Below are 57,671 nucleotides of genomic sequence, written 5' to 3'. Positions count from 1 at the left end.
CGATTGGAATGCTTACGCAATACAAGATGGTAATTTAATTACAGGACAAAATCCAGCATCTTCTGAATTAGTTGCTGATAAATTGTTAGAAAGTTTAAAATAATTATTAAAATAATAATCCCTTGATATATTTCCCTCTTTTTTTATTTTTTTTAACAAAAAGGCTGTCATTTTTAATGACAGCCTTTTTTATTTTATATAAATAATATCTTATTTTGAATAATCACCTACTTCTTACCAATCAATAGGAAAATAATCTTTTAAGAACTTACCAGACCAATGTTTCCCTGTATTTATACCGTCAATTAACGGATCCATAACACGTGCCGCACCATCTACAATATCTAAAGGCGGTTGAAAATCGTGTGTTTCCACTTTCTTTTTTGATAATTCCGCAGGATCTTCATCAGTAACCCAACCAGTATCCACGGCATTCATATAAATACCCGATTTTGCAAAAGTTGATGCTGAGGTATGCGTTAACATATTTAAAGCCGCTTTTGCCATATTTGTGTGTGGATGTCTATCTACTTTTTTAAATCGATGGAACTTCCCTTCCATTGCCGTTACATTAATAATATGTTTTTTACCCGTGTTTTCTTTCATCATTAAATTAGACAAACGATTACACAAAACAAACGGTGCAACAGCATTTACTAGCTGTACTTCTACCATTTCCGTGGTTTCAATTTCACCTAAACGCAAACGCCAACTATTGGTTTTTCTTAAATCTACTTGTTGTAAATCGGCATCTAATTCACCTTCGGGAAAAACCTCAGCAGTTTGTAACGAATTATCAAAACTATAAGGAATTTGAGATAATGCCGCTGAATTACGCAAGCCAATTCCAGGCTCAGGACCATGCCAAGTAACAGGTAATACATTATTTTTACTTGTTTTATCTGTAGGAACACTCAAACTTGATAACTCTTCTAAACAGCCAACATGATCTTTTAATAATTTTTGAGCTAACTTCGGAAGTTTATCAACAGGAAGCTTTTCATTTTCCATTAAATGGAAGTAAAAACCTGAAGGTCTTCTTACGGTTTGTGCTGCATTATTGATTAAAATATCTAATCGATCGTATTTTTGCTCTATATAATTACAGAAAATCTCTACACTTGGGATATGACGTAAATCAAGCCCGTGAATATGTAAACGGTCGCTCCAATCTTTATAGTCTTCTTCTTTAGAAAAACGAATTGCAGAATCCGCAGGAAAACGCGTAGTTGCAACAACCCTTGCTCCCGAACGCAATAGCATTAATGTTATATGATATCCAATTTTCAATCGAGAACCTGTAATAACCGCAACTTGATCGGTTAAATCGGTTAATTGAAAACGTTTTGCGTAGTTTAAATCACCACAATCTTTACACATCGTATCATAAAAATGATGCAATTTTGTATAAACAGTTTTACAAACGTAGCAATTTCTAGGCGATTCTAATTCTAAAGTATCTTCGGATAAATCCGCAGCAGCCAATAATTTAGGAGCAACAAACAAAGCCGATTCTCTTGCAGAACGAATTCCTGTTGATTTTCTAGCGTGTGTATCTTTGGCGATCATTTTACGTTTTGCCGCTTTTTTCGCATCTTTTCTTCTACGCTCAAACTCTTCTCTGTTGGGTCTTGTTAATTCCCCAGCAGCTTTAAAAAGCGCTACTCTTTCATCTTCAGGCAATTCAAAAAGCTGATTTGTATCTGCTAATAAATGTTGTAATGTAGCGATACAAGATGCTATATCTACACTTGATTTTTGTTCACTCATATCAAACTACTTTTTTATTTTTTTGTATTTGGGCGCGAAATTATCAATTTTTAATGAGTTTTTTAAGTATTTTATCATAAAAAAGGCTTTATAGCTTGATAACGTTAGCGCAAGTATCCTTGTTTAAAACCAAAAAAAGAGAGTAACCTTTTTATAGGTCAATCTCTTCTCTTTTTTTTGTTTTTGATTGAATTTGTAAAAGTCTAAACTTATTTAACTAAAGTTACTTTTACGGCATTCATTCCTTTCATTCCTTTTTCAAGTTCGAAACTTACTTTGTCATTTTCAGAAATTTGATCAATAATACCACTTACGTGTGTAAAATATTTCTCTTGATCTGCTGAATCGATAATAAAACCAAATCCTTTAGACGAATCAAAAAACGAAACAGTTCCTTTTCTAATAGGATCAAATGCTTCTTTATCGCCTTCTAAAGTTTTAGGAACGCTAACTTGAATGTCTTCAGCGTTAATAACGATTGGTTTTTGGTCTGGATCTGGAGGAGTTGAAGATAAATTTCCATACGCATCGGTGTATGCGAATTCAATTCCAGTTGAACCATTTTCTCTGATGTCTGCTTTACGAGCATCCATTTTCTTTCTTTTATCTTCACGTTTTTTTAAACGCTTTTTCTCTTTTTCATTCTTGTTAAATGATTGCTGAGATTTTGCCATAAGATTAATTAATATAGAATTATACTACTAGTTTTTTTAGAATAAAGTTATAATTTATTTTTTGAAGAAATTACAACAGCCCCAATATAGCTAAAATATGTTTATTTTTTTGTGTTTTTGGGCATTTATTTTTGATATTAGATTCATAATTAGATGATGTTCGCTAACTATGATACTCTAATTATTGCAAAGATGCTACCATATTTTTACATATAGTGCATCTTTGTGCTTTTTTTTACCATTTATTGCAAAAAAAGTACTAAATCGGTCTAATTTAAGTATAGAATAATCAATTTTTATAATAATTAGAAACTATTTTAGGCGTTTAGCTTTTTTTAGTTTGCTCTTTTTTAGGAGTTATCGTGTTCGATTCGGCTAAATAGTTTGCTAAAATTTTATCGACTAATTCTTCTTTTGTTAGGTGATGAAATATTGTTTTTACTTTTGATTTAAAATCTTCTGAAATATTTCTATTTGGTTTTGTTTTAAATATTTTTTTCGCCCAGATTAAGCCGTTATTTTCTTCAATACTTTGTGCATCTGCTTTTTTAAACGGTTTAAAAACAATCCCTAATTCTTTTTCAAAATCAGCAATATCTTTTACCTCATCTTCTTGTAAAACAGTCAAAGAAAGTCCCTTTGCTCCTGCTCTTGCCGTTCTTCCGCTTCGGTGAACATACGCTTCATAGGTATCTGGCAAATGATAATTAACAACATATTCAATTTCTTTGACATCAATACCACGCGCGGCTAAATCGGTAGCCACTAAAATATCAATATATCCTTCTCTGAATTGCCCCATAATTCGATCACGGATTCCTTGCGTTAAACTTCCGTGAATAGCTCCTGATGAAAATTTATTAATTGCTAAATTTTTGGCTAATTTATTAACGGCTGCTTTGGTTTTACAGAAGATGATTCCACGTTTTCCTTCTTTTGAATTTAGAAAATGAAGTAATACTTCTAATTTTTCAATAGGTTTTACCACTACATATTGATGTTCGATTCCCTGATGTCCAACTGTTGCCATATCTGCTTGGATATTTACAACATTTTTAGCCATATAATTTTGAACCAATTGTTTTATAACTCCCGACATCGTTGCCGTAAATAAGAATGTTCTTCTATTTTTAGAATTTGGAATTTCTTTTATAATAGTATCTACCTCCTCTTTTAAAGCGCTTACCATTTCGTCAGCTTCATCTAAAACCAACTGCTTTATTTCTTTAATATTGATAGCACCACGTTTTACTAAATCGACCAAACGACCTGGCGTTGCTACTACAATATGTGTGGTTTCTTTTAAGCGTTCTATTTGAGGTTTTATAGGAATCCCTCCACATACGGAAGCGATGCTTATTTCAGGCATATTTGTAGCAAAAGATACTAGATTTGCATGAATCTGCTGTCCTAATTCTCTTGTTGGCGCTAAAATTAAAGTTTGTATGTTGGTGTTTTCGGTATCAATATGTTGTAATAAAGGCAATCCGAAGGAAGCGGTTTTTCCTGTTCCTGTTTTTGCTAAAACAACAACATCTTCTTTTTGATTTAGAATAACAGGGATTGTTTTTTCTTGTACATCTGTAGGTACGGTAATTTTTAAAGCAACTAAACCCTGTTGTAATTGTTGATTAATTCCTAAATCTGAAAATTGTTTTGGCATAAAAATATATTTTTATGCAAAGATAATCACACTTTATAGGAAATACACTTCTTTTTATTTTAGTTTTTTATCAGAAATTATAAAAAAGATTTATTATTGAATAATTCAGGATTTTCGCCTTTAATATTTTTATAAAATTGATAAAAATGCTCAAAATCTGCTTTTATATCGCCTGTTGTGTAAAAGGGTTTAGATAATTTTACTTCTTTATTTTCGAAATCGAAACCAAGCATTACAATCGGCACGTTTGCCCCTTGTGCGATATAATAAAAACCTGTTTTCCATTTCTCTACAAATTGACGAGTTCCTTCTGGTGATATTGCTAATCGAAATTCTTCTTTTGCATTAAAGACTTCGATAATTGCATCTACCACGTTAGTACTTTTTGTTCTGTCGATAGGAGTCCCTCCTAATGCTTTAAAAAACCAACCAAATGGCGGTTTAAATAAGGCTTTTTTTCCTACAAAATTAAGTTTTGTATTCGTACTATTTTTTGAAAACAATCCTACTAAGAAATCTTTCCAGCTTGTGTGAGGTGCGCCAATTAATACATATTTTTTAAGTTCTTTCGGAAATTCTCCGTTAAATTTCCAACCAAAAATTTTTGTAAATATAAATTTTGATATCATGTTTTTATCAAGCTTTTTAATTTTTTAATAAATAAGATGCCAAAAATACGGTTTTTTATTTTTCAATAGTTATGTTTTATTTTTAGAAGGATTATAAGCCTCTTTTGAAGAAAATGGCTGAACATCGGTAAAACATTCTCTTGGTAAATACAAATCGCTAAATTTCATTTGACTCGGATTAAACCATTTTACTTTATATAAAATTTTAGAAACTATTTTTCTTTTATCGCCATTTGGATAAAAATCATTAGTGTTTTCATTTTTTTTGATGCCACATAGAATAAAATCGGGCGACGAATAATTTACTATATACTGAATAGTTGTACTTTTCTTATATCCTTTTCCTTCTACCTCTTCTTTCATTTTAACTGAATCTCTTTTTTTAAAGATTTCAAACTTTTTTGTTCTAAAAAATACAATTTTACCATATATATATTTAGGAACATTATATTCTCTTGTTTCATCAATTAAAGAATCGCATTTAACTTCTTTTTTGTTTTCATCTAATCTAGCAATATGAATTTCATCATATTTTGCTAACATAGATTCGTATAAAACAATAGTATCTTTAAATTCTGTTTTATTATCATCAAAAAAAATGCAAGTATATTTTATTCTTTCGGCTATCTGTTCCCCTAATTCCTCCGAATGTGTTTTCTTCTTTTTATCTTCTATATAAATTTCTTTAACAATCATAAACGGTGGAACCAACTTTCCGTCTCCTTTTATTTTAAAATCATAAAGTAACGGATGTGTTTTTAAAGTGACAATATCACCAATAACAAATTTATTATCGTGTTTATTTTTTTCTTGCATTTTTTTTCATCTAAGATAATAAAAAACATATATTTACAATCAAAGTAAGGAAGTTCTTTAGTTATTATTAATAAACACTTATTTGAGCCATTGTAAATTTTTAATTTCAATTAATTCAGACCTTTTTCATTGATTTGTTAAAGGGATAATACATACGTGAATTAGTTAAAGTGTAATTTATTTCACCTGCACAAGAGAATCTTAACATTATCTTGCACAGGCTAAATAAATTCCTTCTAGTTATTATTTTGACATCATTTACTTTGGAGAATCTGATTAATTTAAGAAGCCAGTTTATCATCATAGAAATATAATTTAGATTGTTTATTAAGAGTATTAGTAATTCGTCCAACAAAGAAACGTTCAATTGCATCGGGAATCGTGAATACGGTTAATAGCTCAGTCATTTTAAAATGATGTTACGTTTATTAAATTTAAATACCGAGCGAGAACTTCCCTTACTTTTACTTCATTTTAATGCTATATTTCTATGGATAAGAAAAAACAAAAAGATTGGTTTAAAGACAGAGGATATCCGCATTTTTCGAATAAAACGCCATTATCCGTTAGAAAGAAAGTCGAAAGCTATGTTTCTAATCCTCAAAAAGTAGCAAAACACTCTTTTTTACCGTTGATTTTTAAGGAAATTAAACAACGTAGATATAAAGAATCTAATTTTGGTGATGAAAATAATAACAAAATTAGGCGTTCTCACAAGAAGAAATTAAAAAACGGTAAGATTATTTCTAATACAAAAATTAGAGAAATTTTATACGCAACTCATATAGACGCACACGTGTATTCGTATTATACTCAAAAAATAATTACGCCAAAATATGAGGCTTACTTAAGTAAAAACGAATTGCTTTCTAATGCAATAACCGCTTACCGACGAATTGAAACCGACGATAAATTAAAATTTAAAAACAACGTTCATTTTGCAAAAGATGTTTTTGATGAAATTAAAAAACGTAAAAATTCTGTTGCCTTGGTTTTAGATATTGAAAACTTCTTCCCTTCTTTAAATCATAAAAAATTAAAATTAATTTGGGCAAAAATACTCGGTTATAAAACCTTACCGAAAGACCACTACAATATTTTTAAAGCAACGACACGGTTTTCTTACGTGAAATTAAACGATTTAAAAACGAAGAATAATCATTTTGATGAAAAGGAATTAGCAAAACATCGCAAAAGCGGAAAAAATACTTTTTTTGAGAATATACACGGACTTTTAGATTCTGATATTATTATCCATAAAAATCAAAAGAAGAATAAAAATAATAATGAATCGATTGGTATTCCGCAAGGTTTGCCGATAAGTGCTTTGCTTGCTAATATTTATATGTTGCCTTTTGATGAAGCTATCATAAATGAATTAACGCTTAAATATGATGTTTTTTATAGAAGATATTCTGATGACATTGTTGTGTTGTGTGATGAAAACAACCTCATCGATTTTGTTAAAAAATTTATTATTGATGAGGTTCAAAAAATTGATTTGACAATTTCAGCTGAAAAAACAGAAATGACTTTGTTTAAAACACACAATAATAGGCTTCAATCTTTTAAAATACATAAAGATAATTTACAAGAAAATGTTCCTTTAAACTATTTAGGTTTTGAGTTTTACGGCTATCAAACTTTAATTAAATCGAAGAATTTAGCACAGTTTTACCGAGAAATGAAACAAACCGTAAAAAGAAAATATAAGTGTGTAGAACATCTTAAAGAAAAATTATTGCTAGATGAAGCTCCTTTGTTTAAGCGAAAATTATATCGATTGTATAGTTTTAAGGGTGTGAAATCTAGAAAAATCTCATCAAAAAGAACAATATTTATTAACGGAACAGCACAAACAACATATTTTGATAGAAAATTCCGAGGAAATTACCTACGCTACGCCTATAGGGCTTCGGATGATTTAAATGCACCTGAAATAAAACGTCAATTGCGTAATCATTGGAAAATATTGCAAAAAACAATTCATAAATATGATTTTTCAAATATTGATTATAATAAAAACACCTCAACTTGAAAAAGCTGAGGTGTTTTAAATTTATAGATTGTTTATTTACTCCTTCAACCGCTTCACTAATTTATCCACAGTTAAACCCTGTGCTATTATAGAAAAAACCACTACGATATAGGTAACAACTAAAAATAATTCTCTTTCCATACTTGCGGATAATCCTAAGGCTAAAGCGATTGAAATCCCTCCTCGTAAACCTCCCCAAGTCATGATGATATCAGTATTTTTAACGAAATCTAGTTTCTTTTCAAATATTTTTATCGGTAAAAATAACGAGGCATAACGGCATATCAAACAAATAGGAATTGCTAATAAACCTGCTAAAATAAATTTCCCTTCAATTACTAACACTAACATTTCCATTCCTATCAATACGAATAAAACGGCGTTTAATAAGATGTCTAATAATTCCCAGAATTTATCAACATATTTCTCGGTATTTTCCGACATTGAATGAGCTCTTACGGTGTCGTTTCCTACAATTAAACCTGCGGTAACCATCGCTAATGGCGCTGATAAATGAAATTTATGACATAAAACAGTTCCACCCATAACGGTTGCTAAAGTGATGATTACTTCAATATCAAAATCATCAATAGATTTTAATAATCGGTAGGTAACCCAACCTAAAACAAGCCCAATTCCGATTCCTCCTATTACTTCTTGTCCGAAAAGCTGTGCCACATCGAGTGCACTTACATTTGCGATACCTGATTCAGCAATTTTATAAATAGTTAAGAAAATAACAACGCCTACGCCATCATTAAAAAGTGATTCTCCAACAATTTTAGTTTCTAATTTCTTAGGAACTCCTGCTTTTTTTAAGATTCCTAAAACCGCAATTGGATCGGTTGGTGAAATTAATGCTCCAAATAACAAACAATTGATAAAACTAACGTCTAAACTGATAAGCTGTAAGCCAAAATACATTCCGATTCCCACTAGAAATGTCGATGTTAAAACTCCTAAGGTTGAAAATAATAAAATCGGTCTTCGTTGTATTTTTAATTGGTCAAAATTGGTGTGTAACGCTCCTGCAAAAAGTAAGAAACTTAGCATTTCATCTAAAAGCAACGTTTTAAAATCGATATTTGAAATAATTGATTTCTCAAAATTTAATAAGGTTGGATCAAAATTGCTTAACAACAACACGGCTAAGGTAAATACGATGGTTAAAATCATTAAGCCAATCGTGTTGGGAAGTTTTAAAAATCGAACATTAATATATCCAAATATTGCTGACAGGAAAATCAGGACGGTAGCTATTACATAAATATCATTCATACTATTTTTTAAATTTTCTTTTAGTTATTTGTTTCTTTTTTTTTGATAAATTTTTGATGATAATAAAAAAGATATAAAAAAGATACTTCAAAAATTTTCAGAAACAAAACTAATGTATTCAGACAAAAAAAGCACCTTTAATTTTTATTAAAGGTGCTTTTATCAATCTTTTTATCAAATAGATAATTATAAAATATTACATAATAAATAATCTACGATGTTGCATTAAGTCGTTTACTTTTTCACCGATTTCGGCTAATTTTTCTTCGTTATTAGCATTTTGAATAGCTTGATCGATTAAATCGACAACTGTTTCCATATCTTCTTCTAACAATCCACGTGTAGTAATTGCAGGTGTTCCGATACGAATCCCTGAAGTTATAAATGGACTTTGAGTATCAAAAGGCACCATATTTTTATTAACGGTAATTTCCGCTTTTCCTAAGGCGATTTCTGCATCTTTTCCAGTAATATCTTTATTTCTTAGGTCGATTAACATACAATGATTGTCTGTTCCTCCAGAAATAAGATCATATCCTCTGCTAACAAAAGCTTTTGCCATTGCTTGTGCATTTTCTTTTACTTGCAGTTGATATTCTAAAAATTCATCGGTTAAAGCTTCTCCAAAAGCGACTGCTTTGGCTGCGATAACGTGTTCTAAAGGTCCTCCTTGATTTCCAGGAAAAACGGCAGAATTAATCAATGTTGACATTTTCTTTAATTTTCCTGATTTTAATGTTAATCCAAAAGGATTTTCAAAATCTTTTCCAATCATGATAATTCCTCCACGAGGACCACGTAATGTTTTATGTGTCGTTGAGGTAACAATATGACAATGTGGTAATGGATCTGATAAAATTCCTTTGGCAATTAAACCTGCGGGATGTGAAATATCAGCCATTAAAATAGCGCCTACACTATCGGCAACTTCTCTGAATTTGGCAAAATCCATATCACGAGAATACGCTGAAGCTCCTGCGATAATTAATTTTGGTTGGTGTTTTTTAGCTTGTTCGGCTAAATGATTATAATCAATCTGTCCTGTTTCTTTGGTTACGCCATAAAAAACTGGATTGTATAATTTCCCTGAAAAATTTACAGGAGAACCGTGTGTTAAATGTCCTCCGTGCGATAAATCAAAACCTAAAATAGTATCACCAGGATTTAAACAAGCTGCAAAAACAGCGGTATTTGCTTGTGAACCTGAGTGAGGTTGTACATTTACGTATTCGGCTCCAAATAATTCTTTTGCTCTATCAATGGCAATTTGTTCTACAATATCTACGACTTCACATCCACCGTAATAACGTTTACCAGGATATCCTTCTGCATATTTATTCGTTAAAATAGAACCTTGTGCTTCCATAACTTGTTCGCTTACAAAGTTTTCAGAAGCAATGAGTTCTAAACCATTTAGCTGACGTTCTTTTTCTTCTTGAATTAAATCAAATATTTGATGATCTTTTTGCATCTTATTACATCGTTTGTTTAGTTATATAATAAACCAAATGTAATAATTTTATTATGGAATGTTTACTTAATGTTTAGTTAATTAAGTATTTATCATGATTTATTATTTTATCGATATAAAATATATTTTTATAAGGATTATAGAATAGCATTAGAAAATAAGGTCAGTTTATAAATTTAACTTTTAGTGTTCATTTTTTATTGATTTTGATATTGGTTTTAATTTAAAAAAGATGTAGGTTTGAGCAGTGTTAACTAGAAATAACATTATATAAATAAAACCTTTCAATTAATTTTTAATTTTTTTCAATGAAAATAACGGCAAATAATCCAAATAGAAAATCGTGGTTACCTGTTGATAAAGCTTCTGATTTCCCTATTCAAAACATTCCATTTGGAGTTTTTTTAACTAAAGATGATATTATTACTATCGGTACTAGAATTGGTGATTTTGCCATTGATTTAGGAGCGTTGCATCAGTTAGGGTATTTTGAAGATATTCCTTTAACAGATGATATTTTTTTACAAGATACTTTAAATGATTTTATTGCTGATGGTCGTAAAACATGGCGTTTAGTTCGTAATAAAATCGCGGATATTTTTGATGTTATCAACGGAAAACTACGTGATAACCCGATACATAAAGATAAAATTATCTTCCGAATGGAAGATGTTGAAATGCAACTTCCCGTGGCTGTTGGCGATTATACTGATTTTTATGCAAGTAAAGAACACGCAACCAATGTTGGTTCGTTATTTCGTGATCCTGAAAATGCGTTATTGCCCAATTGGTTGCACATTCCTATTGGATATCATGGAAGAAGTTCGTCTATTATTCCTTCTGGAACGCCTGTGCGTCGTCCTGTCGGACAACAAAAACCATCAGAAGGTAGTACAACGCCTAATTTTGGGGCGTCAAAATTATTAGATTTTGAATTAGAAATGGCGTTTATAACAACAGTTGCTAATGATTTAGGTGATCGAATTTCTATTGAAGAAGCGGATGAATATATCTTCGGGTTGGTTTTGTTTAACGATTGGTCGGCACGTGATATTCAGGCTTGGGAATACGTTCCTTTAGGACCTTTTTTAGGAAAGAGCTTTGCCTCTACTATTTCTCCTTGGATTGTTACTTTAGATGCGTTAGCACCCTTTAGAGTTGATAATCCGAAGCAAGTACATGAACCGTTGCCATATCTTAAAAAACAAGCAAAAAGTAAGGATAGTTTTGATATCAATTTACAAATGTCGATTCAACCAGAAGGAAAGCAAGAAACGGTTGTTTGTAATTCGAATTTCAAATATATGTACTGGACAATGGCACAACAATTAGCGCATCATACGGTAAATGGTTGTCCTGTAAATGCGGGTGATATGATGGGTTCAGGAACAATTTCAGGACCAACTAAAGATAGTTTTGGTTCGATGTTAGAATTAACATGGCGAGGTCAAAACCCGATACAATTAAACGATGGTTCACAGCGAAAATTTATAAACGATTACGATACTGTTATTATGCGTGGTTATGCTCAAAATGATGAGGTTCGTGTTGGTTTTGGTGAATGTTCAGGTAAAGTATTGCCTGCTTTTGATATTTAGAATCATCAAATAATATAAAAATAAAAAAAGCCATTTCGTTTTGAAATGGCTTTTTTTTATAAAATATAATTATTGATTTATTGAATACTTTATTCTCTTTATTCTTCGTCCTCTTCTTCAATTGGTGGATGTCCGAAAATATCTTCATAAATCTCATCAAAATTAGCACGTAAATAGGCGTTTAATTTTTTTCGATAATCATCTTGTAACCAATCGATAAAATTATGCGTAGATTTACAGATACATTTTGAATATCGGTGGATTCTATCATCAATTTCACCGCCTAATTTTTTAGCTAAAATAAGAGCGTCAAAAACATCGTCACTATTTTCGATACAAATTCTTGCATGATGTTCGATTGATTTTTCCAGCACTTTTTTAGACGATTGTCCTGCTTGAATGGTATCAATATATACTTTTTTTACATCGAAATATAAGTCTTCTGTTTTCGAAAATTCTTCTCTAATATTTGCGGGTAATTCGTATCTGAATTCGTTTTCTATTTCTTCATCAGATAATAAATTATCTAAATAGAAATTAGGCGCTCTAAACATTTTGTGCCAATCTAAATCGGCTCCCCAAGGACCAAAACGGTGGAAATTGTTTCCTAAATCGATTACATTAAAGTCTGATTTTCCTTTTAAAACACGAGAACCTCTACCAATCATTTGATAATACAGCGTTAATGATTTTGTCGCTCTATTTAAAATAATTGATTTTACCGAAGGTTCATCAAAACCAGTGGTTAAAATACTTACCGAAGTGATAATGGCATTTGGCGTTTTGTGAAACCATTTTAAAATTCCGTCTCGTTCTTTTTTGGTATTGGTATTATCTAAATGTGCGATTGGATATCCAGCTTTGCTGAAGGTATCATATACGTGAAGCGACGTGTTAATTCCGTTGTTAAATATCAATGTTTTTGTACCTTTTGCACGTTCTTCGTATGCCTGCAAAAGTTTCGATAACATATCGGTATTGGTATATAAATCTTCGGATGATTTCACGGTATAATCTCCGTTTGCTCCTATTTCTAAAGATGTTAAACCAACATTATATGAAAACACATTTGCTTTGGCTAAGTATTCGTTTTGAATTAAAGTTCCAATACTTTCGCCTGCAATTAAGTCGTCATAATTATCTTTCATTGGCAGTTTGATATTTGAACTTAAAGGTGTTGCGGTAACTCCAAGGACAAATGATTTATCAAAAAACTTAAATAATTTAGTAAATGAATTGTAGTGTGCTTCATCAATAATTACCAAACCTACATCGGAAATATCGAGCATTTCGTCATTTAAACGATTGTTTAATGTTTCTACCATTGCAACGAAACAATCGTATTTATCTTGATCTTCTAAATCGGCTTTACTATCGATAATTTTATTTTCGACACCAAATTCTCCAAGCATTTTTGCTGTTTGCTTGCATAATTCGATTCGGTGTGTCATTATCAGCACTTTTTTCTGATAATGTTTTATAAACTGACGCGTGATTTCTGAGAAAATAACTGTTTTACCACCACCTGTTGGCAGTTGATATAATAGATGAAAATTTTCAGGCGCATTTTCAAAACATTTGAATATTTTGAAGAGTGCTTCTTTTTGATAATCGTATAAGTTTTTTCCTTTTGTTTCTTTTGTAGGTGTGTTTTCGTTGCTCAATTTTATGCTTTTTTATACTTTTTTGGAATATGCAAAAATACGACGTATTTAAGTAAGTTTTGATAAAACAGGCATCTTTTTTAGAAGTTTCTTAAATCAATTTGAGCAATATCGTTATGAGAAGCGTGTGCTATCACTACTTTTTTTTGAATAATTAAGAGTTGAGGTGATTGATGTGTTACTTGAAATTGGGTTGCTATTTCGTTGGATATTTCTCGATATGAAATTAAATCTAAATAATAGACTTTAAAATCTTTTAGGTTTTTTTGAGGCGTGTTTTTCTGATTATTTTCAGTGTTTTCAGCATCGATATTTTCGAAACTCTCGAAACTTTTTACAAATCGTTTAATTGCCATACTACTCACGCCACATCTGGTAGAATGTTTAAAAATTGCCACGGGTTTTTGGGTCGATGCTTCTTTAATTTCTTCTAGTTGATGCAAGGATATTAAGGGAATCCAGGTAACGAGTTCGGTTTGTTTTTGCTGATTTTCTTCATTTTTTTCCTGTTGTTTATTTTTAAAAATCTTATTTAATATTCCCATTATTTTTTGTCGTTTTTTACTGATTTTATTTTTTATTAATTTTTGATGAGGTTTTTACCTGTCTTTTTGTCTTTATTTTTAGTTTTTACCTGACGTTTTAGCAGGTTTTTAATATATTTCCATCAAGAATTTGTTAAAATGCGTTTAAAATTGATTTGGTCTTGTTTTTGCTTTTTTACTTGTAAATAATTCTAAATAATCTATTTATAAGTCTTAAATAGCTTTAAAAAATAGTAACTTTAAAGAATGAAAATAACCTAAAAATAGGTATTAAAAACAGATTTGTATATAAGGAAAATAACAACTAAAAAAACAACACTATGAACCTCAACAATTATACAACAAAATCACAAGAAACCATACAACAGGCGCAACAGATTGCGCAAGAATATGGACATCAGCAATTAGAAAACGAGCATATTTTCAAAGCTTTATTTGCTGTTGATGAAAACGTATTGCCTTTTATTTTAAAGAAACTGAATATCAATATTACTGTTTTACAGCAAGTTTTAGAGAAACAATTAACTAGTTTTCCTAAAGTTTCTGGAGGGGAATTAATGTTGTCGAAAGAAGCGAATAAAGCGTTAAATGAAGCGTCAATTATCGCTAAAAAAATGAACGATGAATACGTTTCTATAGAGCATTTAATTTTAGCAATTTTCAAATCAAAAAGTCAAATTGCGCAAGTTTTAAAAGATCAAGGCGTTACTGAGAAAAGCTTAACAGCAACTATTGAAGAACTTCGAAAAGGAGAACGTGTTACTTCTCAAAGTGCCGAGGAAACCTATAATTCATTAAATAAGTACGCTAATAATTTAAATAAATTAGCACAAGACGGAAAGTTAGATCCTGTAATTGGTCGTGATGAAGAAATTCGAAGATTATTGCAAATTTTATCTCGAAGAACAAAAAATAATCCAATTTTAGTCGGTGAACCTGGAACAGGAAAAACTGCTATCGCCGAAGGTTTAGCACACAGAATTATCCGTGGCGATGTTCCTGAAAATCTAAAAGATAAAGTGATTTATTCTTTGGATATGGGTTCGTTAATTGCAGGTGCAAAATATAAAGGAGAATTTGAAGAACGTTTAAAATCCGTCGTAAAAGAAGTTACAGCATCCGAAGGAAATATTGTGTTATTTATTGATGAAATCCATACCTTAGTTGGCGCTGGTGGCGGTCAAGGTGCGATGGATGCCGCAAATATTTTAAAACCTGCCCTAGCCCGTGGCGAATTACGAGCAATCGGAGCTACTACGTTAGATGAATATCAAAAATATTTTGAAAAAGATAAAGCCTTAGAACGTCGTTTTCAAAAGGTAATTGTAAATGAACCTGATACCGAAAGTGCTATTTCTATTCTGCGAGGAATTAAAGAAAAATACGAAGCACACCATAAAGTACGTATCAAAGATGAAGCGATTATCGGTGCCGTTGAATTATCACAACGTTATATTACCAATCGATTTTTGCCAGATAAAGCCATTGATTTAATGGACGAAGCGGCGGCTAAATTACGTATGGAAATGAATTCTAAACCCGAAAATTTAGATATTCTTGACCGTAAAATAATGCAGTTAGAAATCGAAATTGAAGCGATTAAACGTGAAAATGATACCGTTAAATTAAAATCGTTAAATTCAGATATCGCTAATTTAAAAGAAGAACGTAACGAAATAAATGCAAAATGGCAATCAGAAAAAGCCGTGGTAGATACTGTTCAGCAATTAAAAACCGATATCGAAAATTATAATTTAGAAGCTGATAAAGCCGAACGTAATGGCGATTACGGAAAAGTTGCCGAATTACGCTACGGAAAAATTAAAGAAGCGCAAAAATTATTAGAAGTTCAACAAGAGGCTTTAGAGAATCAACGTGAAGGTTCTTTAATTAAAGAAGAAGTTACTTACGAAGATATTGCCGAAGTTGTAGCAAAATGGACAGGCGTTCCTGTTACTAAAATGATTCAATCGGAACGTGAAAAATTGTTAAAATTAGAAGATGAATTACACAAACGTGTTGTAGGACAACAAGAAGCTATTGTCGCGGTTTCTGATGCGGTTCGCCGTTCGAGAGCTGGTTTACAAAATCCGAATAAACCACTGGGTAGTTTCTTATTTTTAGGAACAACAGGAGTTGGTAAAACGGAACTTGCAAAAGCCTTAGCCGATTATTTATTTGATGATGAAAATGCGATGACTCGTATTGATATGAGTGAATATCAGGAGCGTCATTCGGTGAGTAGATTAGTTGGAGCGCCTCCAGGATACGTTGGTTATGACGAAGGCGGACAATTAACGGAAGCGGTTCGTAGAAAGCCCTACTCTGTTGTTTTGTTAGATGAAATTGAAAAAGCACATCCTGACACGTTTAATGTTTTATTACAAGTTTTAGATGAAGGACGTTTAACTGATAATAAAGGACGTGTTGCTGATTTTAAAAATACTATCATTATTATGACCTCTAACATGGGAAGTCATTTAATTCAAGAAAAATTCGATAATTTCGATGCTTCAAAAGATGATGTAGATACTGTTATGGAACATGCTAAAACCGATGTTTTAGGATTGTTAAAACAAACGGTTCGTCCTGAGTTTATCAATAGAATTGATGATATTATTTTGTTTACGCCATTATCAAAAGAAGACATTAAACAAATTGTACGCATACAATTAAATGGTGTTAAAAAGATGATTGCCGAACAGCATATTACTTTAGATGCCACTGATGATGCTGTTGCATATTTGGCTAAAAAAGGATATCAACCAGAATTTGGTGCAAGACCTGTAAAACGTGTGATTCAAAAAGAAGTGTTGAATCAATTATCGAAAGAAATATTATCAGGAAATGTTACCACGGATAGTGTTATTCTATTAGATGCTTTTGATGATGCTTTGGTTTTTAGAAATCAAACCGTTACATTAGAAACTACTGTTTAATATTTTAAATTGATTTACTAAAATTAATATAAATATTATGTAAATTAAAAGAGCTACCTTTTTGGGGTAGCTCTTTTTTGTTGTTTGTTTATTTTTTTTCTAATCTAAACAATTAACTTTTCTTTTTCTTTGCACTCTTTTTCTCGCTTTATTTTTGATGTTTTTTGTTGATTTAAAATCTCATACCAACACCAAAACCTACTAAAATAGGATTGATATCAACATCCGCAGTTACGGTAGCAATTCCTGCATTTACGGTAACATCAGTACTTAAACCGATGTATTTTGCATCAACATTTAAAAACCAAGTATCGTTTAAATCATAATCGAAACCTAATTGTGCAGCGTATCCGAAGGCATTATCATAATCAACATCAACAACAGCTCCTGGATTTGCATCGTAAAAAATAGTGTAATTTACCCCTGCTCCTACATACGGTCTGAATTTGTTCAATCCTGTAAAATGATACTGAACCGTTAATGTTGGAGGCAATAACCAAACATCACCTAAATTTACATTTCCTAAGCTTGTTCCTGTTGCTTTAACATCGTGCTGTGTTGTTCCTAAAATTAATTCTGCCGCAATATTTTCGGTGAAAAAATACGTAAAATCTAATTCTGGAATAAAACTTTGTGTAATATCCACATCACCTCCTATGGTACTGATAGTTGCTGATTCGTTTGGTAATACACTAACCCATCTGAAACGAGCTTGCCATTTTTTGTCCGTTTTTGTAGTGTTTTCTGAATCCTCTTTTGAACTTTCTTGAGCATTTGCATTATTTACATTGGCAAAAAATAATACTCCTAAAGCAATACTTAAAAAAACTTTTTTCATGATTTTACTGTTTTATTATATACCGCAAAATTACTTTACTGATTAACTATAATAAATGACTAAAATCATAGTTTGCTAAATTTGTTTTATACAGATGCTCAATGTTTACGCTTGCCTTGCTTTAAAAAAGCCTGAAAATTATATAGATTATATCGTTATATTTGCACTATTATGCAGAAAAACATCAACATACAAAATAAAAAGGCTCGTTTTGAATACGAGATACTCGATAAATATACCGCAGGAATTCAGCTTACAGGTACTGAAATTAAATCAATACGTCTTAGTAAAGCCAGAATAACCGAAAGTTTTTGTGAATTTAATGAACAAGGAGAACTTTTCGTGGTTAATATGTATATCGAAGAATATGCTTTCGGAAATCATTTTAATCATAAAACAACAAGCGAACGTCGTTTATTATTAAATAAAAACGAATTAAAAAAATTAGCGCGTGAAGTCGAAGCTAAAGGAAATACCATTGTTCCGTTAAAATTATTTATTAATAATAATGGTTGGGCAAAATTAGATATCGCTTTAGCTAGAGGAAAAAAGACGCACGATAAACGTCAAACCATGAAAGATCGTGATAATAAAAAAGATTTAGCGCGTATCAAAAAGGATTTTAATTAATTTTTTTAATTTAATTTCAAATACTTAATTTTTAAGATGTTATTAGCTGATAAACTTTCAAAATATAGGGTGATTTTAGCCTCAAATTCACCAAGAAGACAGGAATTAATTAAGGATTTAAACATTCCTTTTATCATCAAAACAAAAGAAATTGAAGAGCTTTATCCTGAGCATTTAAAAGGCGCAGAAATTTCAGATTTTCTTGCTACTTTAAAAGCCGTTCCTTTTGAAAAAGAGCTTCTCGAAAATGATCTTTTAATTACTTCGGATACTATTGTTTGGCATCAGAATAAAGCTTTAGGAAAACCAAAAGATTATCAAGATGCTTTTGAAATGCTTCAAAGTTTTTCAGATACAACTCATCAAGTAATTACCTCTATTTGTATTTCGATTGGCGTTTCTGATGTTTCTAAAACCTCAACAAAGCAACCTAAAAAAATAATATTCAACGACACCACTACAGTTACTTTTAAAAAATTAACGCATGATGAGGTTGATTATTACATAAATACTTACAAACCTTTTGATAAAGCGGGTGCTTACGGCATTCAAGAATGGATTGGTAAAATAGCGATCACTAAAATTGAAGGAAGTTATTTTAACGTAATGGGATTCCCTGTTCATAAACTTTATCAAGAATTAATGAATATTAATGAATAATTTAGTTTTCATTTTCATCTTATAAAATATTATTTTTGATTATTTTTGACGCTTCAAACACAACTTGAACAACACAACAAACTGAAATTGATGAAAAAATATACATATACCGAAAAAAAAGATACCCGTTCTGGGTTTGGTGATGGTTTAACGGAATTAGGACAAAAAAATCCTAATGTAGTTGCTTTATGTGCCGATTTAACAGGATCTTTAAAGATGGACGATTTTAAAAATAATCATCCAGAGCGTTTCTTTCAAATAGGAATTGCTGAAGCAAATATGATTAGTATTGCTGCTGGTTTAACGATTGGTGGAAAAATTCCATTTACAGGAACTTTTGCAAATTTTTCTACGGGTCGTGTTTATGACCAAATTCGTCAATCGGTTGCTTATTCTGATAAAAATGTGAAAATTTGTGCTTCACATGCAGGATTAACTTTAGGTGAAGACGGTGCAACGCATCAAATTTTAGAAGATATCGGATTGATGAAAATGCTTCCTGGTATGACCGTTATTAATACTTGTGATTACAGTCAAACTAAAGCAGCGACATTGGCAATTGCGGAATATGAAGGACCTGTATATTTACGTTTCGGTCGTCCAAAAGTACCTGTTTTTATGACCGATGAACCTTTTATTATCGGAAAAGGAATCAAAATGACCGAAGGAACTGATGTAACCATTGTTGCAACAGGACATTTAGTGTGGGAATCATTACAAGCTGCCGAGCAATTGGAAGCAAAAGGAATTTCAGTAGAAGTTATAAATATTCATACTATTAAGCCGTTAGATGAAGAGATTATTTTAAAATCCGTAGCAAAAACAGGTTGTATCGTAACGGCAGAAGAACATAATAAATTTGGTGGTTTAGGAGAAAGTGTTGCTCGTTGTTTAGTAACCAACACACCTACTCCTCAGGAATTTGTAGCGGTAAATGATAGTTTTGGAGAATCAGCAACACCTGAACAATTAATGGAAAAATATGGCTTAAATGATACCGCAATTATCAAAGCTGTAGAAAAAGTTATCGCTAGAAAAAATAAATAATTATTTTCTAATTATACATTTAGAACTTCTTCTTAATTAAGATAATTTTATAAGAGTTTTAAAATTTAAAAGCATCAATTTTATTTATAATTTTGATGCTTTTCCCTTTGATTTCTTCAAATAATATATAAATCTAGAATAATTTAAATTTAAATATGTTCTAACCAACTAACCTAACCAATCTTAAAAATAAAATTAATTAATACTAATAAAAATGATGAAAATGAAAACAATTAAAAAGTTCATGGCATTGCTTCTTTTTGTAGGAGCGACACAGTTTATGCAAGGTCAAGTGCAGTTTGGAATTAAAGGAGGAATTAATTATAATTCAGATTCTTTTTCGGATGTTAAAAATGATGTATTATCGGGTGCAGAAAGTAAAACTGGTTTTCATGCTGGTATCTTTTTACGTGGGAAAATTCCTATTATTGGATTGTATATTCAGCCAGAATTGGTATATACGCAGTTAAATAGCGATGTAACTTTTAAACCAACCGCGTTATCATCATCAATAAAAACATCGTATTCTTTTAGAAAAATTGATGTTCCTGTGTTGATTGGTAAAAAATTAGGAATTGCTCGTGTTTTTGCAGGACCTACCTTTCAATATATTATAGAAGGAGATTTTGACGTAAAAGAAATTAAAGATGTAGAAGCAGATGGTTTTTCTGTCGGATTACAATTAGGAGCAGGTATTGATTTAGGGAAATTCGGACTTGATGTGCGTTGGGAAAGAGCTTTTTCAGATACTGAAAGTGAATTTTTAAATAAAACAGAAGCGAATCCGAAGGAAACAAAAGTTCAATTTGATACTCGTGTAAATCAAATTATTGTAGGAATATCGTATCGTTTTTAATTATTATTGATTATTGATTATTGAAAAATTTAATTGAAAATCACGAATTACGAAAATAGTTAAAATAAAAATCCCCGAAACTTTAAAGTTTCGGGGATTTTTTGTGTTTAGAATTTAGTTAGAATAATAAATAAAATTATCTAATTTTTCTATTTAAATAATCTGGTGTTGTTGGATTATTTGGATCGTTAAAATCATTTCTTGGATCTTTATCCTTATTTTTATCTTCGTTGATTGTCAAAATTTCATCGCCATCATCATCCGTATCTAAATAATTTAAAACGCCATCTTGATCGGTATCATCATTCCAAGGTTTACCATCGTTATTAACATCCTCAAAAATAGAAGGAACATTATCGTTATCATGATCGGTATTTTGAACAATATCGTGTAACGTAACAATGTATAATAAATTTTTGTTCGTTAAAGTTCGTCCGTTTCGATAACTCAATCCTGATGGTAATAAAAAGAATCCTTCTCCCCCATTTTCATAGGTAATTGGCTGATTCTTATCCGTTAAATTAGTGACGTTTTTCCCTGCTTTAAAATGTGTAAAACCATATAACCAACCTCTTACAGCAATTTGAGCCGCATTAAACCATGTTGGTATGTCTAAATCTTGTTCTTTTACTAAGTTTTTTGATGAAACTAACGAACTTAATCGATACGTTGTTAAAACAGAATCGACAACACTTGGAAATCCTTTGGTAGATACGCCCGTTTTTTTTACGAAATAATAATACGTATAGTCTAAATCGTATTCGTTTACAGTCTTACTTTTCAATCTTGCATCAGTAAATAAAGCTGTTTTACCTGTGATTAAAGGTTTTATCGAATCAACTGCATCTTTATAATAATGCGTTTTTAAAAACTTAATAATCGTGTCTTTGTCTTTTACTGCTTGTGCTTCATGGTCGAAATTAATAATCCTTCTTCCATTATTATCTGATCCGCAGGAATACAGAAAAATACTTGTCAATACGAAATAAAAAAGGTGTTTAAATTTTATCATTTAATTCTTAAATTTTAACTTGCAATTTACCATTTTTATACCTTTGTAAAAAATTTTGTAAAAAACTTTACAAAATATAATTTAAGATTTAATTTAAGTTGATAATCTGCCTTGCAATCAGACTTATAAACACTTATAAATGCTGTAAAACAATAAAAACAAGATGAGAATAGATAAATATTTATGGTGTATCCGTTTTTATAAAACACGAACTATCGCTACCGATGCTTGTAAAAAAGGACACGTTAAAATTAACGATGTAAAATTAAAGCCTTCAAGAGATGTTTTTGGAAATGAAGAAATAATGATTCGTAAAAATCAGATTAATTATAAAATTAAGGTTTTAGATATTCCTGAAAGCCGTTTAGGCGCTAAATTAGTCGATTTATATCGTAAAGATATAACGCCAAAAGAAGAGTTTGATAAAACAGCATTGTTAAAATATTCGAAAGATTATTATCGTAAAAAAGGAACAGGACGACCAACCAAAAAAGACCGAAGAGATATTGATGATTATAGCGTTCAGCCTGAAGAAAATACTGAAAATCCAGAAGAAAATTAAAAAATAAGTTCTTATTTAATTACTATTATCATCAAATTATACCTAAAATCATAATTAATGAATACTATCAATACATCCTCAGATGCGATTATTTTAACGAATTTACAAGTTGAGCAAAAAATTCGTCGTATTGCTTTTCAAATCTACGAAAGCAACAGTAATGAAACTGAAATTATTATCGCAGGAATTGCCGAAAATGGTTATTTATTTGCCGAAAAAATAGGTGTTTTATTATCAGAGATTTCGCCTTTAAAAATTTCACTTTGTAAGGTTTTTATTGATAAAAAAAATCCTAGAACTCCTATCACGACTTCTTTAACGGTTGCTGAATATCAAAATAAATCATTGGTTTTAATTGATGATGTTTTAAATTCTGGAACAACTTTAATTTATGCGGTAAAGCATTTTTTAGAAGTTCCTTTAAAACGTTTTAAAACGGCTGTTTTGGTTAATAGAAATCATAAAAAGTATCCTGTAAAAGCCGATTTTAAAGGGATTTCACTTTCTACCTCAATAAAAGAACATGTTGTTGTTTCCTTTGAAAATGCTAAAACGGTTGTTTATTTGACGTAGTTTATCATAAATTATACTTAGAGCCTGTTTAAATTTCATCTGAAAAAAATATATAACAGAAAAATAAGGAATCGAATCCGTCAAACTGAATTTATTTCAGTTTCACATCCTGATTTGCCACGGTTATTCCCTTTTTTTTGATGATTCTTGTCAATTCGAGTGATTTTAATGACTAAAAGGAATTAAAATTGTATCGAGAATTTCAATTCTTTTATATTGATGAATTTCATGCTAAAAAAGTTCTCGATACAATTTTTTTGAAGGAAAAAAATCACTCGAACTGACAGGTTATTTAATTTTTAAACAGGCTCTAAATAATATTTTTTATTTTTTTCAACAAGGGGCTTAAGCCCCTTGTTTTTCTTCTTGTTTTTCTTGTTATTTTTTTTCGCCAATTTTACTTCAAACAATTTTGTTTAATTCGGCGACAATTTCGTGTACATTTTTGTTGTCGACTGTTATTTTATATTCCGATTGATTGTAAAAATAGCTTCTTTCGAATAAATGTTTGGCTACAAATTCATGTAATTCTTCTTGTTTTAATCGAGCGACTAAAGGTCTTTGGCTTTTTTCGTTGATTAATCGTGCTACAATCGTATTGATACTTGTTTTTAAATAAACGGTTTTTGCTGTTTTATCATTTAGAATATACTCCATATTATTTCCATAGCAAGGCGTTCCTCCACCAAGTGCCAAAACGATTTCTTGTTTTAGATTGAGTATTTCTTTTAAATATAGATCTTCTTTTTTTCTGAAATAAATTTCACCTTTAGTTTCGAAAATTTCAGCTACGGTCTTATTTTCTTTTTCTTCGATATAGTTATCTAAATCGATAAATGAAAAATTCTTTTTACTGGCAATCAGCCTACCAATGGTTGATTTTCCACTTCCCATGTATCCTAGTAGTATTATTTTCATGCTAATTAATGGTTTATATTCGCTAATTATTAAGCAGTTAGAAATATCATTACAAATATGATAAAAAATAAAATCAAAATAAATAAAAAAAAGCTTTTATATTCGGATAAAGCTTGTATATTTGCAACCGCTTAGGCAATTAAGCAATAATGACCTGGTAGCTCAGTTGGTAGAGCATCTCCCTTTTAAGGAGAGGGTCCTGGGTTCGAGCCCCAGCCCGGTCACTGAAAAGCTAAGTTTTTACTTAGCTTTTTTTCTTTTTATTTACTTCTTAAATTAATATTTAAATTGATTTAAGAAAAGTGATTTTAAAGAAAACTATTCTATTTTTAGCACGTATGGCGGAATTGGTAGACGCGCAGGCTTGAGGGGCTTGTTCACATCGTGAGTGCAAGTTCGACTCTTGTTACGTGCACAAAATATTTTTAATACTTCTTCCCTATTTTTAAAGCTGATTTTTATCAAAAAACAAAGTCAAACGAAGTTAATTTGAATCAAAATTTGAGTTTATAACCAAATTAATAAAAATTATTTTATTAATTTCTTAAACTATCATAAAATCATCTAAATTTGTTTGGATAAACCTTTATCCTTGCCAACAATGCAAAAAACATATTTATTTTTTACTTTCGTATTCATCTTAATTACTAATGTCGGATTTTCTCAAAATTATGAACATCAAAAACATCAACTAAAAGGACAAGTTATTGATGTTGAAACCAAAAAACCGTTGAGTGCTTCGCATATCTTAAATTTAAATTCCGTTACAGGAACAATCACCAACGAAAGAGGTTTTTTTGAACTGATCGCAAAAGCAAATGATACCGTTTTAGTATCGTTTTTAGGATTCTCTTCTATCAAATTAAAAGTGACCAACGATTTGTTAAAAGGAAATGAAGTCGTAATATCATTACGAGAAAAACCCGAAGAAGTTAAAGAAATTATTATCAAATCAACCCAACTGATTGGTGTTTTAGAAGTCGATGTGAAACAAGTTCCGAAAGATAGATTTACACGAATCCATATTAACGGGCTTCCGCAAACCTATGAAGTTGGAAAACCTCAAAAAATAACATCGCCAATTGCAAAATTATTTGAACCTGTCGATTTAATGTATAATCTCTTTGGAAGAAAGCCGAAACAACTTAAAAAGCTTCAAAAATTAAAGAAAGAAGACGATTTACGTAAAATGTTAGCAGGAAAATTCGACCGTGAAGTAATGATGGAATATCTACAAATGGATAAACAACAACTTTCTAAATTACTTATTGACTGTGAATATTCTGATTATTTTATCAAAAAAGCAAGTGATTTACAGATGATTGAAGCTGTTTTAAATTGTTATGAAAATTATAAAGCACTTCAAAAAGGCAAAATTGAACTAAATAGAATTCCTGATACAAAATAATAATATTTATCAAGAATAATATTATTTAATATTCTTTAAATTAATAAAAAAGTAGCCAAAAGCTACTTTTTTTATTTTGTTGTTTTTATAACTGTTTTGTTATTTTTTTAATTTTATATCATTTTTATAGGTTTTTGGTGATTTTATAGGATTTTGTAGCCTTTATTTAATTGAAAAAAAGTAAATTTGTCAATTAAAATTGATTAGAAACAACACACTTAATACAACAAAATAATGATTCATTTCTTTGGAAACGTTAGCAGTAAAATATTTACTGTTCAAACAACAAAAGAATTATCTACCGAAACTATTTCAAAACTTACCTGGTTATTTGGAGAACAACCCAAAATAAATGCGACATCATTAGATGTCTTTTTTATTGGTCCAAGAGCGGCAATGATTACTCCTTGGAGTACTAATGCTGTGGAAATCACCCAAAATATGGGTATTTCTGATATTATCAGAATAGAGGAATTTGACGTTGTTTCTGAAGATTTTTCAGATTTCGACCCAATGATTTCTCAAAAATACGATGGTTTAAATCAAGATAGTTTTACAATCGATATTCAACCAGAACCAATTTTAAACATTGATGATATTGCTGCTTACAACCAAGCAGAAGGCTTAGCTTTAAGTGATGAAGAAGTTGAATATTTAGAAAGTGTAGCAACAAAAATAGGTAGAAAATTAACAGATTCTGAGGTTTTTGGTTTCAGTCAAGTAAACTCTGAACACTGTCGTCATAAAATATTTAACGGAACTTTCGTTATTGATGGCGAGGAAATGCCAACATCTTTATTCAAATTGATAAAAGAAACGGCTAAACAATTTCCTAATGATATTGTTTCTGCATATAAAGACAACGTTGCTTTTATAAAAGGTCCTAAAGTAACTCAGTTTGCGCCTAAAACGGCTGATAAACCTGATTTTTATGAAACAAAAGAATTTGAATCTGTAATTTCATTAAAAGCAGAAACTCACAACTTCCCTACTACTGTAGAGCCTTTTAACGGAGCTGCAACAGGTTCAGGTGGAGAAATTAGAGATAGACTTGCTGGTGGAAAAGGTTCTTTACCTTTAGCAGGAACAGCAGTTTATATGACTTCTTACTCTCGTTTAGAAGCTTCTATAGATTCAGTTAAAAACACAAGATTTTGGGAAAATAAATTTGAAGCTAGAGATTGGTTATACCAAACTCCAATGGATATTTTAATAAAAGCTTCTAATGGAGCTTCTGATTTTGGAAACAAATTCGGTCAGCCGTTAATTACAGGTTCTGTATTAACTTTTGAACATGAAGAAAATGCTGCTTCAAGTGATGCGAAACCTAGAAAATTAGGTTTTGATAAAGTAATCATGCAAGCTGGTGGTATTGGATACGGAAAAGCTGATCAAGCATTAAAAGATACGCCTAAAAAAGGAGATAAAATTGTAATTCTTGGTGGTGAAAATTATAGAATTGGTATGGGTGGCGCTGCGGTTTCATCTGCAGATACTGGTGAATTTGCTTCAGGAATTGAATTAAACGCCGTACAGCGTTCGAATCCTGAAATGCAAAAACGTGCTGCTAACGCCGTTCGTGGTATGGTAGAAAGCGAAGAAAACTTTATTGTTTCTATTCACGATCACGGGGCTGGTGGACATTTAAACTGTTTATCAGAATTAGTTGAAGATACTGGAGGTAAAATTAATTTAGATAGTTTACCTGTTGGAGATCCTACTTTATCAGCAAAAGAAATTATCGGAAACGAATCTCAAGAAAGAATGGGATTAGTTATCGCTGAAAAACACATTGATACTTTACAAAAAATTGCTGAACGTGAACGTTCTCCAATGTATACCGTTGGTGATGTTACTGGTGATAATCGTTTTACTTTTGAATCTGAAACTAAAGGTGATAAACCAATGGATTTAGCTTTAGAAGATATGTTTGGTAGCTCTCCTAAAACTGTTTTAACAGATAAAACTATTGTAAGAAATTACAAGAATTCAAGATATAAAACTAAAAACTTAAACATCTATTTAGCACAAGTTTTACAACTAGAAGCTGTAGGATGTAAAGATTGGTTAACCAATAAAGTTGATAGATGTGTTGGTGGTAAAGTAGCAAAACAACAATGTGTTGGTCCGTTACAAATCCCTTTAAATAATGTCGGAGTGATGGCGTTAGATTATAATGGGAAAGAAGGAATTGCAACTTCTATTGGGCACTCGCCTATTTCTGCGTTAATTAATCCAGCTGCAGGAAGTAGAAATTCTATTGCAGAATCATTAACAAATATTATTTGGGCACCTTTAAAAGATAACTTAGCTTCGGTTTCTTTATCAGCAAATTGGATGTGGCCTTGTAAAAATGAAGGTGAAGATGCTCGTTTATATAAAGCGGTAAAAGCTATTTCTGACCTTTCTATTGATTTAGGTATCAATGTGCCAACAGGAAAGGATTCTCTTTCAATGAAACAGAAATACAAGGAAGATGAAGTGATTTCTCCTGGTACTGTAATAATCTCTGCAACAGCAAATTGTAATGATGTATCTAAAGTAATAGAACCTGTTTTACAAAAGAACGGAGAAAGCATTTATTACATCAATATTTCGCAAGATTCTTTCAAATTAGGTGGTAGTTCTTTCAATCAAGTATTAAATACTATTGGGAATGAAGCGCCAGATGTTACAAATCCAGCCTTCTTAAAAGATGCTTTTAATACGATTCAAAACTTAATTAAAGCTGATAAAATTTCTGCTGGACACGATGTTGCTTCTGGTGGATTATTAACTACTTTATTAGAAATGTGTTTTGCTGATGTTAATTTAGGAGCTGATTTTGATATCTCTAGCTTAAATGAGGAAGATTCATTAAAAGTATTATTTGCTGAAAATGCAGGAATTGTTTTTCAAGCAGATGCTTCAGTAGAAACAATTTTATCAGAAAATAATATTGAGTTTTTTACCATCGGAACGGCAAATGATTCGGGTAAAGTTACTATCAAAAATAATGAAGAAACTTTCTCTTTTGATGTTTCAGAAGTTAGAGATACTTGGTACAAAACTTCGTATTTATTAGATGACAAGCAAACTGCAAATGGTTTAGCTAAAAACAGGTTTGATAATTATAAAAATCAGCCTTTAAAATATACGTTCCCTGCTAATTTTACAGGAAAAATTGCAGATGTTTTAGGCGATAATTCATCAGCAGATAAAAAAGACAAACCAAAAGCAGCTATTATTCGTGAAAAGGGTTCTAACTCTGAACGTGAAATGGCAAATGCCATGTATTTAGCTGGTTTCGATGTTAAAGATGTTCACATGACAGATTTAATTTCTGGACGTGAAACTTTAGAAGATATTCAATTTATTGGAGCTGTTGGTGGTTTTTCTAATTCTGATGTTTTAGGTTCGGCAAAAGGTTGGGCTGGAGCATTTTTATATAATGAAAAAGCAAATACGGCTTTAAAGAATTTCTTTAAACGTGAAGACACTTTATCTGTAGGAATTTGTAATGGTGCTCAATTATGGATGGAATTAGATTTAATCAATCCTGATCATAAAGTACATGGTAGATTAGTTCATAACGATTCTAAGAAACATGAAAGCTCATTTACTTCTGTTAAAATTCAAGAAAATAACTCGGTAATGCTATCTTCTCTAGCAGGAACTGAATTAGGTGTTTGGATTTCTCACGGTGAAGGAAAATTTAACTTACCAGAAGCTGAAACTAATTATAGTATTGTAGCTAAATATGGTTATGAAGGTTACCCTAATAATCCTAATGGTTCAGATTATAACACCGCAATGTTATGTGATGCTACAGGTCGTCATTTAGTAACAATGCCACATATTGAACGATCTACTTTTCAATGGAACTGGGCAAACTACCCTGCTGGTAGAAAAGACGAAGTTTCACCTTGGTTAGAAGCGTTTGTAAATGCTAAAACTTGGATTGAAAATAAGAAATAAATCAAACAAATTATCAGTTTTTTTATTACTTTTAATGGATAAAATAATTGTTATTCATAATACTTTATTTTAAATTTTAGTTATATTGTTTCTTATTAAGCCTGAACAAATTGTTCAGGCTTTTTTTTATTTTACTCTTTTACTCTCTATTTATTTATTAAGAAAAATCCCTAGCGGAAGTGTTTTGCTTGTGCCTTAAACAAAACTTAATATTTTAGAGAAGTAAATTAAGTTTTCATATGTATCTTAAAATAGAACAATAAGAAATTGAATCCATCAACGTCAAGCTGAAATAAATTATCATGACGAGTTCGATTATCTATAAAACTTTTGAGTAAAGTAAAATTATTTGAACAGATTTTAATTTTAGTCAATAGAATAGAATCTCCTCTTCCTTTATATTATTTATACAAAAGTAAATTAGTATTCGTCAATTAGCTGATACACAATTGTAAACAATAAAATATTCTTTTAAGAAATTAAACAGGTAGTTAATCATAATCTAGTCGTATACAAATGTAATCTTACTAAATATTCAGCGAACCTTATTAATTAAATAGCAAGCCTATTACATATGTAAAATGTAATTATGTGTTGTTTAAACCTCGTACTCTATCTTTATTGATTGAGGAAAAACAAACATTATATAATCTTAATTTTATTCTTAATTAATTATGCCTGTCCTACTTAGTTCGTTAGGTTCCTTCTCCCTACTCTACTGTGATAATATAATCTCTTTTCATATAAAGCAAAAGGATAAAACGATGATTGCTTAAAGCTTAAATTTAATGCTTATTTTTTATTAAATTGATGCTTGATACAAATATAATTAGTAGAAATAAACAGCAACGATTACTAACTAATTACATTTGTATACTTGTTTTACTTCTCATAATTATTACTTAATTCTCTTTTGTAAACTGTTGTAATTATTTTTAGAATACAAAAAAACAAATTAAAATTTTAAATAATAATTTGTAATTAATTGACAAATGTATATATTTGCTACATATAAATATATAATTACAATTGTAAAAAAATAAACTATGGATGATATACTTACTCGTTTAAAAAAGATTATTTCTCATTATAATTTAACTTCATCAACATTTGCTGACGCTATAAATGTTCAACGTTCTAGCATATCTCACCTTTTATCTGGTAGAAATAAGCCAAGTTTAGATTTTGTTATGAAGACAATTAATAAATTTCCTGAAGTTGATTTGTATTGGTTCTTATATGGTGAAGGAACTTTTCCAAAAATAGAGCCTGAAGAGGAAATAGTAACCGAAGAAGAAACTTCAACAAAAGAAATTATTCAAGAAGAAAAAACAGAAATTAGCCCTACCCTATTCTCTACAAGCACTACTTCTATCGAGAATAATTCAAAAAATGAGCCTAATAATTCTGGAAATAAAAAATTAGTAAAAATCGTACTTTTATATGATGATGGTAGTTTTAATGAATTCAATCAATAATAATTATAAAACCAAAAAAGCAGCAATTCTAGAATTGCTGCTTTTTTGGTTTTATAAAATAAAGTTAAAAAATAAAATTTATTTTTTCTAGGTTAACATTCCACCATCAACAGATAATGTTTGTCCTGTAATATAGCTACTCATATCTGATGCTAAAAATACACAAGCGTTTGCGATATCTTTTGGAGTTCCTCCTCTTTTTAAAGGAATATCATTGCGCCAAGCATCTACTACTTTTTCATCTAATTTTGCAGTCATTTCAGTTTCAATAAAACCAGGAGCAACTACGTTACTTCTAATATTTCTTGATCCTAACTCTAAGGCTACTGATTTAGAAAAACCTAAAATCCCAGCTTTTGAAGCTGCATAATTTGCCTGACCTGCATTTCCTTTTAATCCAACAACAGAACTCATATTTATGATAGAACCTGAACGTTGTTTCATCATTGGTCGGATAACAGCTTTCGTTAAATTAAAAACAGATTTTAAATTAACTTCAATAACTTTATCAAAATCAGTTTCTGAAATACGCATCAATAAATTATCTTTGGTGATTCCTGCATTATTTACAAGTACATCAATTGTTTTAAATTCTTCTAAAACATTTTTTGCTAATTCTTGAGCGGCATCAAAATTTGCGGCATTCGATTGGTATCCTTTTGCTTTTATTCCTAAAGCGGTTAATTCATTTTCTAAAGCATTCGCTGCTTCAACTGATGAACTATAAGTAAACGCAATATTACATCCTTGGTTTGCAAATTCTAATGCAATACCCCTACCGATTCCTCTGGTAGCTCCTGTAATAATGGCTGTTTTATCTTTTAAAAGTTTCATTCTTTTTCTGTTCTTTAGTCTTTTTGTTTCTCTTGTCGAAAAATCTAAATTTTATCAATACATAGAGATAAATTTATTTCTATGTATAATTTTTAAGTTTTTAAAAAATCATCAATTAAAAATTTAGTTATAGGCTAAGAATTTATTGATAAATTTTCAAAAAATGAACTGACTTAATAACCTCATCAATAATAATAACCTTAAATAATAATTTAGTTATAGGCTAAATTATTTTAGAATAGTTTTATTATGTCAAACAAAGTCAATCAAGATTTTTAAAATTCGATTTACGAAAGACAAATATAACAATTTGTGTTTAATTTTTAAAAAATAACAATAAAAATAAATAAAAATTTTATTTGATAATTTTTAATAAATTACAGACAATTTAAACAGACAATGTATATAAATAAAAAACCCAGCTTGATGTGTATCAAGCTGGGTTTTGTTTATTTTTTTACTGAACTTTTACTTAGGAAAGTAGAAAAGTATTGATTTTTAGATTATTGATTTCCTAAAATAATTGGCATTCCACTTTTACCAGAACCAATTAACACGACTTTACTATTTTGTGATTCAGCTAATTTTAGTGTAGCTTCAATACCTTTATCTTGCAAAATTTTATCAGTTAAAGAAGCACTTAATATTTTATTAGCATCGGCTTTTCCTTTTGCTTCAATAATTTGTTTTTCGGCTTCTTTTTGAGCGGTTACTAATCGAAATTCATATTCTAACGATTCTTGTTCTTGTTTTAATTTACGTTCAATTGCCATTTTAATAGTTGGAGGCAAGGTAACATCTCTTACTAAAACTTCATTTAATTGAATGTATTGTTCGTCTAAAATCTTTTTTGTTTCGGAAAAAATCTCAACTTGTATTACATCTCTTTTGCTAGAATATAATTGTTCGGGTGTATAACGTCCTACAACGCTACGTGCTGCGGAACGGATAACAGGTTGAATAACTCTTGAAATATAATTTTCTCCTTTTTCTTTATGTAGCGAACCTATTTTTTCAGCTTGTGGTTGAAACCAAACAGAAGCTTCTAATTGAATTTCTAATCCGTTAGATGATAAAACTTGCATTTTTTCATATATTTCTTGCTGACGAACTTCATAAATAAAAACTTTATTCCATGGAGCGACTACTTGAAATCCTTCTCCCATTGGAGCTTGATCTGTTACGACCCCGCCTCCAAAGGTTTTGTACAAAACTCCTGCCTGACCAGATTTAATAGTTACTGTTGATTTTGAGAATCCGATAATTGCAAGTACGCCAATTATTCCGATAAGAAGTCCTCCTTTTGGTAATTGAAAATCTAATTGTCTGTTGTTACTCATTTTTTGAATTTAAGTTGATGATATATTATAAAATGATGTCATTATATATATACCAAATATACGATTTTAATAGTTCTTCTTCTTTGCTTCTAGCCTACTTCTTGTTTTTACTATTTTATTTTAAATTATAGTTAATAAATTTCAGTGTAAAATCTTGGCAAATAATCTGTCATTTCGAACTGTCAGTTTAAGTGATATTTTTTTAGATAAAATTTAAACAGGCTCTAAATAGTTGTCTTCAGTTGTCTTCATTATTTTTGATTATTCTTCTTTAAATCTTAACAATCTCAAGGCATTTAAAACGACTACTAATGTTGATCCTTCATGAATCAATACGGTATATCCTATTGATGTTACACCGAATAATGTTAGGGGAATTAATATTGCAACGACTCCTAAACTAATCCAAATATTTTGTTTGATAATAGTTTTTGATTTTCTACTTAATGCAATTACGAATGGTAATTTTTCTATTTTATCGGACATCAAAGCAACATCTGCTGTTTCTAATGCGACATCACTACCAGCGGCTCCCATAGCAATACCAACGGTACTATTTGCCATTGCGGGAGCATCATTTACGCCATCGCCAACCATGGCAACTTTATTATTATTTGCTTTTAATTTTTGAATTTCGATAACTTTATCTTCGGGTAATAAATTTCCTTTGGCGGCAGTTAAACCTATTTGTGATGCTATTGAATTTGCTACATTTTGATGATCTCCAGTAAGCATAACCATTTTTTTGATGCCTATTTTTCTTAATTTATTCAAGGTTTCTTTAGCTGTAATTCTCGGGATATCCATTACGCTTAGCAATCCTATTATTTGCTGTTGATATCCGACTAACATGGCGGTATGTCCGTTTAAAAGAAGCGTATTCATTTGAGTATCGATTGCATTAGAAACGATTATATTTTCATCGGTCATTAATTTTTTATTTCCGATAAAAACAGGTTTATTTTTATAGGTTGCTTTAATACCTTTTCCTTGGATAGCTTTAATATCAGATGCATTATTGTTATTTTTCAGTTGATATTTTGTACTAATATCTTTAGATATTGCCTTTGCTAATGGATGATTGCTTAAACTTTCGACTTCTAGCGTTATTTCTAAAAATTCGATTTCATCAAAATTATTAAGAGCAATTGCGTTGGTTAATTTTGGTTTTCCTTGTGTTAGTGTTCCTGTTTTATCAAAAGCGATGGTTGTTAAACTTCCCAGATTCTCTAAGGCTCTTCCTCCTTTTATCAGCACGCCACTTTTTGCAGCACGTGCGACTCCGCTCAATACAGCACTTGGTGTAGAAATTGCTAAAGCACAAGGGCTTGCGGCTATTAATACGGTAATTGCTCTATAAAAACTTTGTTCAAAAGATTCATTAATTACCAGATATGCAAAACATAATGTAAGTACCAAAATAAGTACGATTGGCACAAACCATTTTTCAAATTTTTTAGTAACTAATTGCGTTGGTGATTTTTGATTTTCTACCTCACTTACCATTTTGACTAAACGAGAAATGGTACTATCTTTACTTAGTTTTAAAACCTGAATTTCTAGTACGCTATCTCCATTAATTGTACCGGTATATACTACATTTTTTTTAGGTATTTCGTTAAAATCTTTATATTTGGCAATATTTTCTATTGAATTAATTGCTATTTTATCAACAGGCATACTTTCTCCTGTTATCGATGCTTGATTAATGCTACTATTTCCTTTGATAATTACGCCATCGGCAGCAATTTTGGTATTTGGTTTTACAATGATGATATCATTTATTTTTAATTCATTGATTAAAACTTCAACAAGATTATTGTTACGTTTCACTAATGCTTTTTTAGGTGATAATTTTCCTAAATTCTCTATTGATTTTCGGGCTTTGTTCATGGCAAAATGTTCTAATGCGTGTCCTAAGCTGAACAAAAATAATAGCAAAGCGCCTTCTCCCCATTTATTGATATAAATAGCTCCAGCGGCTGCGGCTAACATTAAAAAATCGATTTCAAATTCTCCTTTTTTGATTTTCTTAAAAGCTTCGATTGTCGTGAACCACCCACCTAAAATGATGGAAATCATAAAACTGACGACAATATAAGTTGGATACTTTATTGATAAAGAAGTGAAATTTTCGATAATTAATCCAATAAAGAAGAAAACTCCACTTAAAATAGCGAAATATAATTCTGATTTTTCGCCTAATATTCCACCATGATTTTGATGGTTATTTTGATGCTGCTGTGAATGTTCTTCTGAGTTTTTCACTGAACTTTTTGTTGCCATTTTTGTATTTGATATTTGAATAAAATTGATTTATATTTTTAATGTGCATGACCTTCCATGCCACCTGCTTGTTGTAATAATTTTCCTTTTAAAATATGTGCACCTTGCGTAACTATTTTAATATCAAAATTATTTCCTTCAATTGTTTTTATGGCTACAAAACCAGCATCATTATTCCCTAACGTTACTTTTAAAGGAATAAATTCAACAGTACTTTTTGCCATAAAAACAAAGCTTTCGCCTTCTTTTTCTATAATTGCGGTTTGAGGAACAGCCATTATTTTTTCACCGCCTAATAATACATCTGCGTTAATAAACATTCCTGATTTTAAGTTATTTTTTTCATCCTCAAAATGTCCGTGTACATTTATTGTTTTTGTTTTGTCATTTACTTTCTGACTAATTAATTTGATATATCCTTTATATTCGGTATCAATTCCTGAAGGTTTAAAAACAAATGAATCGCCTTTTTTAATTTTGGTAATATCGGTTCCGAAAACATTTAATTCGGCGTGCATATGATCGGTATCAATAATTTCTATCATTTTTGAATTTCCTGCTAAAAACATTCCTTTATTTAAGTTATTTTCTACCACATAGCCAGAAATCGGTGCTTTTATGTACACATATTGTTGAATTCCATTTTTTGAAATCGTATTTGGCGATAAATTTGCCATTTTTAATTGTGAAGCATAACTTTCCACTAAACTTTTTGAAGAATTATATATTCCTTCTGCTATTTGAAACGATTTTTTTGAAGTGATTTCGTTTGCTAATAACATTTTTTTACGCTCATAATCTGCTTTTGTAACCTTATTATTATTAACTGCTTCTAAATATGAATATTGTAATTTTATAAAATTTGGATGCTGTAATACAGCTACGGTTTGTCCTTTTTTCACTTTATCTCCAGGCAATAAATATGTTTTATATACAAACGATTCTAAAGGCGCGTAAATAGTTGCTTTACTTTGTGGAGGCACTTCAATAGTTCCTGTAACGGCAATGCTATTGCGTATTTTTCGTTGTGTAATTTCGGCTACTTTTATATTTGCAGATGCTATTTGTTCGGTTGTTAAATGCAATTCATTTTCGGTGTATTTTTCTTCTGATTTTTCCTGTTTTTTTTCTTTTTCTTCGGATGTATGATCTTGTCCTGTATGATTTTCTTTTTTAGAATTACAACTACTAACCGATAATATGAATACTACAAAACTGATTATACTGATTATATTGATAATTTTTTTCATCTTTTTATATTTTTTAACCTGACTAAATCTTGACTAAATTGACTAAATAAAAGTCGGGTATTTTTTAATTTTTAATTATTTTTTTGTGTAAAACTCGTAGCTAATTACTGTTTGATTATAATTATGAATCAATAACAAATAATTTTGCATCACCTGAAAATAGGTGTTAAAACTTTGATTATATTGATACGCATCTATTTCGCCAGTTGTATAGGCTATTTTTAGTTTTTTGATAAATTTTTCAGCCTTTATTTTCATTGTATCAATAGGAATTAATTCCGTTTTTAAATACGTTAATTGTTCTTGTAAACTTTTAAAATTATTCTGAATTGCTATTTTACGCGCGTCATTTTCAAAAGCTATTTCTTCGGATATTATTTTTTGCTGTTTAATTTTAGCATTGTTAGCCCAAAATGAAATAGGAACATTTAAACCGATATTAAAACCTGTATAATCGGTTAAGTTTCCTGTTTTTCTATTGATAATCCCTGCGGTTATCTCTGGGAAATAAGATGATTTTGCTACTGAAATATTCTTTTGAGCTACTTTTTCTCTTTTAGATAAAATTTCTAAAAAGGCTGTTAAAATGCTATCTTTTTCGTTCTTATTTTGAAGTGAAACTAGCTTTTTTATAGGAAATTTTGTTTCAGGAACTATCAAATTTTTCAATTGTAATACTTCTTTTAGTTTATTTTCTATCTGTATAAAATCCTTGTAAATAGTGCTTTTTTTAGATTGAATATCTAACGATTGTAAGATTGTTAAATCATTTTCTAAGCCTCCTATTTCTCCTGCATCGTATAATTTATTAGAAATACTTTTTATCAGATTACTATTTTTAGTTTGTTCTTCAAGTAATGAAATAAGTCCATATAAATAATGCCATTGCTGATATAAACTTCGAGCAGTTCGAATCGTTTCTTTTCTCGAAATATCATTTTCTAAAATGGCTAATTCATGTTTTGCAATCGCTAATTTTCTTTTTTGAAGATGTGTTAAAACAGCTCCTAAATTTTGAGTAGCCGACCATTCTTTTTCTGATAAACCAGTACTAACTCCAACATCTTGATATTTTACAGCAATAGGATCTAAAGTAATTGCACTTGCAATCCCTGCTTTATTTTTAGCGATATTTAAAGTTGATTTATAACGAGCTACTGATTTTTTTAAAGCGATATTAATTGCGTCTTGCTCGCTTAATTTCTGAGGATTTTTCTGAATATTTATTTGTATTATTTCTTGTGTATTTTCTTGTGCCTGAATACATAAACTTCCCGTTACTATAAATAATAAGCTGAGTATTTTTGAGTTTATTTTCATTGATTTAGCTGTTTTATTTCCTGATTTACTTTCAGAAAACAGATATAAAACTGGTAAAATTAATAAAGTTAATAAGGTTGCTGATATTAAACCGCCAATCACCACGGTTGCCAATGGTTTTTGAACCTCTGCTCCTGCTGATGCTGAAATTGCCATCGGTAAAAAACCTAGTGAAGCTACTGCTGCAGTCATAATTACGGGACGTAATCGAACAGAAGTTCCTTTTCTTATAATTGCTTTTGTATCGGTCATTCCAGCTTCTTTTAAACGATTGAATTCGGCAATTAATACAATTCCGTTTAAAACAGCGACACCAAATAAGGCTATAAATCCTATTCCTGCGGATATTGAAAAAGGCATATCTCTAAACCATAAAGCGAAAATTCCACCAATTGCCGACATTGGAATTGCCGTATAAATTAAGAAACTTTGTTTAATCGATTTAAAAGTAAAATACAATAATAAAAAGATTAATAATAAGGCAACAGGAACTGCAATTCCTAATCGTGTACGTGCTTCTTCCAAATTTTTAAAAGTTCCACCGTAGGTGATATAATATCCTGTATCGAATTGTATTTTTTCACTAACTTTAGCTTGTAATTCAGCAACAATACTTGCTACATCACGCCCTCGAACGTTAAAACCGACTGTTATTCTTCGTTTTGCGTCATCTCTTTGTATTTGATTTGGTCCTGTTTTAAAGCTTACATCCGCAACATTTTCTAATGGAATTTGCGTTCCATTCGATGTAGTTACATACAGTTTACGAATATCTTGAATACTTGTTCTATTTTGTTTTGACATTCTAACAACCAAGTCATAACGTTGTTCGCCTTCATACACTGAACCTGCGCTTTGCCCAGCAAAAGCGGTATTTACAGCCGTATTTACATCAGAAATATTTAAACCATATAACGCTAATTGATTTCGTTTATAATCAATAACAATTTGTTTTAAACCTGTCATTTTTTCAATATATAAATCTTCAGCACCAGCTACATCAGGAATAATTTTCCCTAATTCGTTTCCGTATTTTACTAATTTATCTAAATTTTCTCCGTAAATTTTTAGAACAACATCTTGCCTTGCTCCTGTCATCAATTCATTAAAACGCATTTGTATCGGTTGTTGAAATCCGTAATTAACGCCTAACATATTTTCATCTAATAAATGATTCATTTTTTCCGTTAACTCGTCTTTACTGCTTGCTTTTGTCCAATTACTTTTATCTTTTAAGATGATAATAATATCAGCAACTTCAACAGGCATCGGATCTGTAGGTATTTCTGAGGATCCAATTTTGCTTACAATTTGTTCAATTTCATCTGGAAATTCTTTTAATAATAATTTTGAAGATTTATTTGTCACATCAATCGTATATGATAATGAACTTCCTGTAGAAACCGTTGCTTGCACGGCTAAATCTCCTTCATCTAAAGATGGAATAAATTCAGAACCCATATTTTTAAAGGTAAAAAGACTTACTATAAAAACAAGTACAGCGCCAATAAGTACTGATTTTTTATAACTTAAAACAAATTCCAATACAGGTGTATAAACATTTTGTAATGCACCTATTATTTTATCAGAAATATTTTTTTTGTCATTATGATGTCTAATTGTTTTCTTTAAAAACAAGGCACTAATCATCGGAACGTAGGTTAAAGATAAAATAAAAGCTCCTAAAATGGCAAAACTTACGGTTATCGCCATGGGTTTAAACATTTTTCCTTCAATACCGACTAACGCCAAAATAGGAAGATATACGATTAAAATAATGATTTCTCCAAAAGCTGCACTTGTCCTAATTTTTGAAGCTGATTGATAGACTTCTTCATCCATTTCGGATTGTGTTAATTTTTTTCCTGATTTTTTTAGCACTAAATAATGTAATGTTGCTTCCACAATAATCACCGAACCATCGACTATAATTCCAAAATCAATGGCTCCTAAACTCATTAAGTTTCCTGAAACGCCAAAAAGATTCATCAATATAATTGCAAATAACATTGCCAGCGGAATTACAGATGCAACAATTAAACCCGCACGTAAATTTCCTAATAATAATACCAAAATAAGAACTACAATTAAAGCGCCTTCAATTAAATTGGTGGATACCGTACTGATTGCTTTATCAACTAATTTTGTTCTATCTAAAAAAGGTTCGATTACAACACCTTCGGGTAAATTTTTTTGTATTTGCGCAATTCGCTCTTTTACACGCTTTATTACTTTTGATGAGTTTGCGTCTTTTAGCATCATTACAATTCCACCGACAACTTCGCCTTCGCCATTTCTGGTGATTGCGCCGTATCTGATGGCACTTCCTAATTGTACTTTTCCGATATCTTTAATTAAAACTGGCGTACCATTTAGGGTATTTTTAATAACAATATTCTGAATATCTTCAGGTGTTTGAATTAATCCTTGGCTTCTTATAAAATATGCTTTCGGATTTTTATCAATATAAGCACCTCCTGTATTTTGATTGTTTTTAGCTAAAGCCTCTAAAACTTCATTGATACTTACGCCTAATGTTTGCAATCTTTCGGGTTGTAAGGCAACTTCATATTGTTTTAAAAATCCTCCAAAACTACTCACATCTGCAATTCCTTCGATGCCTAATAATTGACGACGAACAATCCAATCTTGAAGAGAACGTAATTCCATAATGGAATACTTTTCTTTAAAATCATCTTTTACCAATAACGTATATTGATAAATTTCTCCTAAACCAGTAGTTACAGGTGCCATTTCGGGTGAACCAACGCCAGCTGGAATATTGCTTTTTGCTTCATTTAAGCGTTCACTAATTTGTTGTCGTGCCCAATAAATATCGACATCGTCTTTAAAAACAATAGTAACAACGCTTAGTCCGAAACGAGAAAAAGAACGAACTTCTTCAATATCAGGAATACTAGACATGGTCATTTCGATAGGAAATGTTACTAATCGTTCAATATCTTGTGCCGATTGTGAGGGTGCCGAAGTAATAATTTGCACCTGATTATTGGTGATATCTGGCACTGCATCGATCGGTAATTGTTTTAGCGAATAAATTCCCCAACCAATTAACACCAATACAAAAGCACCAATAATCAATTTGTTTTTAATTGAAAATTTTATAATGTTATCTAACATCTTTTATGTGTTTAATTCTTGATTTTTAAAAATTTTGAAGTGTAATTTCTCACCTGTAATTTATTTTTATATTGATATAACTTCTTATGAATTAATATTCTAAATAATGTTGAATACCGATATGCCTAGCCCCGATTGTAGCAATTGTTTGAGCTCCTTTTTTGATTTTTTTCAAAAAAGAGCGAGTGCGGAAAGCGGGAAATTGCTTCAAAGAAAGTCAATAAAAATAAATGAAAATGATAAAAATTTACACGAAATAATAATATCATTTCGACTGTTTTAAACAGCTGAAATAATACGATTATCGAATAATAAAAAAAGAATTAAACTATTGGAGGGTGAAAAAGTTGGGCTAAATAACTAGCGGTATTTAACACTTTATGAAAATGAATTTTCGAGTATTCTTGAAAGAATGTAACAATTTTAAAATTAAATTCCTCCGTAATAATGGCACTTGAAATACCTGAAAAAATACAAATATGATGGTGTTCCTTGCTTTCTTCTTCGGTATTGTTTTTATGATGCGTTTCAGAATGCGCATAGTCCATCGTGTTAATATGGTGAATTACATCGCCATCATTAACTATTACATTACCATCATTAAAAATAATAGCATCCGAATGCACCTGAACAGGAGGCACAAACAGTAATAATATTAATATGAGGATGCTAATAATTTTCAAATGATTTACTTATTTTTATTTCAGAAATAATAAAAGAATACTAAATGACAAATATATAAAAAAAGTAATTAGATTATTTATTTAATCGGATTTAATCGGTCTTTAACATATTCAACTTTCGTTTTTCCGTGAGCCATTGGCGTTCCATTTTCATCTAAAGTAACCATTACAATTTTATCAATTCCGATAATTTTTTTATGCGTCAGTTTGTTACGTACTTGACAATGTAAAGTAATTGAGGTGTTTCCAAATTTAACAATTTCAATACCAATTTCAATAATATCGCCTTGTTTAGCCGAACTTACAAAATCTATTTCAGACATAAATTTAGTAACTGTTCGAGGTATTTCTAATTGAATAATAGCATAAATTCCTAATTCTTCATCGATCCATTGTAATAATCGACCGCCAAATAAAGTACCGTTTGGGTTTAAATCTTCTGGTTTTATCCATTTTCTTGTGTGAAACTTCATGTTTTTTTTAGTTTTAGTTATTTTATACAAATTACAGGAACAATGCTAAGTTACACAATTAAAAGCAATTCGTTTTTTATATTTTGCCATCAAATTTTCTGATAAACCATTCTACAGAAAGTAAAACAACGATTAAAGATAATATCCATTTCCAATCTAGTAAATTTTCTTTTTTTGTGATTGATTTTTGAGTAGTATAATAGGTTTTATCTTCGGATAATTGAGTAATTAAAGTATTTATTTTATCAGGATAAAACAAGTTTCCTTTCGTTTTTAAGGCTAATTGATGTAGTTTTTGATAATTGGCATTTACAAACTGCTCTTCTATGTTAAACTCGGTAATTTTAAATTTTCCGTAGCTGTTTATTTTCTGATTTTTTACAGCAACTTTATATGAATAATCGCCAGAAGAAAGGTCAGAAATTGAAACTTGATACGAATTATTGACCAATGAAAAAGGTAGTATTTTTTGATGCTTTGTTTGGGTGTTTGTAATCGTTATTTCTAGTGACGCCCTGTTATCAAAGGTATAATTTTCGTTAACATAAAATGCTGAAATTGTTACGTATTCATTTTGTGAATACGATGATTTACTTTTTACATCGAGTCTTTTTCTTTTTTTGTTAGATGCTAAATATTGTACTAAATTGCCTAAAAAAGCATCAAAATTTTCAAATCCTTGTGATTCTAAAAAGCTAGCTGAACGCCATTTCCAGATTCCTTCTCCAAATAAAACGGCGTGTTTTTGATTGTTTTTTGCCGATTTTTCAGTTTTAGAATTTTTATTTTTAAAGTTTTCGATAGTCGCCAATAAGGGTTCTTTGGTTTTAAAACCTGCATATTTTTGATGTAATAAAACCTGTGCTTCGCCTGTTATTGTTATATCTCCAAAAACATCTTTTAGTGGCGGAAAATCATTAAAATTGATATCTTTTTGTAAGAAAGGTAAAAAATTGGCGTTGTAAAGTGCCGTATAATTTTCAGATTGCTTAATTGCTTCTTTCTGAACGCCTAAATTCTGTGTGTTTAAAAAATTCCAATCGGTTTTTGTTCCTGAAACGATTAAATAATTAGATGTTACTTTTTCAAAAACCTTTTTAAAAGAACTATTTGGCTGATAAAAAACAAAAAACTGATAGTCATTATATTTAATATTTTTATCATTTATAAAAGCGATATCCACTTTTCGTTGTTTATTACTTTCTATCGATTTTTTAATCGCTCCTATATCAGGATGTAAAAAAGCACTTAAAATTAACACTTTTGTTTGCTCGTCAATTACTTCTACTGAAAAATTTTTGTAATTATTTTTGGTGTGTTTTTCGTTTTTAATTTGACTTATTGACGTTTTATAATATTGGATTCCTTTTTTATCCGAAGTTAAAGTAGTCGTGATTGTTTTTGTAGGATTTTCTGCTGAAAAGGCTACTTTTTTAGAAAATACTTTTTTCCCTTGATGTGTAATTGAAAAAGTAGCGTTTACAGTTTCTTTTCCGTTAAATTCTCCTTGATAATATAGTAATGTTTCAACAGGGAATTTATTTTTTATATAACTGTATTTATTTACGTTTACCTGCGATATTTGTAAATCTTTATATAAAGTGGTATCGCCTATAACAACTGGGAAAATCTTATTTTTTGAAGTTATATCTTGATACTCATTTCCTTTGGTTTGATTTCCATCAGTAATTAAAATAGTTGCATTTAAACGTTCTTTTTGCAATTCATTAACCGAATTTATTGCTTGATAAATAGCTGTTTGAGTTCCTGAAAAATTTAAACTATCAGCAATTAAAACAGCCGTTTTTTCATCAAAATAAAAAGATTCAACGTCAAATTTATTGTTTATTTTTTCAGACTTTTTTATTTTCTGAATGATATTTTTAACTTTTTTGTCTTCGTTAAAATATTTTATTGATGATGAATTATCAACTAAAATAGTTAAAACAGGTTTTATATTTTGAGTTTCAACGGTTTTTATTTCAGGATTTATCAATAATAAAAACAGTAAAAATAAGCTCAATGCTTTTAGAGCAAAAAGAAGCGTTTTTCTTTTAAGTTTTAAGCTAAATTTCGATGTTGTCTTCGATGTTGTTTTGTAGAAATATTGAAAATAAGCGATTGCTACACTCAATAAAACAGCTAAAACAATATAAATGATAGTTATTTTTTCCACAAAAAATATTTTAATTTGTGAAGATAAAAAAAGCTATCAAATAAAAATAGATTCACTTATTTTATTATGAATTAGTTTCTTTCGGTTTATCTTCAAACATTTTAAAAAACAACATAGAAGCGATGTTTCTAGCACGTTCTTTGGCTTCGTTGGCTTTATTGCCATGAAAATTTTCATCTAATGTTTCAAACCATAAAAGCAACCATCTTCCAAAATGCTCTTGTGAAATGCTGTGATTAAAATGAGCATCTAAATCTTTGTGGGCTTTCATCGGATTTCCTTTAAATTTTCGAACGAAAAAAAGATTGGATTCCCAAAAATCAGTTAATTTTTCTAAATGAGCATCCCAAGCATCCGCAGGAATTGTTTTTAAAAAAATATGACCAATAAAATCATCTGCTTTTATTTTATTGTAAAAAGTACTCACTAATAAAAAAACATCGTCCCTATTTTCAATTTCTTTTGTATCTACTTTACTATTCATTATTTTCTTAAATTTCTATTTAATAAAATACAAAAATATCTTTTTATATGATATTATTCTATGACAAGTGTCATAATTTTTATTTCACAAATAAAAAGAATACCAAAATAATACGATTATTAATCAATTATAATCCGTTAAAAAAGAATAGTATTTTCTATTTTTGCCAAACAACACAACAAATTCACAACAAAATTACATAAAATAGCACAAATCATGAGCTTAACACAATTAAACGCCATTTCTCCTATTGATGGTAGATACCGTAATAAAATAGCCAATTTAGCAAACTATTTTTCTGAAGAAGCTTTAATTAAATATAGAGTAAAAGTTGAAATTGAATATTTTATCGCTTTATGTGAAATTCCGTTGCCACAATTAGCCGATTTCAACAAAGAATTATATCCTAATTTACGTAAAATTTACGAAGATTTTTCTACCGAAAATGCTCAGAAAATTAAAGATATTGAAGCGATTACAAATCATGATGTAAAAGCGGTTGAATATTTTATCAAAGAAGAATTTGACAAGTTAAGCTTGAATAAATACAAGGAATTTATTCACTTCGGATTAACTTCTCAAGACATTAATAATACAGCAATTCCAATGTCTATTAAAGATGCGATGGATGAAGTTTATTATCCTGCTTTAGATGAATTGGTTTCTAAATTAGCTGATTTAGCCGAAGAATGGGACGATATTCCAATGTTAGCACGTACGCACGGACAACCAGCTTCTCCTACTCGTTTAGGAAAAGAATTTTTTGTTTTTGTAGAGCGAATTAACAATCAAGCAATTCATATTCAACACACGCCTCACGCTGCTAAATTTGGTGGAGCAACAGGGAATTTTAACGCACATAAAGTAGCGTATAAAGATATCGACTGGAAAAATTTTGGAACGCATTTTGTTGAAGATATTTTAGGTTTACACCATTCTTTTCCAACAACTCAAATAGAGCATTACGACCATATGGCGGCTTTATATGACGGTTTAAAACGTATCAATACTATTTTAATTGATTTAGATAGAGATATTTGGACCTACGTTTCTAACGATTATTTCAAGCAAAAAATTAAAGAAGGAGAAGTTGGTTCATCAGCAATGCCACATAAAGTAAATCCTATTGATTTTGAAAATTCTGAAGGAAATTTAGGGTTAGCAAATGCTATTTTTGAGCATTTATCAGCAAAATTACCACTTTCAAGATTACAACGTGATTTAACCGACAGTACGGTTTTACGTAATGTAGGAGTTCCTTTTGGACATACGTTAATTGCTTTTTCATCTACTTTAAAAGGATTGAATAAGTTATTATTAAATGAATCGAAATTTGCCGAAGATTTAGAAAATAACTGGGCAGTTGTTGCCGAAGCGATTCAAACAATTTTACGTCGTGAAGCGTATCCGAATCCTTACGAAGCTTTAAAAGGGTTGACTCGTACGAATGAAAAAATCAATCAAAAATCAATTGCTAATTTTATTGATACTTTAGAAGTTTCATCAGAAATTAAAGAAGAATTAAAAGCAATTACACCCGCTAATTACACAGGAATTTAATGAGATATTCACTTATTTTTTTAGTCATTTTTTTGGTTTATTCGTGTACTCCTGAAAAAAAAGGAAATCCTACGCGTTTTAAATATGGAACTTTTCAAATTCCAGGAAGCGACAACTACGGTGCAACAACGATTGTGAGAACCGATAGTTTACAAATTGAAGAATACACTAAAAAAATAAGTGTTTCTTCTGCTGATGGTTCAGTTACGGAAAAGCAAGAAAAACATATTGATACGCTTTTTATCAAATGGAAAAATAATTTTGCCTATTCATTGCGAATGAAAAGTCCAAAAACTGATTTGGATAAAGATCCTATCTTTGTACAAATAACAAAAGTTACGGATACTTCTTATAGCTTTACCGCCAAAATTGGCTATTCAAATTTCAAACAAAACGGAACAGTTTATATAAAAGAATAAATCAGATAAAATCAGTAAAAAATTTATTGAATTTATTATTTTTGATTTTTTAAAGACCTGAATAGTTATACGTAACTCTCAGGTCTTTATTTTTTTATTACATTTGCAAACTTAATGTATCGTTTTAAAAAACATATCGCCTTTTTTAGTTTGTTGCTATTACTGCTTCCGTCAGTAATACAACTTGCGCATACTTTTGAGAACCATAAACATACTGTTTGTACCAGTACTGATGAGCATCATTTTCACGAACAAGAATTAGATTGTTCGTTAGATGATTTTCATCTTCAAATATTTTCATATACAGCGATTTCAAAGTATGCTGTAATTCCTCAACATTTTTACAAAAAGCAATATAATGAGCAACCACAAGTAATTTCGGTTGTTTATACGGATAAAAAACTTACCAGAGGTCCGCCCCTATTTTACTGTTTAAAATAGTCTTTTTATGTAATCTAGTTTTTTGAACTTGATTTTGCTTCTTTTTTGATTTTTAAATTCAAAAAAAAAGTAAAATGATGCTTCATTATTACATATTACACCATTTACAACACTTTATAATCATTTTAAATGATTTTAAATAATTTTAATAATGAATAATTATTTGACTTATAAAGGGTTTATCAGTAAAAAATATTTATAAAAAACATTTAATGAAAAAAATTATATTTTTCCTATTTTTAATAGGGATGTCAAACTCGTACGCACAAAATAGTCTATCAGGAAAAATTACAGATATCAATAAAACTCCTTTATTAGGCGTTGAAATTTATGCCGAACAATTACATAAAGGAGTTACTTCGGATGCGCAAGGAAACTATACTTTTAATACTATTCCGAACGGAAAAATAACCATTACATTTAATTATTTAGGCTTTAAAAACATTTCAAAAGAGTTTATTTTTAATAATGAAAATCAAACATTTAATCCTTCGTTAGAAGAAGCTATTTTTAAAATTGATGAAATAATTATTTCTACGCCTTTTAATAAATTACAATCTGAAAATGTAATGAAAGTCGAGCGATTGTCGGCAAAAGCATTGCATAAAACAGGTGCTATTACTTTATCCGAAGGAATTACAAATATTGCTGGAGTTTCTCAAATATCGACTGGTGCATCTATCGGAAAACCTGTAATTAGAGGTTTAAGTGGTAACCGTGTTTTAGTGTATACACAAGGAATTCGATTAGAAAATCAACAATTTGGTGGCGAACATGGCTTAGGTATTAATGAGGCAGGTATTCAAGGAATTGAAGTTATAAAAGGACCAGCATCGCTCCTTTATGGTTCCGATGCTTTAGGAGGAGTTTTATATATTCAACCAGAAAAATTTGCATCAGAAAACACCACTAAAATCAATGTTAATCAGCGTTATTTTAGCAATACTATGGGAAGTAATGTGTCGCTAGGTGTTAAATCATCTCTTAAAAACTGGCAATTTTTAGCCCGTGGAACTCATGGAATTCATTCCGATTATAAAACACCATCATATCGTGTTACTAATACTCGTTTTAAAGAAAAAGATTTAAAAGTAGGCGTTGGTTTTCATCAAAAAAACTTTTTTTCAGAATTACGTTATAATTTTAATAACTCAAAATTAGGTTTAACAGAAGGAATTGGCACGCAAACCAAAGAAACGAGTTTCGAAAAACCGTATCAAGATATTAATAATCATATTATAAGTTTGCATAATCACATTTTTTTTAATGCTTCAAAATTAGATATCGATTTAGGATATACAATCAATAGTAGAAAAGAATTTGAAGATGAACACGAACATCATGAAGATGAACACGATGACCATGATGATGATGATGACCATGCGAATCACGAAGATCATGAACACGACGAACACGATGAACATGAGGAGCACGACGAACACGCAAGTAATGAGCCAGCCTTAAATATGGAGCTAAAAACATTTAGCTATAATTTGAAATATCATTTTCCTAAAATGAAAAATTTTGAAATTCTTTTAGGAACACAAGGTTTGCATCAAACAAACACTAATTTTGGTGAAGAATTATTAATTCCTGATGCAACTATTAATGATTTTGGTATTTTTACAACAGCTAATTTTGATGTAAACGAAACCACTAAACTACAAGGAGGAATTCGTTTCGATAATAGAGCTATAAAAACCGAAAAACATGAAATTAAACATGAAGATGAAGTGCATGTTTTTAATCCAATAGATAAACAATTTAATAGTTTTACTGCATCTTTAGGTTTTAAAACTTTACTTTTTAAAGAAATAAATACCCGTATTAATATCGCTAACGGTTTTAGAGCACCAAATTTAGCCGAATTAACATCAAACGGCGTTCATCACGGAACAAATCGATTTGAAGAAGGAAATAATAATTTATCCAACGAAAAAAATGTACAATTAGATATTTCTTTTGATTATAAATCGAAACATTTTGAAGTTTTTGCAAACGGATTTTATAATAAAATAAATGATTATATTTATCTATCGCCAACGGGTAAAATTGAAGATGAAGCACCTGTTTATACCTATTTACAAGAAGATGCTAAATTATACGGTGGTGAATTTGGAGTTCATTTACATCCACACCCTTTAGATTGGTTGCATTTAGAAAGTAGTTTTGAAACCGTTATCGGTAAACGAGATAATACGAAAAATGAAAATACGTATTTGCCATTAATTCCTGCAAACACGTTAAAAAATACGCTTAGAACCGAATTTTTAAACACTAAATGGTTACAAAATGGATATACTTCGTTAAGTATTCATTCTTCTTTTGAGCAAAAAAACATAAGCTCTTTTGAAACAAAAACACCTGGCTATAGTTTGGTTAATTTTGGCATTGGTGGTAATATTTTTATCAATAAATATAAATTTAGAACTTCCGTTACTGTTAAAAATATCTTCGATAAAAAATATATAAATCATTTATCTCGTTTAAAATCAGACGCTATTTTAAATTCTGGTAGAAATATTGTTTTTGGAATTGATTTTACTATTTAATTTTTTTAAACATCAGCTTAAATTTAATAATTTATTCTAAATAAATGTAAAAAACTCCGCTATTATAGCGGAGTTTTTCTATTTTTGTGAGTATAAAAAGGAGCAATTAAATGGAACATTTTATAGTATCAGCGCGTAAATATCGTCCTCAAGTTTTTGAAGATGTCGTTGGGCAACAGGCGATAACAAACACGTTAGAAAATGCTATAAAAAATAATCATTTAGCACAAGCCTTATTATTTACAGGTCCTCGAGGCGTTGGTAAAACTTCTTGTGCACGTATTTTAGCAAAACAAATAAATCAGCAAAGTCAAGAAAATGTTATAAATCCTGATGAAGATTTTGCCTTTAATATTTTTGAGTTAGATGCAGCTTCCAATAATTCTGTCGATGATATCCGAAATTTAACGGATCAAGTTCGTATTCCGCCGCAAACAGGAAAATATAAAGTGTATATTATTGATGAAGTTCACATGCTTTCTCAAGCGGCTTTTAACGCCTTTTTAAAAACGTTAGAAGAACCACCTGCCCACGCTATTTTTATTTTAGCAACGACAGAAAAACATAAAATTATTCCTACGATATTATCTCGTTGTCAAATTTTTGATTTTAAACGCATTGGTGTTTTAGATGCAAAAGAATATTTAAAAACCATTTGTATCAAAGAAAATATTACCGCGGATGATGATGCATTACATATTATCGCTCAAAAAGCAGATGGTGCTATGCGTGATGCTTTGTCTATTTTTGATAGAGTTATTAGTTTTTCGGGAAAAAATTTAACACGTGAAGCGGTTACTCAAAATTTAAATGTCTTAGATTATGAAGTATATTTTAATATTACTGATTTACTAATTGAACAAAAAATTCCGCAAGTTTTAATGGCTTTTAATGATGTTTTAAGCAAAGGTTTTGAAGGACATCATTTTATAAACGGATTAGCATCTCATTTTAGAGATTTATTAGTGGCTAAAGATGCTGCAACAATTGCTTTGTTAGAAATTGGTGATTCAATTAAGAAAAAATACTTTGAGCAATCAAAGAAAGCAACCATTCAATTTTTACTTCCCGCGATTGATAAAGCAAATGATTGTGATTTAAAATATCGAGGTAGTAAAAATCAACGATTGCTGGTGGAATTAACATTAATGAAAATAGCCTCTATCAATTTTGATGGAGCAAAAAAAAAATCTAGCAACTACATAATTCCAGCTACTTTTTTTACTTCTTTATCTCCAACAATAAAAAAAGTAACAAAAAATAATATAAAAAATACGGATGAAATTAATTCATCCGTAGTAAAACCAGTTAAAATAGAAAATGTAGTAAAAACAACAGCTACAACTCCATCAAAACCTTTTATAAAAGATATAAAACGACGTTCATCAGCATTATCGTTGAAAAGTATTCATCAAAAAACAACTGTTAAAACGTCCTTAGATATTGATGAAAATTTCGAAAATCATCCAAGAACAATTTTTACCCAACAACAACTTAAAAATGCGTGGAATACCTATTCTTTAGAAATACAAAAACTTGGAGAACGTAGTATTTCTGCCGTTTTATCTTCTAGTGAACCACAATTATCAAAAAACACAAAAAACTTTATAATTCTTTTTTCACTTCCTAATGATTTAATGAAAATTCAATTAGAACGTGTGAAACCAAAACTTACAAAGTTTTTACGTGAAAAATTAAATAATTATGGAATTACTATCGAAATTATAATCAATGAAGTTTCTGAAAAAAAGTTTGCCTACACTCCTCAAGAAAAATACGCAAAATTAAAAGAGAAAAATCCATTAATAGAAAAATTAAAAAATATCTTTGGTTTAGATCTTTAATCTTTTACCGATATAAACTAATTTCCAATCTTCGATTATTGTAGTATTTTTTTCAAACTCCGCAATTAATAAGATTTCATTATTTTTATTTTTCACAAAAATAGGTGTCGATTTTAATTCAGCATAAATTTTACTGATTTTTTCTTTATATTCTTCAATAGAATTAACAGGAGTTTCATTAATTTCTGGAAACTCTCTTACGGCTTCCATTAAGTTTAAATAATCATCGTGAACAGTAAATAATTGTTCCTTATTTTCGTATTCTTTGGTAATTACTTCTTGTGAACTTGCCAAACGATAAGCACCTTGCTCTCCAAAAACAGATGAAAAATTTGATATCGTATGTTTATTAATTGAATCACTACCTGTTAAGGCGAGTAAATAACCAACATCATTAAGTTCTATATTATTGGTTAATTCATCATCATAAATATTAGCTTCAAAAGCTTCTAAACCCTTATTTTTAGCTTTTTCTATATTGTCTTTATTCGAATCTATTACAACTACTCTCCTATTATTTTCATTTAGATATACCGCTATAAGAATTGCAAGATCCGAAGCACCGATAATCATAATAGCGTTAGAACGTTTTAAAAATACTCCTACTGCTTTAGCAAAGAATCTTGCGGTAGTTGCATTTAATAATACCGTTCCTAGGACAACCATAAAAACAAGTGGAGTTATGTATTCTGCTCCTTCGACACCTTCTTTAAGTAATTTACTCCCAAATAATGAAGCGATACCTGCAGCCACAATACCTCTTGGACCTACCCAACTTATAAAAAGTTTTTCGTTTACTTTTAAGTTTGATTTATAAGTACTTATAAACACTGCCAATGGTCTAATTACAAATACTATCAGTGTAAAAAGGAGTACTGTTTCCCATCGATATAATAACATTAACTCTTTAATATCCATATTTGCAGCCAGCAAAATAAATAAGATTGAAATTAAGAGAACACTTAATGATTCTTTAAAATAAAGTATTTCTTTTAAGTTTTTCAACTTGCTATTTCCTAATACCATTCCCATTACGACAACCGCTAATAAGCCTGATTCATGTGCAAATAACTCTGAGAGTACAAAAACCAAAAGTACAGCAGACAGCGATACTACATTTAATAAATAATGAGGAACCCATTTTTTATTAATGATAAAAATTAAAGCATGTGCAAAAGTAAATCCAAATGTTGATCCAAATAAAATAATTTTTAAAAATTCTAATAAAGCTGTTTGTGTAAAACCTGCGCCTCCACCAACACTAATAAATTCAAAAACAAGTACAGCAACTAATGCGCCAATAGGATCAATTAAAATTCCTTCCCATTTTAAAACTGCTGATACATCTTTTTTAAGAGGAATATTTCTTAAAATTGGTGTAATAACCGTAGGACCTGTTACAATAATTAATCCTGAAAATAGAAAAGATAATTCCCAGCTTAAATCAAAAGTATAATGTGCTATAATTCCTGCTCCAAAAAAAGTAATACTAGAACCTAAGGTAATTAACTTTGTAATTACGGGACCAATATTTTTAATTTCATCTCTTCTGAGTGTTAATCCTCCCTCAAAAAGGATAATACTTATCGATAATGAAACAAAATAGTATAACCCTTGACCAGGAAAAAGCCCTTTTTTACCATTCCAAATTGGCTCTATCCATTTGCTTCCATCTTCGCTTAAAAATTCAGCAGCAATAGGACCTACAAGGAGTCCTATTAAAATTAAAGGTAATATGGCTGGAATCTTAAATTTCCATGCAAACCATTGTGCTAAAATTCCAAGTATAATAATTCCTGCTAATTCTATCATCTAAATCTTTTTGTGTAAAAGTAATTTTTTTTTAAACAACAATAAAATTATATCTTCGAACGTTTAAATTTTTATACTTTGATAAAAAATATACTTATTGGTATTGCTTTTTCTCCTAATTTAAAAGCAAATTTATGTGAAGCGATTCGATTGTCAAACATGTTTAATGCGCAGTTATTTGGCGTGCATGTTGGAGAAAAATCTACTAAAAAAGAAACGCAATTAAATAATTTATTAAGTGAAGTTCCTACTTTAAAATTTCCATTAAAAGTAATTTGGCAAGAAGGAAAACCTGTAGATGTTATTTTAGAAACGACAGTACACAAAAACATCGATTTATTAATACTCGGTGCTTTGCAAAAAGAAAAAATATACAAATATTATGTAGGTTCTATTGCTCGAAAACTGACTCGTAAAGCTCTCTGTTCGGTATTATTACTGATAAAACCATCTATTGAAAGACATCCTTGTAAACATATTGTTATCAGTGGTTTGCAAGATGAAAAAACAGAAGAAACTATAAAAGCTGGATTTTATTTTTCAAAAAAATTAGCATGTAAAAGAGTAACAATTGTTGAAGAAATTGATCAAGCAACATTAAAAGTAAACGTTAGTGATGATGTATCATTACGTAAAACAACAATAACAAAAGAGCGGATGCAAAAACGTGAAGATGCACGGGTTAACAAGATGTTAGAACATATAGATACAAGTGATATTATCATAAAAACTCAAGGTATTTTCGGTCGTAGTGGCTATTCTATAGGTCATTATGCGAAAGTAAAAAGAGCGGATTTATTAGTGATGAGTTCCTGTAAAAAGACAGGTATTTTAGACCGAATTTTTCCACATGATTTAGAATATATTTTATCCGAATTACCAACTGATGTTTTAATTGTTAAATAAATGGGAAAAAGAAAATACTTTAAAACATTTTTAAGTGAGATTCCGCAGAATATTTTTGCTGGTTTTGTAGTATCATTAATTGCACTTCCCTTAGGTTTTGGGTTGGCTTTAGCATCGGGAGCTCCTCCAATATCAGGAATTATAGCTGCGGTGGTTGGCGGTACAGTTGTTTCAATTTTAGGAGGTTCTAATGTAACAATTACAGGTCCTGGTAATGGATTAGTGGTCGTTGTCCTTGCTGCAATAACAACTCTAGGAGCTGGCGATATGCATCAAGGATATTTATATACACTTGCTGCAATTGTTATCTCTGGAATTATTATGGTTATTTTAGGTTTTCTTCGGATGGGTGCCTTAGGTGATTATTTTCCTTCTTCAGCAATTCAAGGAATGTTAGCGGCTATTGGAATTGGAATTTTCGCAAAACAGATACATGTAATGTTGGGGAATTTAAGTGCAAAAGGAAGTATTGTTGATTTAATTTTACAGATACCTACTGGAATTTTTGATTTTATGAAAACACCAGATACAAGTATTTTTTATGCTGGTTTAGTTGGTGTTATCAGTTTATTAATCATGATTTTTTACAGTAAGATTCGCAACAAATATTTTCAATTAATCCCTGCTCCTATGTGGATTGTTGTTTTAAGTGTTGGAATGTATTATTATTATGATTTATTTTCTATTTTAGAATACCCTATTGATAAAAGTTTATTAATTGAATTACCTGATGATGTTTTATCTAATTTTGCTTTTCCTGATTTCGGTAAAATTCATGAATTTGAATTTATAAATGCTGTTATTTCGATTACATTAATTGCAAGTATCGAAAGTTTATTAAGTATTAAAGCTGTTGATAAATTAGATAGCTTAAAAAGACGTTCGAATGTAAATAAAGATATTCGTGCTTTGGGTTTGGCTACTGTAATTAGTGGTTTTTTAGGAGGATTAAATGTTGTTACAGTAATTGCTAGAAGTTCGGTAAATGTAAATAATAAGGGTAGTAATCGTTCTGCAAATTTTTTCCATGCATCTTTTTTAGTATTTTTTATTTTAATTTTTGCTAGTGAATTACGAAAAATACCTTTGCCTGCTTTAGCCGCGATATTGGTATATACAGGTTATAAATTAGCATCTCCTGAAAATATTGTAAAAGTATTTAAAATTGGTAAAGAGCAATTAATTATATTTTTAGTAACTCTTTTAACTACTATCACTACTAATTTGATTACAGGAATTTTAGCTGGAATTTTTATTACGTTTATTATTCATATTATTATTAAAAAGAATAGTATGTTTTTTATTCGTAATTTATTAAAACCAAATGTTTTAATGTTTAAAGAAGAAGATAAATATTACGTTTCGGTTAAAAATTTCTCTAGTTTTTTAAATTTCACGAAGTTAAAAATGAAATTAGATCAGATTCCTGAAAGTGAGGAAGCTATTATTGATTTTTCTTTATGTGATTTTATTGATCATTCTGTAATGGAAAATCTTAATAATTACGCTGAAACTTTTAAGCGTAAAGGAGGACATTTTGAAGTTATTGGTTTAGATGGTTATAAGACACGTAGTAATCATCCATTTGCTTTGCGTAAAAACACTCCTCTTTTGGTTTCTGAAGTTTTAGAAACCAAAAGAGGAGTGTTAAATTCACAAAAAAATTTAACGAAGCGACAAAAGTCTTTACAGCGTATTTGTAATGATTTAAAATGGAATTATACTGTTTCACCAAAATTTTCTATTGATGAAATATATAATTTTGGATATTTTAAAACACGTCATATTAGTAAAATATCAAATACATTATCGAATGGAAATTGTACTTTGTTTGATGTTGAATTTTCTGAGGGAGAATTAATAGCGAAACAGATTATAAAAGTTACGATGATGTATATTAATGTTGATAAATATATTCCTGAATTTACTTTAGATAAAGAAGGAATATTTGAATACATTTATCATTTTTCTGGTTTTAAGGATATTGATATTAAAAACCATTCTGATTTTTCGAAACGTTTTTATCTTTCTGGTAAAAATTCTACTGAGATAAGAAGTTTCTTCACGGATGATCTTGTTTTATTTTTTGAGAGTAATACGTATTATCATATCGAGGCAACTAATGATGGATTATTAGTTATAGGATCTGAAAGATTGGCAGGAATTAAAGAGGTTAAAAAATTAGCTGATTTTGGTATTCGATTAAAAAATATTATTGGTAAGTAAAGTATTTTTTATTTGGAGCTATTCCCGCTTTCAGCACTCGCTTTTTTTTGAAGAAAAATCAAAAAAGAGCTCAAACAATTGCTTCAATCAGTGCTAAGTCTATTTATTTAGTTTTGGTAAATTTATAAATTAGTTTTTTTTTATGAAAGCCAGTCATTTCAAAGAATCTTTTTAAGAGATACGCGTAGTAATTATTAGAGTCTATTTTAAATTTTATCTGATTTTTTGTTGATGATTCTTGTCAATTCGAGTGATTTTAATGAGTAAAAGGAATTAAAATTGTATATTGTATCTAGAATTTGAATTCTTTTATATTGATGAATAAGTAAGTTCTCAATACATTTTTGAATAAAAAAATTACTCGAACTGACAGGTTATTTAATTTTTAAACAGGCTTAGAATTACTCAATAATTATTTAAAAAATATAGGAGATTTTTTTTTTGAGAACAGATAGATTTTTTGTTATCTAATTTTAATTGTAAGGGCAGCAGACCTATGTGTCTGGCCACCTAGTCTATTAAGCCTACCTTTTAAAAATTTTAAAAAATAGATAATATAATTTCAATTTAGAGCAAAAAAAACCTCAATCTTTATAGATTGAGGTTTAAAAGAAAGGCAACGACCTACTCTCCCACCATTGGCAGTACCATCGGCGCAAATGGGCTTAACTTCTCTGTTCGGGATGGAAAGAGGTGAGCCCCATTGCGATAATCACCTTAAAATGTTTCAGTATATTGCAACTGTATAAGTTAACATATTGGTAAAAATTATATCGTAAATAATCAAAAGAGTTGGTGCTTGCGCCCTTTCGAGCGCAAGACTTCTACATAAGCCTATGGGTTATTAGTACTACTTGGCTATGACATTACTGCCTTTACACCTATAGCCTATCAACGTGG

At 30.0% G+C, this 57,671-nt stretch carries 43 protein-coding genes, 2 tRNA genes and 1 rRNA gene (1 of these 46 running past the window's edge); 22 read left to right on the top strand and 24 right to left on the bottom strand.

Features of this window, described 5'->3' with window-relative positions; all coding sequences use genetic code 11:
* Positions 1 to 103, top strand: the end of a protein-coding gene (locus L0U77_RS08770; RefSeq protein ID WP_233897978.1) for a type 1 glutamine amidotransferase domain-containing protein. Its footprint begins 719 nt before the window's first position; only the last 103 of its 822 coding nucleotides appear in the window; the start codon falls outside the window, past its left edge; the stop codon is at positions 101 to 103.
* A gap of 131 nt (positions 104 to 234) precedes the next feature.
* Here the strand turns inward: L0U77_RS08770 and L0U77_RS08765 are convergent, their stop codons facing one another.
* The 6 genes from L0U77_RS08765 to L0U77_RS11875 all read right to left on the bottom strand — a co-directional run bounded on the left by L0U77_RS08765 (position 235) and on the right by L0U77_RS11875 (position 5,959).
* On the bottom strand, positions 235 to 1,770 hold the full coding sequence (locus tag L0U77_RS08765) for an SDR family NAD(P)-dependent oxidoreductase (RefSeq protein ID WP_233897977.1): 1,536 nt from the start codon (positions 1,768 to 1,770) through the stop codon (positions 235 to 237).
* A 209-nt stretch (positions 1,771 to 1,979) separates the two neighbouring features.
* Positions 1,980 to 2,444, bottom strand: a complete 465-nt coding sequence (locus L0U77_RS08760) for a cold-shock protein (RefSeq protein ID WP_101918266.1) — start codon at positions 2,442 to 2,444, stop codon at positions 1,980 to 1,982.
* Between the two features lie 325 nt (positions 2,445 to 2,769).
* Complete coding sequence (locus L0U77_RS08755) at positions 2,770 to 4,107, bottom strand: DEAD/DEAH box helicase (RefSeq protein WP_233901036.1); 1,338 nt, start codon at positions 4,105 to 4,107, stop codon at positions 2,770 to 2,772.
* A gap of 77 nt (positions 4,108 to 4,184) precedes the next feature.
* The gene (locus L0U77_RS08750; RefSeq protein WP_233899176.1) at positions 4,185 to 4,736 is read right to left on the bottom strand and encodes a 1-acyl-sn-glycerol-3-phosphate acyltransferase; all 552 of its coding nucleotides are present in this window, start codon (positions 4,734 to 4,736) and stop codon (positions 4,185 to 4,187) included.
* A 69-nt stretch (positions 4,737 to 4,805) separates the two neighbouring features.
* On the bottom strand, positions 4,806 to 5,552 hold the full coding sequence (locus L0U77_RS08745) for a hypothetical protein (protein ID WP_233897974.1): 747 nt from the start codon (positions 5,550 to 5,552) through the stop codon (positions 4,806 to 4,808).
* Between the two features lie 281 nt (positions 5,553 to 5,833).
* A complete protein-coding gene (locus L0U77_RS11875) occupies positions 5,834 to 5,959 on the bottom strand; it encodes a hypothetical protein (RefSeq protein ID WP_262908577.1) in 126 nt (41 codons plus the stop codon).
* 83 nt (positions 5,960 to 6,042) lie between these two features.
* Here L0U77_RS11875 and L0U77_RS08740 point away from each other — a divergent pair, with 83 nt between their 5' ends.
* Positions 6,043 to 7,590 carry a reverse transcriptase domain-containing protein gene (locus tag L0U77_RS08740; protein ID WP_233897973.1) on the top strand — a complete coding sequence of 516 codons (1,548 nt, stop codon included), beginning with the start codon at positions 6,043 to 6,045 and terminating at the stop codon, positions 7,588 to 7,590.
* Positions 7,591 to 7,626: 36 nt separating this feature from the next.
* Here L0U77_RS08740 and L0U77_RS08735 read toward each other — a convergent pair whose 3' ends face one another.
* Together L0U77_RS08735 and glyA are read right to left on the bottom strand one after the other, a co-directional pair.
* Complete coding sequence (locus tag L0U77_RS08735; RefSeq protein ID WP_233862394.1) at positions 7,627 to 8,868, bottom strand: cation:proton antiporter; 1,242 nt, start codon at positions 8,866 to 8,868, stop codon at positions 7,627 to 7,629.
* Between the two features lie 196 nt (positions 8,869 to 9,064).
* Positions 9,065 to 10,339 carry a serine hydroxymethyltransferase gene (gene glyA, locus L0U77_RS08730; protein WP_101918262.1) on the bottom strand — a complete coding sequence of 425 codons (1,275 nt, stop codon included), beginning with the start codon at positions 10,337 to 10,339 and terminating at the stop codon, positions 9,065 to 9,067.
* 308 nt (positions 10,340 to 10,647) lie between these two features.
* Here glyA and fahA point away from each other — a divergent pair, with 308 nt between their 5' ends.
* On the top strand, positions 10,648 to 11,937 hold the full coding sequence (fahA, locus tag L0U77_RS08725) for a fumarylacetoacetase (RefSeq protein WP_233899173.1): 1,290 nt from the start codon (positions 10,648 to 10,650) through the stop codon (positions 11,935 to 11,937).
* Positions 11,938 to 12,035: 98 nt separating this feature from the next.
* On the opposite strand, the gene L0U77_RS08720 is transcribed toward fahA, so the two are convergent.
* Together L0U77_RS08720 and L0U77_RS08715 are read right to left on the bottom strand one after the other, a co-directional pair.
* Complete coding sequence (locus tag L0U77_RS08720) at positions 12,036 to 13,601, bottom strand: DEAD/DEAH box helicase (RefSeq protein WP_233901035.1); 1,566 nt, start codon at positions 13,599 to 13,601, stop codon at positions 12,036 to 12,038.
* Between the two features lie 80 nt (positions 13,602 to 13,681).
* On the bottom strand, positions 13,682 to 14,146 hold the full coding sequence (locus L0U77_RS08715; RefSeq protein WP_233901034.1) for a thioredoxin family protein: 465 nt from the start codon (positions 14,144 to 14,146) through the stop codon (positions 13,682 to 13,684).
* A gap of 320 nt (positions 14,147 to 14,466) precedes the next feature.
* Between L0U77_RS08715 and clpB the strand changes: the two genes are divergently transcribed.
* The gene (gene clpB, locus L0U77_RS08710) at positions 14,467 to 17,085 is read left to right on the top strand and encodes an ATP-dependent chaperone ClpB (protein WP_233901033.1); all 2,619 of its coding nucleotides are present in this window, start codon (positions 14,467 to 14,469) and stop codon (positions 17,083 to 17,085) included.
* A gap of 172 nt (positions 17,086 to 17,257) precedes the next feature.
* Here clpB and L0U77_RS08705 read toward each other — a convergent pair whose 3' ends face one another.
* The gene (locus tag L0U77_RS08705; protein ID WP_101918257.1) at positions 17,258 to 17,923 is read right to left on the bottom strand and encodes an OmpW/AlkL family protein; all 666 of its coding nucleotides are present in this window, start codon (positions 17,921 to 17,923) and stop codon (positions 17,258 to 17,260) included.
* Between the two features lie 171 nt (positions 17,924 to 18,094).
* Here L0U77_RS08705 and smpB point away from each other — a divergent pair, with 171 nt between their 5' ends.
* The 4 genes from smpB (at position 18,095) to L0U77_RS08685 (ending at position 21,116) form a co-directional block, all read left to right on the top strand.
* Positions 18,095 to 18,553: an SsrA-binding protein SmpB gene (gene smpB, locus L0U77_RS08700; RefSeq protein WP_193700202.1), complete on the top strand. Its 459-nt coding sequence runs from the start codon at positions 18,095 to 18,097 to the stop codon at positions 18,551 to 18,553.
* Between the two features lie 36 nt (positions 18,554 to 18,589).
* Positions 18,590 to 19,213 (top strand): Maf family nucleotide pyrophosphatase, encoded by a 624-nt coding sequence (locus L0U77_RS08695; protein ID WP_233899167.1) that lies wholly within the window; start codon positions 18,590 to 18,592, stop codon positions 19,211 to 19,213.
* A 90-nt stretch (positions 19,214 to 19,303) separates the two neighbouring features.
* Complete coding sequence (locus tag L0U77_RS08690; protein ID WP_193706651.1) at positions 19,304 to 20,260, top strand: transketolase family protein; 957 nt, start codon at positions 19,304 to 19,306, stop codon at positions 20,258 to 20,260.
* 223 nt (positions 20,261 to 20,483) lie between these two features.
* The gene (locus tag L0U77_RS08685) at positions 20,484 to 21,116 is read left to right on the top strand and encodes a porin family protein (RefSeq protein WP_233897968.1); all 633 of its coding nucleotides are present in this window, start codon (positions 20,484 to 20,486) and stop codon (positions 21,114 to 21,116) included.
* Positions 21,117 to 21,252: 136 nt separating this feature from the next.
* On the opposite strand, the gene L0U77_RS08680 is transcribed toward L0U77_RS08685, so the two are convergent.
* Positions 21,253 to 22,128 carry a peptidylprolyl isomerase gene (locus L0U77_RS08680; RefSeq protein ID WP_193700206.1) on the bottom strand — a complete coding sequence of 292 codons (876 nt, stop codon included), beginning with the start codon at positions 22,126 to 22,128 and terminating at the stop codon, positions 21,253 to 21,255.
* Between the two features lie 163 nt (positions 22,129 to 22,291).
* Here L0U77_RS08680 and L0U77_RS08675 point away from each other — a divergent pair, with 163 nt between their 5' ends.
* The gene (locus L0U77_RS08675; protein WP_101918253.1) at positions 22,292 to 22,690 is read left to right on the top strand and encodes an RNA-binding S4 domain-containing protein; all 399 of its coding nucleotides are present in this window, start codon (positions 22,292 to 22,294) and stop codon (positions 22,688 to 22,690) included.
* 57 nt (positions 22,691 to 22,747) lie between these two features.
* On the top strand, positions 22,748 to 23,263 hold the full coding sequence (locus L0U77_RS08670; protein ID WP_101918252.1) for a phosphoribosyltransferase domain-containing protein: 516 nt from the start codon (positions 22,748 to 22,750) through the stop codon (positions 23,261 to 23,263).
* Positions 23,264 to 23,665: 402 nt separating this feature from the next.
* Here L0U77_RS08670 and L0U77_RS08665 read toward each other — a convergent pair whose 3' ends face one another.
* A complete protein-coding gene (locus tag L0U77_RS08665) occupies positions 23,666 to 24,181 on the bottom strand; it encodes a shikimate kinase (protein ID WP_101918251.1) in 516 nt (171 codons plus the stop codon).
* 151 nt (positions 24,182 to 24,332) lie between these two features.
* Between L0U77_RS08665 and L0U77_RS08660 the strand changes: the two genes are divergently transcribed.
* From L0U77_RS08660 to L0U77_RS08640, 5 genes are all read left to right on the top strand, one after another.
* Positions 24,333 to 24,405, top strand: a tRNA-Lys gene (locus tag L0U77_RS08660).
* 108 nt (positions 24,406 to 24,513) lie between these two features.
* A tRNA-Leu gene (locus tag L0U77_RS08655) sits at positions 24,514 to 24,596 on the top strand.
* A 159-nt stretch (positions 24,597 to 24,755) separates the two neighbouring features.
* Entirely contained in the window at positions 24,756 to 25,589 is an 834-nt protein-coding gene (locus L0U77_RS08650; protein WP_233897966.1) for a carboxypeptidase-like regulatory domain-containing protein, read from the top strand.
* A gap of 234 nt (positions 25,590 to 25,823) precedes the next feature.
* Positions 25,824 to 29,546 carry a phosphoribosylformylglycinamidine synthase gene (gene purL / locus L0U77_RS08645; protein ID WP_233897965.1) on the top strand — a complete coding sequence of 1,241 codons (3,723 nt, stop codon included), beginning with the start codon at positions 25,824 to 25,826 and terminating at the stop codon, positions 29,544 to 29,546.
* Positions 29,547 to 30,592: 1,046 nt separating this feature from the next.
* Entirely contained in the window at positions 30,593 to 31,024 is a 432-nt protein-coding gene (locus L0U77_RS08640) for a helix-turn-helix domain-containing protein (RefSeq protein WP_233897964.1), read from the top strand.
* 87 nt (positions 31,025 to 31,111) lie between these two features.
* Here the strand turns inward: L0U77_RS08640 and fabG are convergent, their stop codons facing one another.
* The 9 genes from fabG to L0U77_RS08595 all read right to left on the bottom strand — a co-directional run bounded on the left by fabG (position 31,112) and on the right by L0U77_RS08595 (position 45,011).
* Entirely contained in the window at positions 31,112 to 31,858 is a 747-nt protein-coding gene (gene fabG / locus L0U77_RS08635) for a 3-oxoacyl-[acyl-carrier-protein] reductase (protein WP_233901032.1), read from the bottom strand.
* Positions 31,859 to 32,361: 503 nt separating this feature from the next.
* Positions 32,362 to 33,198 carry a prohibitin family protein gene (locus L0U77_RS08630; protein ID WP_233900426.1) on the bottom strand — a complete coding sequence of 279 codons (837 nt, stop codon included), beginning with the start codon at positions 33,196 to 33,198 and terminating at the stop codon, positions 32,362 to 32,364.
* A 261-nt stretch (positions 33,199 to 33,459) separates the two neighbouring features.
* Positions 33,460 to 35,484, bottom strand: coding sequence for a heavy metal translocating P-type ATPase (locus tag L0U77_RS08625; RefSeq protein ID WP_233901031.1), 2,025 nt, complete (start codon positions 35,482 to 35,484; stop codon positions 33,460 to 33,462).
* 38 nt (positions 35,485 to 35,522) lie between these two features.
* Positions 35,523 to 36,734 (bottom strand): efflux RND transporter periplasmic adaptor subunit, encoded by a 1,212-nt coding sequence (locus L0U77_RS08620; RefSeq protein ID WP_233901030.1) that lies wholly within the window; start codon positions 36,732 to 36,734, stop codon positions 35,523 to 35,525.
* Positions 36,735 to 36,809: 75 nt separating this feature from the next.
* Positions 36,810 to 41,195, bottom strand: a complete 4,386-nt coding sequence (locus L0U77_RS08615; protein ID WP_233901029.1) for a CusA/CzcA family heavy metal efflux RND transporter — start codon at positions 41,193 to 41,195, stop codon at positions 36,810 to 36,812.
* A gap of 323 nt (positions 41,196 to 41,518) precedes the next feature.
* Entirely contained in the window at positions 41,519 to 41,878 is a 360-nt protein-coding gene (locus L0U77_RS08610; RefSeq protein WP_145993236.1) for a hypothetical protein, read from the bottom strand.
* Positions 41,879 to 41,955: 77 nt separating this feature from the next.
* Positions 41,956 to 42,351 carry an acyl-CoA thioesterase gene (locus tag L0U77_RS08605; protein WP_101918242.1) on the bottom strand — a complete coding sequence of 132 codons (396 nt, stop codon included), beginning with the start codon at positions 42,349 to 42,351 and terminating at the stop codon, positions 41,956 to 41,958.
* Positions 42,352 to 42,427: 76 nt separating this feature from the next.
* Positions 42,428 to 44,527 (bottom strand): VWA domain-containing protein, encoded by a 2,100-nt coding sequence (locus tag L0U77_RS08600; RefSeq protein WP_233862360.1) that lies wholly within the window; start codon positions 44,525 to 44,527, stop codon positions 42,428 to 42,430.
* Between the two features lie 64 nt (positions 44,528 to 44,591).
* Positions 44,592 to 45,011 (bottom strand): group III truncated hemoglobin, encoded by a 420-nt coding sequence (locus L0U77_RS08595; protein ID WP_233901028.1) that lies wholly within the window; start codon positions 45,009 to 45,011, stop codon positions 44,592 to 44,594.
* Between the two features lie 216 nt (positions 45,012 to 45,227).
* Between L0U77_RS08595 and purB the strand changes: the two genes are divergently transcribed.
* The 5 genes from purB to dnaX all read left to right on the top strand — a co-directional run bounded on the left by purB (position 45,228) and on the right by dnaX (position 51,827).
* Positions 45,228 to 46,571 carry an adenylosuccinate lyase gene (gene purB / locus L0U77_RS08590; protein WP_233901027.1) on the top strand — a complete coding sequence of 448 codons (1,344 nt, stop codon included), beginning with the start codon at positions 45,228 to 45,230 and terminating at the stop codon, positions 46,569 to 46,571.
* A complete protein-coding gene (locus tag L0U77_RS08585; RefSeq protein ID WP_233885555.1) occupies positions 46,571 to 46,990 on the top strand; it encodes a hypothetical protein in 420 nt (139 codons plus the stop codon). The genes purB and L0U77_RS08585 overlap by 1 nt, the downstream gene beginning before the upstream one ends.
* Positions 46,991 to 47,104: 114 nt before the next feature.
* Positions 47,105 to 47,431, top strand: coding sequence for a hypothetical protein (locus L0U77_RS08580; RefSeq protein WP_233901026.1), 327 nt, complete (start codon positions 47,105 to 47,107; stop codon positions 47,429 to 47,431).
* Positions 47,432 to 47,643: 212 nt separating this feature from the next.
* Positions 47,644 to 49,983: a TonB-dependent receptor gene (locus L0U77_RS08575; protein WP_233901025.1), complete on the top strand. Its 2,340-nt coding sequence runs from the start codon at positions 47,644 to 47,646 to the stop codon at positions 49,981 to 49,983.
* Between the two features lie 110 nt (positions 49,984 to 50,093).
* Positions 50,094 to 51,827: a DNA polymerase III subunit gamma/tau gene (dnaX, locus tag L0U77_RS08570; protein WP_233901024.1), complete on the top strand. Its 1,734-nt coding sequence runs from the start codon at positions 50,094 to 50,096 to the stop codon at positions 51,825 to 51,827.
* Here the strand turns inward: dnaX and L0U77_RS08565 are convergent.
* A complete protein-coding gene (locus L0U77_RS08565) occupies positions 51,816 to 53,639 on the bottom strand; it encodes a cation:proton antiporter (protein WP_233897952.1) in 1,824 nt (607 codons plus the stop codon). The genes dnaX and L0U77_RS08565 overlap by 12 nt on opposite strands.
* Before the next feature lie 78 nt (positions 53,640 to 53,717).
* Between L0U77_RS08565 and L0U77_RS08560 the strand changes: the two genes are divergently transcribed.
* Both L0U77_RS08560 and L0U77_RS08555 read left to right on the top strand, forming a co-directional pair.
* Positions 53,718 to 54,545, top strand: coding sequence for a universal stress protein (locus L0U77_RS08560; RefSeq protein WP_233862349.1), 828 nt, complete (start codon positions 53,718 to 53,720; stop codon positions 54,543 to 54,545).
* Positions 54,546 to 56,771, top strand: a complete 2,226-nt coding sequence (locus L0U77_RS08555; RefSeq protein WP_233901023.1) for a SulP family inorganic anion transporter — start codon at positions 54,546 to 54,548, stop codon at positions 56,769 to 56,771.
* 611 nt (positions 56,772 to 57,382) lie between these two features.
* Here L0U77_RS08555 and rrf read toward each other — a convergent pair.
* Positions 57,383 to 57,491, bottom strand: a 5S ribosomal RNA gene (gene rrf, locus L0U77_RS08550).
* Positions 57,492 to 57,671 lie beyond the last annotated feature (180 nt).

It is taken from the genome of Tenacibaculum piscium, from assembly GCF_021390715.1.
Classification (GTDB): Bacteria; Bacteroidota; Bacteroidia; order Flavobacteriales; family Flavobacteriaceae; genus Polaribacter; species Polaribacter piscius.
This window is presented reverse-complemented; position numbering and strand designations above follow the sequence as displayed.

Coding starts and splice junctions, on each gene's coding strand:
- L0U77_RS08765 (WP_233897977.1), bottom strand. CDS start 1,770: ATGAGTGAACAAAAATCAAGTGTAGATATAGCATCTTGTATCGCTACA.
- L0U77_RS08760 (WP_101918266.1), bottom strand. CDS start 2,444: ATGGCAAAATCTCAGCAATCATTTAACAAGAATGAAAAAGAGAAAAAG.
- L0U77_RS08755 (WP_233901036.1), bottom strand. CDS start 4,107: ATGCCAAAACAATTTTCAGATTTAGGAATTAATCAACAATTACAACAG.
- L0U77_RS08750 (WP_233899176.1), bottom strand. CDS start 4,736: ATGATATCAAAATTTATATTTACAAAAATTTTTGGTTGGAAATTTAAC.
- L0U77_RS08745 (WP_233897974.1), bottom strand. CDS start 5,552: ATGCAAGAAAAAAATAAACACGATAATAAATTTGTTATTGGTGATATT.
- L0U77_RS11875 (WP_262908577.1), bottom strand. CDS start 5,959: ATGACTGAGCTATTAACCGTATTCACGATTCCCGATGCAATTGAACGT.
- L0U77_RS08740 (WP_233897973.1), top strand. CDS start 6,043: ATGGATAAGAAAAAACAAAAAGATTGGTTTAAAGACAGAGGATATCCG.
- L0U77_RS08735 (WP_233862394.1), bottom strand. CDS start 8,868: ATGAATGATATTTATGTAATAGCTACCGTCCTGATTTTCCTGTCAGCA.
- glyA (WP_101918262.1), bottom strand. CDS start 10,339: ATGCAAAAAGATCATCAAATATTTGATTTAATTCAAGAAGAAAAAGAA.
- fahA (WP_233899173.1), top strand. CDS start 10,648: ATGAAAATAACGGCAAATAATCCAAATAGAAAATCGTGGTTACCTGTT.
- L0U77_RS08715 (WP_233901034.1), bottom strand. CDS start 14,146: ATGGGAATATTAAATAAGATTTTTAAAAATAAACAACAGGAAAAAAAT.
- clpB (WP_233901033.1), top strand. CDS start 14,467: ATGAACCTCAACAATTATACAACAAAATCACAAGAAACCATACAACAG.
- L0U77_RS08705 (WP_101918257.1), bottom strand. CDS start 17,923: ATGAAAAAAGTTTTTTTAAGTATTGCTTTAGGAGTATTATTTTTTGCC.
- smpB (WP_193700202.1), top strand. CDS start 18,095: ATGCAGAAAAACATCAACATACAAAATAAAAAGGCTCGTTTTGAATAC.
- L0U77_RS08695 (WP_233899167.1), top strand. CDS start 18,590: ATGTTATTAGCTGATAAACTTTCAAAATATAGGGTGATTTTAGCCTCA.
- L0U77_RS08690 (WP_193706651.1), top strand. CDS start 19,304: ATGAAAAAATATACATATACCGAAAAAAAAGATACCCGTTCTGGGTTT.
- L0U77_RS08685 (WP_233897968.1), top strand. CDS start 20,484: ATGAAAACAATTAAAAAGTTCATGGCATTGCTTCTTTTTGTAGGAGCG.
- L0U77_RS08680 (WP_193700206.1), bottom strand. CDS start 22,128: ATGATAAAATTTAAACACCTTTTTTATTTCGTATTGACAAGTATTTTT.
- L0U77_RS08675 (WP_101918253.1), top strand. CDS start 22,292: ATGAGAATAGATAAATATTTATGGTGTATCCGTTTTTATAAAACACGA.
- L0U77_RS08670 (WP_101918252.1), top strand. CDS start 22,748: ATGAATACTATCAATACATCCTCAGATGCGATTATTTTAACGAATTTA.
- L0U77_RS08665 (WP_101918251.1), bottom strand. CDS start 24,181: ATGAAAATAATACTACTAGGATACATGGGAAGTGGAAAATCAACCATT.
- purL (WP_233897965.1), top strand. CDS start 25,824: ATGATTCATTTCTTTGGAAACGTTAGCAGTAAAATATTTACTGTTCAA.
- L0U77_RS08640 (WP_233897964.1), top strand. CDS start 30,593: ATGGATGATATACTTACTCGTTTAAAAAAGATTATTTCTCATTATAAT.
- fabG (WP_233901032.1), bottom strand. CDS start 31,858: ATGAAACTTTTAAAAGATAAAACAGCCATTATTACAGGAGCTACCAGA.
- L0U77_RS08630 (WP_233900426.1), bottom strand. CDS start 33,198: ATGAGTAACAACAGACAATTAGATTTTCAATTACCAAAAGGAGGACTT.
- L0U77_RS08625 (WP_233901031.1), bottom strand. CDS start 35,484: ATGGCAACAAAAAGTTCAGTGAAAAACTCAGAAGAACATTCACAGCAG.
- L0U77_RS08620 (WP_233901030.1), bottom strand. CDS start 36,734: ATGAAAAAAATTATCAATATAATCAGTATAATCAGTTTTGTAGTATTC.
- L0U77_RS08615 (WP_233901029.1), bottom strand. CDS start 41,195: ATGTTAGATAACATTATAAAATTTTCAATTAAAAACAAATTGATTATT.
- L0U77_RS08605 (WP_101918242.1), bottom strand. CDS start 42,351: ATGAAGTTTCACACAAGAAAATGGATAAAACCAGAAGATTTAAACCCA.
- L0U77_RS08595 (WP_233901028.1), bottom strand. CDS start 45,011: ATGAATAGTAAAGTAGATACAAAAGAAATTGAAAATAGGGACGATGTT.
- purB (WP_233901027.1), top strand. CDS start 45,228: ATGAGCTTAACACAATTAAACGCCATTTCTCCTATTGATGGTAGATAC.
- L0U77_RS08585 (WP_233885555.1), top strand. CDS start 46,571: ATGAGATATTCACTTATTTTTTTAGTCATTTTTTTGGTTTATTCGTGT.
- L0U77_RS08580 (WP_233901026.1), top strand. CDS start 47,105: ATGTATCGTTTTAAAAAACATATCGCCTTTTTTAGTTTGTTGCTATTA.
- L0U77_RS08575 (WP_233901025.1), top strand. CDS start 47,644: ATGAAAAAAATTATATTTTTCCTATTTTTAATAGGGATGTCAAACTCG.
- dnaX (WP_233901024.1), top strand. CDS start 50,094: ATGGAACATTTTATAGTATCAGCGCGTAAATATCGTCCTCAAGTTTTT.
- L0U77_RS08565 (WP_233897952.1), bottom strand. CDS start 53,639: ATGATAGAATTAGCAGGAATTATTATACTTGGAATTTTAGCACAATGG.
- L0U77_RS08555 (WP_233901023.1), top strand. CDS start 54,546: ATGGGAAAAAGAAAATACTTTAAAACATTTTTAAGTGAGATTCCGCAG.